The organism is Pseudomonas sp. p106 (genome assembly GCF_003936645.1).
Classification (GTDB): Bacteria; Pseudomonadota; Gammaproteobacteria; order Pseudomonadales; family Pseudomonadaceae; genus Aquipseudomonas; species Aquipseudomonas putida_E.
Genome location: NZ_RHQR01000019.1, coordinates 1 through 56135 on the forward strand (window position 1 = coordinate 1; position 56135 = coordinate 56135).

Genomic DNA, 56135 nt, shown 5'->3' on the forward strand with positions numbered 1-56135 from the left:
ATTTGCCCTGATGAAGAAGAAGGAGGAATACGTAAGCAGAACGGCCTAAAGACCGTTGTTTACAACCATAGAATCTCCCACAGGCTGTGGAAGCCGGCTTGCCGGCGAACGGGCTGCGAGGCAGCCCTCTGCCAGATCAGTATCAGAAGATGCTGATCGGGTACTCGACGAATACGCGGACTTCGTTGCCGTCGTCGAAGTAGCCGTTCTGGCGAACGCTTTCCGATGTGCGCAGCCAGGAACCACGCAGCTTGACCGACAGGTCCTTGGCCGGCCCGTCCTGAACTACATAGCGAAGCTGGTTGAAGATTTCACGCTCCTTACCTTCGCCGTAGCCGTGAGTGTTGATGTTGTCACCACGCACGTAAGCGATCTTGTAGGTCAGGCCCGGAACGCCGTAGGCGCCAAAGTCCAGACCATAGGCAACCTGCCAGGAACGCTCGTCTTCGGCGTTGAAGTCAGACCAGTAGGAGTTGGCCAGGTAGATGGTCGAACCGCCATCACCCACGCCACCTCGGTCCTGGTACCAGCCATAGTTGTAGCCAGTGCTGCCGGTGCTGCGCTGGTGCGCCAAGGTCACCGAGTGCGGGCCGAACGCATAGGTGGCCGCAAGGCTCCAGATCGTGTTGTCGTCACCAGTCAGGTCGGCTTTTTGCACGTACTTGCTGTTGATATCCGACTTGTAGCCGTTGAAGTCCAAGGTCAGGGATTGGTCTGCCGCGATCGGGAAGACGTAGTTCAGGCCCAGGTAGTGCTTCTTCATCACGTCTTCGATGTTGGACGTGTAGGCGGAGGCCGTGAAGTTGTCGGTGAATTTGTAGCTGCCACCGAACACATCAATCGATTTCAGGTGGCCGCTGTCACGCCCCTCGGCACTCTTGCGCGCCTCTTGGGTGAAATGACCGGCATTCAGTTCCAGGCCCTCGATCTCCTTGGAGGTGATGAAGGTACCGGTGTAGCTCTCAGGCAGCAGACGGCTGTCGTCGTACTGCAGCACCGGCAGAGCAGGCATCATGTCACCGTACTTGAGTACAGTGTTGGATACGCGGAACTTGATCGCGGCGCCAGCACGCGCCAGATTGTGCGGCGAGTTCTTCGGCGCGGTGTCACTGGCCTTGAAGAAGTCGACGCCGGCAGCGCCGTTACGGCCTTTGCCACCGTCCAGGCGCACGGCATACAGGCCGAAAGCGTCAACGCCGACGCCCACGGTGCCCTGGGTGAAGCCGGAGGAGAAGTTGCCGATGAAAGCCTGGCCCCACTCGCTCTGGTCCTTGGTGCCGTGTTTCTTGTCGCGATCCATGTAAGCGTTACGCAGAAGAACGTTTGCGTGGCTGTCTTCGATAAAGCCCTTGCTCTCGGCCTGCTCATTGGCCTGGGCCTGGGTCGCGGCGATCATCGCCAAAGCGACCAGGCTGATCCTGGTTTTCAACATCTTGTTTTCCTTATTTCGTAATCAAAAACGCTCTGCAATATGACGCCAGGAACCAACGCCCCTTCGTAGGTTCGACGCTATGCGGATCCGAACTGAAAGGCCCGCCGGAGGTCGTGTGGCGGGCCTTGTGCAGCAGCATGGCCAGGTCATGGCCAGCAGGCGTTGGCCGAATCCTAGCCGCGTGCGATTACAAATGTCAAAAACTCGTGAAATGCAGGTCGATATAACCAAAATAATGCCGTGACACAGGGCATTTCCATTCGCTTTACCAAGAACGACGGATAATTTTTCTGAAAGTAGCTAAGTCTTAGCACCGTGTAGGGTGTTTCAGCGAATGCGAGGCCGCGCCAATGACTAGTTACAAAGCGATACACATGTAAAGACGAGCCTTTACAAATAGGTGAGCAAAAGCAAATAGCAAGCATTACCATTCGCACCACCTTATCAACTGCCTTAGGTCCGGATGCCTTCATGCTTGCCCCCTGCCGCCTTTCACCCCTGACGCTTGGCCTTTCGTTGCTGTTCAGCGCCAGCCTGGCCAGCGCCACAACCACCACCCTGCCCGAGTTGACGGTGACCGCAGACAGCGAGCGCGAAGAAGACAACCCTCGGATCAAGGAAGTGAGCACCGCCACCCGCACTTCCACCCCCGTGCGCTACGTTCCCCAAGCCATCGACACAGTGAAGACCGCCAATGTTTTGGACTATGGCAGCGACTCGCTGGGCAAGGCCCTTGAAGGCATACCCAACGTCAGCAGTGGCGCCGATACGCGCTTTGACAGCGTGCGCATCCGTGGCTTCGAGGCGAGCAACGATTTCTACCTGGACGGCATTCGCGACGACAGCCAGTACACGCGCGACCTGCACAACATTGAGCGTGTCGAAGTGCTCAAGGGGCCGGCAGCAGTGCTGTATGGCCGTGGCAGCCAGGGTGGCATCGTCAACCGGGTGAGCAAGGCGCCGGAACGTGGCCGCCGCTCCTCCATCCAAGCCCAGGGCGGTAGCGAAGACCTGCGCAGCCTGTATGCCGACCTTAGCGCCGACCCCAGCGACAACATCAGCCTGCGCCTGAACACGGGCAACCAGGACAACAACAGCTTCCGTGACGGCATCGATGGCAACCGCCAACTGTTCGCGCCGTCGATGAGCTGGCAGCTCAGCCCCGACCTCGACTGGCTGGTGCAGTACGAGTACAGCCGTTACAACCGTACCCCCGACCGCGGCATCCCCGGCGTGAATGGGCGCCCGGCGGATGTCAGCCGCAGCACCACCTACGGCGATACCCAGCGCGATTACATCGATGATCGTGCGCAGTCATTGCGTTCACGGCTCAACTACCAGCTCAACGACACCTGGCAACTGCGCCATACCCTGGGCCTGTTCAAGCTCGACAGCGAGTTCGACAACACCTACCTCACCGGCTACAACGCCAGCAACAACACGGTGACCCGCCAACGCTGGCAACAAGACCTGAACACCCGCAACCTGTTCAACAACCTTGAAGCCGAAGGCGATTTCGCCACCTGGGGCGTGGAGCACAAACTGCTGCTGGGCCTGGAGTTCGGCAACCAGCGGCGCGACCCAACCCTGTACACGGCTGCCGCCGCATCGGCCGGCGGCCGTCCGGTACCGGGCCTGGACCTGAACAACCCCAACCGCGCCCTGCAGCACACCGGGCCGATGGTGCTGTCGAGCAACAACCATACCGTGGTCGACAGCCGTGGCCTGTACCTGCAGGACCAGATTCGCCTCAACGATCAATGGCAGGTCCTGGCGGGGGTGCGCTTTGACCAGTTCGAGGTAAAGACCACCAACAAGATACGCAACCTGTCAGAACAACAGGACAGCAACACCACCAGCCCGCGCCTGGGCGTGGTCTATACGCCGTGGCGCGACCACTCGTTCTACGCGTCGTGGAGCAAGACCTTCTCGCCCGTCGGCGGAGGCCTGATCGGTATCACGCCGGGCGCAGCCGGCAATACCAACGACACCAGCCCGGAGCTGACGCGGCAGAAGGAGCTTGGGGTAAAAAGCGACTGGCTCGACGAGCGCCTGACCACCACCCTCGCTGTTTACGAACTGGAGTTGTACAACCGCCGCACACGTGACCCGAACAACCCGGAAATCACCTTGCTGAGCGGGCTGCAACGCTCGCGTGGCATCGAACTGACTGCGACAGGCAACGTCGTCGGCAACTGGTACGTTCGCGGTGGCATCGGCTTGCAGGACGCGACCATCGTCAAAGACAACAACAACCTGGAAGGCAACCGCATCAACGACGTGGCCAAACGCAATGCCAGCCTGTTCGTAACCTGGAAACCGGAGTTGGGCTGGTACGCCGAAACAGGGCTGACGCTGGTGGGTGAGCGTTATGCCGACAACCAGAACACCACGGTAATGCCAGGATATGGGCGCTGGGATGCGCTGGTGGGGTTGCGCACCCGTGACTGGGACGTACGTGCGGCGCTGAGCAACATCACTGACAAGACTTACTACAGTTCGGCGACCAGTGCGGCGCAGATTCAGATCGGCGACCCACGCAGCCTGGTGGTCACCGGGACTTACAGCTTCTGAGGTTTCAAGGCCTGCAAATGAAAACGCCACCGCAAGCACGGTGGCGTTTCTCGGTGCGGGCTCCTGCCCTGTTCAGTGCCACACGCCCAGCAGCGCTTCCAGCTCCGCATCGCTGATCAGGCCCTGCGGGTAGCGGCCATCCAGCAAACGTCGTGGGTCGGTCGTCCTGACCCGATTGCTTCCATGGTGTTTCAACCAATGTGCCAAGGTTTTCAGCGCTTGGTGATTTACTGCCGATGGGCGCAAAGCCGTCTCACTTGCTGTGTTCATGTCTACACGTACTCCTTACCCCGTGAGCGGCTAATCTACGTCTTGATTGTTACAGAACGGAGTGACCGTACTGCTGAGTTAACTCCCTGAAAACAATACAAAACATATGCCATTTCGACATGCCGGACGTCGCGGCCCAAAAAAAACCCGTCAGGCGACGGGCTTTTTCTGCAGCGTTGCTTCAGCGCTTGACCGGCGCCGGTTGCTGCTGAGTCAGGCAGTGGATGTTGCCACCGCCCAGCAGCAGCTCACGCCCGGGGATCATCACCACTTCGTGGTCCGGGAAGACCTTGGCCAGAATGGCTCTGGCCTGGGCATCTGCCGGGTCATTGAAGCTTGGCGCGATGATGCCGCCGTTGACGATCAGGAAGTTCACGTAGGACCCGGCCAGGCGTACCGACGGGTCTCGCTCCTGGCTACCGACCACCTGATCGACGCCGGCGCACTCTTCTTCAGTGGCGAACAGCGGGCCAGGAATGGGCATCTTGTGCACCACAAACTCGCGGCCTTTGGCATCACGGCTGTTTTTCAGCACATCATAGGCGGCATGGCAGCGCGCATAGTTGGGGTCGTTGGAATCATCGGTCCAGGCCAGTAACACTTCGCCTGGGCTGACGTAACAGCAGAAGTTGTCGACGTGGCCATCGGTTTCGTCGTTGTACAGGCCATCGGGCAGCCAGACGATGGTCTCCACCGCCAGGTGCTCACGCAGGATCTCTTCGATCTGCTCACGGTTCAGGTGCGGGTTGCGGTTGCGGTTGAGCAGGCACTCTTCGGTAGTGATCAGGGTGCCCTCACCGTCCACATGGATCGAGCCGCCCTCAAGCACGAAGCCTTCGGTCTGGTAGCGCTGGCAACGCTCCATTTCCAGCACCTTGGCTGCCAGCTCCTCATCGCGGTTCCACGGCGCGTACAAGCCGCCGTCGAAGCCGCCCCAGGCGTTGAAGCCCCAATCCACACCGCGCACTTCGCCCGAATCATTGATGACGAAGGTCGGGCCGGTATCACGCACCCAGGCGTCGTCGTTGCTGATTTCCACCACACGGATGTTGGGCAGGTCCAGCTGACCGCGGGCGTTTTCGTACTGGCCGGCAGAAACAGCAACGGTAACCGGCTCGAAGCGGGCGATGGCTTTGGCCAGGGTGACGTGGGCAGCCTGGGCAGGCTTGCCTCCCAGGCGCCAGTTGTCCGAACGCTCGGGCCAGACCATCCACACCTGGCTCTGCGGCGCCCATTCGGCGGGCATGTGGAAACCGTCGGCGCGGGGGGTGGAGTTGAGGGTTTTCATGGGTAACCTCTGCAAAGGCCCTAGGCCGATGGTCAATTTGGATGCCGATTTTATAACCGATATATATCGGCATTAAAAGGATGAAAATGCTGAACGGCTGATAAAAATGCCGCTCAGGCCGATAACAATCGACATGAGCGGCATCGCTGATGCTTACAACCCTTCGGACAGGATGCGGTCCACACTGTTCACAAAGTAGTCCACGCTGGCGCGCGTGGTGCACATCGGCGGCTTGATCTTGAGGATGTTCAGGTAGTCGCCGGTCGGCTGCATGAAGATCCCCAGGTCACGCAGGCGGTCGCACAGCACCATGGTTTCCTCAGTGGCCGGCTCCAGCGTCTGGCGGTCACGCACCAGCTCCAGCCCCAGGTAGAAACCCGAACCATGCGTGGCACCGGCAAGCGGATGTTTATCGACCAACGCTTGCAGGCGCGCTTTGAAATACCGCCCGGTTTCGCGGGTGTTCTGCCACAACCCCTCCTCGTCCATCACGTCCAGCACCGCCATGCCGATACGGCAACTCACCGGGCTGCCCCCAGCCGAGGAGAAGAAGTAGCCCTGCGCCTCCAGCGCCTCGGCAATCTCGCGCCGGGTAATCACCGCCCCCAGTGGCTGGCCGTTGCCCATACCCTTGGCCATGGTGATGATGTCGGGCACCACACCCTGCTCCTCGAAGCCCCAGAAGTACTCACCCAAGCGGCCATAGCCCACCTGCACTTCATCGGCGATGCACACACCGCCGCGGGCACGGACCTTGGCATACGCCTCTTTCAGGTAACCCGCAGGCAGCGAGATACCACCGGCGTTGCCGTAAACCGGCTCGCAGATCATGCCGGCCAGCTGACGGCCACGGGCATCGAGGTCGGCAAGCTTGGCATCGACGTCGCGCAGGTAGTCACCGGCACTGTCTGCGCCACGGTAGCGGCCACGGAAGGTATTCGGCGCCTCGACGGGGTGTACCCAGTCGGGCCGGGTTTCCAGGGCTTGCGGGTTGTCGGCAATAGAGGTGGAAATGGCATCGGTCGCCACCGACCAGCCATGGTAGGCCTCCAGCACGCTGAGCAGGTCGCGCCCGCCGCTGTAGGCCCAGGCCAGGCGAATGGCCAGGTCGTTGGCCTCGGTACCACTGTTGACCAGAAACACTCGGTCAAAGCCCGCCGGCGCCAACTTGAGCAGGCGCTCGGAAAACTCGGCAATGGCCGCGTAATGGAAGCGCGAGTTGGTATTGAGCAACGACCATTGCCGTGCCGACTCGGCCACCATGCGAGGGTGACCATGGCCGAGTACCGCGACGTTGTTGAGCATGTCGAGGTAGGAGCGGCCTTGCATGTCGATCAGGTAGTTGCGCCAGCCGCGCTCGATGTGTGGTGGCTGTGCATAGTAGTGCTTCTGCGAGCGGGCAAAGCTGGCGTCGCGGCGGGCCAGCAATGCCTGGGGGTCGGCCAGCGGCTCGGCATCGCAGTCGAAACCCAGCAAAGCTGCAGGCGAGGGGCACAGCGCCAGCCAGGCGGCAGCCTGGGAAGGTGCAGCGAACAGTGGCGGCTGGATGCTGGCGTCCAGGCACAGCTGCACACTGAGAAAACCACAGCTGCTGCCCAGCGCCTGTCCCTTGGCCACGGCCTGCCCGTCTGCGGGGGTATCTTCCAGGCCACTGAGCCAGAAGGCCCACTGTGCGGTGCGCAAGCAGCCACGGCCATCGCCGTGGCGCTGCCAGGTCCCGGCTTGCGGGGCCTGTACCGCACTGCCGTTGGGCACGTGCAGTTCGACGCCCAGGGCGCAGGTGGCCGGCTCGTCAGGGCGGTCGATATGGGTTTGCGACAGGCGATACTGGCCATGCAGGCTGCAAGCAGGCGCGGGCTGCGCCGTCAGCTGACGCTGATCGAAGCCGGGCTGCTCCCAGTTTCCGGCCTGGCAGTGGGGGCTGAGCACGCCCAGGTCGACGCGCGTTACCGCCTCACGGGCGAGGTCCGGCAGCAACAGGGCACAATCGGCGAGGTCCGGTCGGCTCGGTTCGATGCCGGCGGCCTGCAGAATGGCCGCTTCCATCAGGGCAAAAGGCACGGCGGTAGCGGTATCGAAGATCTCCCACTCATGGGCGATGTTGTCACGGATGTACTGGTTGCCCGGGTCCACGGCCAGTTGTTGCTCACTGCTGAGCACCAGCACCGCAGCGCGGTTGAGCACAAGCGGCCACAGGGCGCGCAACTCGGTTTCGCTCAGCGGGTTGAGGGCCTGGTAAGCGCGCACGGCCGGCAGGATGCGCAGCGGGTCGCCTTCGGCATGGTGCAGCAAGGCCGCGCAGGTCACCGACAAGTCGGCGATGCGCCAGGTACGCACCAGGTCACCGAAATCGATGATGCCCTGCAGTTGCCACTGGCGCTGCTCATCGCGGGCCCAGACGGCATTGTCATCGGTGATGTCCAGGTGCACGGCCTGGCTCGGCAAGGCGTCCACCAGCGGTGCCAGGTGTGCGGCGGCCAGGCCAGTGGCCTGCTCCAGGCGGGTGCGCTGCCCGGCATCCTGCAGCACTGGCAACAAATGCTCGATCAGCGCCTGGGCGTGTTGCGGGTCCCATTGCAGGGTGCGCACCAGGCCTGGGTGGTCGAAATCGGCCAAGGCTTTGTCGACCCGGGCGCACAGCGCGCCCAGTTCGGCCATCAGGCGAGGCTGCATGTGCTTGAGGCGGGTCAGCGGCTGCCCTTCTATATAATCGAGCAGGCGGGCGCGCAGCGGTTGGCCATCGATGTCCAGTGCCAACAACGACTGGCCGTCGCGTGCCGGGCGTACGGCAGGTACCGGCAACCCTTGCCCGCGCAGGTAAGCCAGCGCCGCATGCTGCGCCTCCAGTTCCATCTGGGCATAATTGCCGTGGCAAACCTTGAGCACAAACCGCTCCTGCCCCGTATCCAGACGCAAGTTCAGGTCTTGCTGGCTGCCCAGCGTAGTCAGGCTGCCGGCCAGGTCGTAATGCGCCTGAAGCAAGGCATGCGCCTGGGCTTCGCTGAGCGAAGGGCTTGGCAGGCTGGAACGCTGGATCAGGGTGCTGAGGGGCATGAAGATGGAACCTCTTTTACTTTTCGCTTATCTCGCCACTGCCAAGGCCGATACACAAGTGGCAATGATGAAATGATGATCGTGCGTTCACGCTCGGTCATGATGGCAATCCGGGCTGCAAAGCGCCAAGGCGGCTACATTGAACGAGGCCGGTACGGTCCACCCCTGAGTACACTGGTCAGAAAATTGCCATGAACATAATCGCAACAGACATACCCGACGTACTGATCATCGAGCCCAAGCTCTTCGGTGACAGCCGCGGCTTTTTCTTCGAAAGCTTCAATGCCCGCGAGTTTGCGCGGCTGACAGGCTTTGACGCCCATTTCGTCCAGGACAACCACTCCCGCTCACAGCGCGGCGTGCTCCGCGGGCTGCACTACCAGATCGATAACCCCCAGGGGAAACTGGTGCGGGTTGTGCAGGGCGAAGTGCTGGATGTGGCCGTGGACATTCGCCGCAGCTCACCGACGTTCGGCCGCTGGGTGGCCACCCGCCTGTGCGCCGAAGACCACCGCCAGTTCTGGATCCCGCCAGGGTTCGCCCATGGTTTCCTTGTGTTGAGCGAATCGGCTGACTTCCTGTACAAGACCACCGACTACTACAACCCCGCCGCCGAGCGCTGCATCCGCTGGGATGATCCACAACTGGCCATCGACTGGGGCGTGGAAGCGCCGCAGCTGTCGGCCAAGGACCAGGCCGGCGCGCTGCTGGCTGACGCGGACCTGTTCCCATGAGGGTGCTCGTGTGTGGCCACAATGGCCAGGTCGCCCAAGCGCTGAAAACACAGTTGGCCGGCCTGGGCGAGATACACCTGCTGGGCCGCGACCAATTGGACCTGGCACAGCCCGAGGCCTTGCGTGAACCGCTGCGCCAGCTTGCCCCCGGGCTGATCATCAATGCTGCCGCCTACACCGCAGTGGACCAGGCCGAAACCGAGCCGGACACCGCCTTTGCGATCAATGCCCAAGCCCCTGGCGTGCTTGCCGAAGAAGCGCTGCGCCTTGGCGCACCGCTGATTCACTACTCCACCGACTACGTGTTCGACGGGGAAAAGGCCACGCCATACAACGAGCAGGACGTACCCAACCCGCTCGGTGTCTACGGGCGCAGCAAGCTTGCCGGTGAGCAGGCCGTCGCTGCCGTGGGCGGCGCACACCTGATTCTGCGTACCAGCTGGGTGTACTCGCTGCACGGGCGCAACTTCCTGCTGACCATGCAACGCCTGCTGCAGGAAAAACCGCAACTGCGGGTGGTCGACGACCAGATCGGCGCGCCAACCTGGGCCACGACCATCGCCCTCAGCACCCGCGTGCTGATCGAGCGCTGGCAGGCTGGCCGGGCCGGTGCCTGGGGCACCTATCACCTGGCCGCCCAAGGCCAGACCTCGTGGTTCGGCTTTGCCCAGGCCATCGGCGAGCAGCTAAAGGCCCGCGGCCTGCCCTGCGCCGAGCTGCTGCCGATCCCCTCCAGCGAATACCCCACGCCCGCGCGCCGGCCGGCCAACTCGCGCCTGGACTGCTCACGCCTGGCCCGCGAGTGGGGCGTAACGCTACCGCACTGGCAGCAGGCGCTGATCGACTGCCTCAAGTAGCGCATAATTGCGCCAGACCCTTCTGGCGCATTTACGCGATGATTGCAAAACCCACGCACCCACGCCGTCCCCGCTGGCGCAGCCTGGCCCTGTTGGCCCTGTGCCTGGCCCCTTTGCTGTGGCCGCTGCATCACCTTGCCGAACGCTATTATCAGGACGAACTGGCGTCGCAGAATCGCCAGACCCTGGACCTGTATGTCGCCAACCTGCTCGGCACCCTGCACCGCTACGAAACCCTGCCGCAGATTCTTGGCGAATTGCCGGCGCTGCGCGGCGTACTGGCCGACCCGTTCAAGCTCGAAGCGGTGACCAACGCCAACCGCCTGCTCAAAGACATCGCCCACCAGACCGGTGCCGAGGTGATGTACCTGATGGACGTCAGCGGCAATACCCTGGCCGCCTCCAACTGGGACAAGCGCGACAGCTTCGTTGGCCGTAATTTCGCCTTCCGCCCGTACTTCAACGAGGCCATGGCCGGGCAACTTGGGCGCTTCTTCGGCCAAGGCACCACGTCGGCCAAGCGCGGCTATTTTTTTGCCGCAGCAGTCCATGACCGTGAACGCATCGTCGGGGTATTGGTGGTCAAGGTCGACTTGGACCACACCGAGACACTCTGGGGCAATACGCCCGAGCAATTGCTGCTGACCGACCACAACGGTGTGGTGATCCTCACCTCGCGGCCCGACTGGCGCTTTCGCGCCACGCGCGAGCTGACCGAGGCCGAGCGCCAGGCGATCATCGCCATCCAGCCCTACCCGACCCAGGCGCCACAGCCGCTGGTACTCAACCAGAACGCTTGGCTGGCCCAGACGCGTGACATCAAGGAGACCGGCTGGCAGGTCAGCATCCTCGCACCACGCATGCTGGTCGACCGTTCGGTGCAAACCGTCATGGCCATCGGTGGCGGCGCACTGCTGGTGCTGATGCTGCTGGCCGGCCTGGTGATGCAACGCCGCCGGCACTATATCGACCGCATCGACTTCGAAGCCCGGGGCCGCCAGGAGCTGGAAAATCGTGTGGCCCAGCGCACCGCCGACCTCGAAGGCCTCAACAACCGCCTGAAAAGCGCGGTACTGGAGCGCGAGAATGCCCAGCAGGAGCTGGTGCGCGCCCAGGACGAGCTTGTGCAGGCGGGCAAGCTGTCGGTGCTCGGCACCATGTCGGCGAGCATCAGCCACGAACTCAACCAGCCCTTGGCAGCCATCCGCAGTTACGCGGAAAACGCCGAGATCCTGCTCGATCACCAGCGCACTGAAGATGCCCGCGGCAACCTCAAGCTGATCGGCGAACTGACCGGGCGCATGGCCTCGATCATCGCTCACCTGCGGGCCTTCGCCCGGCGGGACCGCCACGCACCGGAAAGCGTGGCCCTGCAGCCGGCGCTGGACGACGCCCTGGCGCTGCTGGCCAAACGCCGCCGAGCGATGGCCGTTGAGCTGATCCGTGACCTGCCCGATGCCACCCTGTGGGTACAGGCCGGGGAGACACGCCTGCGCCAGGTGCTCGGCAACCTGCTGGCCAACGCCCTCGATGCCCTGACTGAAAAAGCCAACCCGCGCCGCCTGTGGCTGAGTGCCGAAAAGCGCGATGACTACGTCTACCTGTTCATCCGCGACAATGGCCCGGGCTTCAGCCGGCAGGCCCTCGAGCACGCCAAGGAGCCGTTCTTCACCACCAAGACCCGCACCCAGGGCCTGGGCTTGGGCCTGGCCATCTGCGAAAGCCTGATGCGTGCCCTGGGCGGTGAACTGCTGCTGGCCAACCACCCGGAAGGCGGCGCCCTGCTCACCCTGCAAATGCGCGTGGCAGCGCCCGGCGCCAACCTGCAACCATCGGAGGACCCCTCGGCATGACCCCCGAGATACAGATCGACAGCCAAGCCCAGGTGCTGCTGGTCGACGACGACCCACACCTGCGCCAGGCCTTGAGCCAAACCCTCGACCTGGCGGGGCTGAAGGTGGTTGCCCTGGCCGACGCCCAAGGCCTGGCCGAGCGCCTGGAGCCCGACTGGCCTGGCGTGGTGGTCAGCGACATCCGCATGCCCGGCATCGATGGCTTGCAACTGCTCGAACAATTGCACGGGCGTGACAACGAACTGCCAGTGCTGCTGATCACCGGCCACGGCGATGTGCCCCTGGCGGTGCAGGCCATGCGCGCTGGCGCCTACGACTTCCTTGAAAAGCCCTTTGCCAGTGAAGCCCTGCTCGACAGCGTGCGCCGCGCCCTGGCCCTGCGCCGGCTGGTGCTCGACAACCGCAGCCTGCGCCTGGCCTTGAGCGACCGCCAGCAACTGGCCACCCGCCTGGTCGGCCATTCACCTGCCATGCAGCGCCTGCGCGAACAGATCGGCGCCTTGGCCGGCACCCGCGCCGACGTGCTCATCCTCGGCGAAACCGGCGCTGGCAAGGAGGTGGTGGCCCGCGCCCTGCACGACCTGTCCAGCCGCCGCGATGGGCCATTCGTGGCCATCAATGCCGGCGCCTTGGCCGAGTCGGTGGTCGAAAGCGAGCTGTTCGGCCATGAGCCCGGCGCGTTCACCGGCGCGCAGAAGCGCCGCATCGGCAAGTTCGAGTTCGCCAATGGCGGCACGCTGTTCCTCGACGAAATCGAAAGCATGAGCCTGGACGTGCAGGTGAAGTTGCTGCGCCTGCTGCAGGAACGGGTGGTCGAGCGCCTGGGCGGCAACCAGCTGATCCCGCTGGACATCCGCATCATTGCCGCAACCAAGGAAGACCTGCGCCAGTCCGCCGACCAAGGCCGCTTCCGTGCCGACCTTTACTACCGCCTGAACGTGGCACCGCTGCGCATCCCGCCGCTGCGCGAGCGAGGGGATGACATCCTGGTGCTGTTCCAGCATTTCGCCGATACCGCCAGCCAACGCCACGGCCTGCCACCGCAAACCCTGCAGCCAGCGCACCGGGCCATGCTGCTGCGCCATGCCTGGCCAGGCAATGTGCGCGAACTGCAAAACGCCGCCGAGCGTTTCGCCCTTGGCCTGGAGCTGGCGCTCGATAACCAGGCGCCCGCTGCCGCAGCGCCCACAGCCCCGCTTCAGCTGGGCAACCTCAGCGAACAGGTCGAGCAGTTCGAGCGTTCGTTGATTGCCGCCGAACTGGGCCAGCCGCACAGCTCCATGCGCAGCCTGGCAGAGGCACTCGGTATCCCGCGCAAAACCTTGCATGACAAGCTGCGCAAGCACGGCCTCAGTTTTGACGGTGGCCACAGCGGGCCTGACGACCACGAGGACAACCGCCCATGAACAGCGACAGCCAGTACTTGCAGGATGTCCTGCACAGCGACATTCCCCTGACCCGTGAAATGGGCCTGCAGGTCATCGATTGGCAAGGGCAGAGCCTGCGCCTGCAGCTGCCGCTGGCCGCCAACGTCAACCACAAAAGCACCATGTTCGGCGGCAGCCTGTACTGCGCCGCCGTGCTGGTGGGCTGGGGCTGGTTGCACCTGCGCCTGCGCGAGCTGGGCATCGACGACGGGCATATCGTCATTCAGGAAGGGCAGATCAGCTACCCGCTGCCGGTCACCGGCACGGCAGTGGCGCGCTGCGCCGCACCGGACGAAAAAACCTGGGAGCGCTTCGTTGCGATGTATCAGCGCCGTGGTCGTGCGCGGCTGACGCTGGACACCACGGTTTGCAATGCTGGCAGCGACGAGCCCGCCGTGAGGTTCAGCGGGCAGTATGTGTTACATCGCTGAGGCGAGCTGGATCAGCGCCTGACGCCAGCTGGCAGCCGCGGGAAGGGCCAGGAAGAAGGGGTTGAGCAGGGATTCGCGTGGCGGGTAGCGGAACGGCTGGCCATCCACGCCGATCACTTCGCCGCCTGCCCCTTCCAGCACACCTTGCGCCGCAGCGGTGTCCCACTGCGAGGTCGGCGCCAGGCGCGGGTAGCAGTCGGCGCTGCCTTCGGCCAGCAGGCAGAACTTGAGCGAGCTGCCGATATTGGCCAGCTCCAGCTCACCGACAGCAGCGCCAAGGCCAGACAGCAACGCTTCCTGCTGTGGGCTGGAATGGCGACGGCTGGCCACCACGGTGAAACGACCATCGGCAGGTGGCGCGTTACGGACCTGGACCGGCTGGGGCTCGCCGCCCGCCTCTGTCCGCCAGGCACCCAGGCCTTGGCCACCGAAATAACAGCGGCCGCTGGTGGGCATCGAAACCACGCCAAACACCACTTCGCCGTTTTCGATCAGCGCAATATTGACGGTGAACTCTTCGCTACCCGCGATGAACTCCTTGGTACCGTCCAAAGGGTCGACCAGCCACCAGCGCTGCCAGCCCTGGCGCTCGGCCAACGGAATATTGCAGTCTTCCTCGGACAGCACAGGGATCTGCGGCGCCAGCGCCTGCAGGCCGTCGGCGATAACCCGGTGTGCGGCCAGGTCGGCGGCGGTCACCGGCGAATCATCCGCCTTGTTGGTCACCGCCACGTCGGCGCGCCAGAACGGCAGGATCGCCTGCCCTGCCAGGGCGGCCAGTTTCACCACTTCATGCATCAGTTGCTGGTCGTTCATACGTCGAGCAGCCCCCGCTGAATCAGCAGGTCACGCGCCAGGTACAACGCCGCCAGCGCCCGCCCCTCGCTGAACTGGGGGTGCATGGCCAGCGCCGAGAGTTCGCGAAGGTTGACCTTGTCGACCCGCATCGGCTCCGGCTCGTCGCCCTCCAGCCGCTCTTCGTAAAGGTCGGTAGCCAGCACCACCTGGATCTTCTGGCTCATGTAGCCGGGGGACAGCGACAGCTCGGTCAGGTGTTCAAGCTGACGCGCGCCAAAGCCGGCTTCTTCCTTGAGCTCCCGGTCAGCCGCTGCCAGCACATCCTCGCCCGGTTCGATCAGGCCTTTGGGCAGGGACAGTTCGTATTCATCTGTGCCACCGCAATACTCCTCCACCAACACCGCGTGTTCGGCATCGAGCATGGCCACGATCATGACGGCGCCGTATCCATTGCCGCGCCCGACCAGGCGCTCGTAGGTGCGCTCGTTGCCGTTGCTGAAACGCAACTGCACGGCCTCCACGCGGAACAAGCGGCTGCTGGCGACGATCTCGCGGCTGAGAACGGTGGGTTTCTGGCGCATGGGGCGGCTCCTTGGCGTGAACGGGTTACTATACCGTGGCTTGCCGACTGAACGAGAGTTTCCCATGCCTGTTCTTCCCTGGTCTGCCATCGATACTGTCCTGCTGGACATGGACGGCACGCTGCTCGATTTGCACTACGACAACCGCTTCTGGCTGGAGCACCTGCCCCAGCGCTACGCCCAGGTGCACGGCGTAAGCCGGGCGATGGCCGAAATGGAGCTGCAGCCGCTGTTCGAACGCAATGCCGGCACGCTCAACTGGTACTGCCTGGACTTCTGGAGCCGCGAGCTGAACTTGCCGATCCGCGAACTCAAGCGCGAGATCGCCGACCTGATCGCCCTGCGCCCAGACGCCGATACCTTCCTGGCAGCGATCCGCCAGGCCGGCAAGCGCGTGGTCATGATCACCAATGCGCACCGCGATTCGCTGTCGTTGAAGCTGGAGCGGGTGGAACTGGCGCCGTATTTCGAGCGGCTGATCAGTTCGCATGATTACGGCTATCCGAAAGAAAGCCCGCAGTTCTGGGATGCGTTGCAGGCCGATATCGGGTTCGAGCCTGGGCGCAGCCTGTTCATCGACGACACCTTGGCCATTCTGCGCAGTGCCCAGCGGTTTGGCGTGGGGCATTTGCTGGCCGTGCGCCAGCCCGATAGCCAGGCGGCGCCGCGCGATACCCAGGAGTTTGCGGCAGTCGAGGATTACCGGGAGTTGCTGGTAGGTCTTTAAGGCCAGATCGCCGGCAAGCCGGCCACAGGTACTCCACACCTATTCAGAGCGGTGCTTGTCCTGTGGCCGGCTTGCCGGCGATTGGCCGGAGCAGACGATAGAGATCTGTCAGTCCGGAATCCGCAGCACCTGCCCCGGATAGATCTTGTCCGGGTGCTTGAGCATCGGCTTGTTGGCTTCGAAGATCTTGTTGTACTGGCCGGCGTTGCCATACACGACCACGGCAATGGCTGACAGCGTGTCACCCTTTTTCACGGTTACGAACCGCGCAGCCTGAACGACCGGCCCAGTTACAGTGATCTGATCATCAACGCTGGCCACACCACTTATGTTGCCGGCCGCGAGGATGATTTTCTCCTTCTCCTCCTGGCTGGCCACCTCGCCCTTGAGGGTGATCTTGTCACCCTCTACCGTAGCGGTGATGTTCGGGTTGCCCAGGCCGACGCTCTCCACGTGTTTCTTCAACTGCTCCTCGGCATTGGCATTGCCTGGGGTCAGCAGGTCGATCAACTTCTCGCCGGCTTCCTTCACGAAACTGAAAAGGCTCATTGCGTTCTCCATGTTGACGATAACCTCGGAAACACGAGTCTAGGCCAGGATTTCCTCCCCCGCCCCACTGCGACCAATCGACGCGGTCTATCAAGGCATAGACCCTAGCGATTAGACGTGACCGGCCCGCAGGCCTAGGCTGGTGCTATCAAAAAGCCGCCGGTAGTCAGCGCCGATGAACAACCAGCCCCGATGAACAGCAAACCTCCGGTCTGCGCGGCCTCGACGCCTCTGGCCTTGCCTGCCGCCAGCAACACCTACGATTACGTCCAGCTCGACGACGCTGCGCGTGCCAGCACGCCGCTGGCCGAAGAAGTCGCCCTGGCCATCGTCTACAACGGCCTCAACCAGGCCGTGATGCTGGTCAGCCCCACCGACCTTGAAGACTTTGCGGTCGGCTTCAGCGTTGGCAGCGGCATTGTCGAGGGCACCGCAGACATCTACGACCTGAAGCTTTCCGGCAGCGGCTCGGCGTTGTACGCCGACCTGGAGATTTCCAGCCGCGCATTCTGGAACCTGAAAAACCAGCGCCGCCAACTGGCCGGCACCAGCGGTTGCGGCCTGTGTGGCGTCGAAGCCCTGGAGCAGGCGCTGCCGGAGCTGGCCGAGCTGCCTGGCGCGCCATTGCCACCGGCGCAGTGGCTGGTGGGCCTGCGTGAGCGCATCGATGCCTTCCAGCCGCTGGGCCAGCACTGTGGCGCCGTGCATGCGGCATTGTTCATGAACGCCCAGGGCGAACTGCTGCTCGGCCGCGAAGACATTGGCCGCCACAACGCCCTGGACAAGCTGATCGGCGCCCTGCTGCGCCAGGGCGTCGCCACCGAAGGTGGCCTGGCGATCGTCACCAGCCGCTGCAGCCTGGAACTGATCCAGAAAGTCCTGCGGGCCGGCATCCAGACGCTGGTCAGCCTCTCGGCCCCTACCGGCCTTGCCCTGCAATGGGCGCGCAAGCACAACCTCAACCTCATTCATCTGCCCAAACACAGTGCACCGCGGGTCTATAGCCCAGCGGCGGAGTCGTAATAGCCGTGACCTCGTACCAGCCTCTTCCAGACAACGCCCCAGCCTCCCCTCCACGCTACAAGCCCTACCACGGCCCCGCCGGTGGCTGGGGCGCCTTGCGCAGCGTGGCCAAGGCCTGGGTCGGCAGCGACAATGCGCTGAAGAACCTTCGCGCCCTGCTCAAGACCAACCAGAATGGCGGCTTCGACTGCCCCGGTTGCGCCTGGGGCGACTCGCCCGAAAGCGGCATGGTCAAGTTTTGCGAGAACGGCGCCAAGGCAGTCAACTGGGAAGCCACCAAGCGCCGAGTCGATGCGGCCTTCTTCGCCCGCTACAGCGTCAGCGCGCTGCTTGAGCAGAGCGACTACTGGCTGGAATACCAAGGCCGCCTGACCGAACCGATGGTCTACGACCCGGCCAGCGACCGCTATCAGCCGATCGCCTGGGATGCAGCCTTTGCCCTGATCGCCCGTGAGCTGAACAACCTGGCAAGCCCCGATCAGGCCGAGTTCTATACCTCCGGGCGGGCCAGCAACGAAGCGGCGTTCCTGTACCAGCTGTTCGTGCGTGCATACGGCACCAACAACTTCCCCGACTGCTCGAACATGTGCCACGAGGCCAGCGGGGTAGCCTTGGGGCAAAGCATCGGTGTGGGCAAGGGCACTGTCACCTTCGATGATTTCGAACACGCCGATGCGATCTTCGTCTGGGGCCAGAACCCCGGCACCAACCACCCGCGCATGCTCGACCCGCTGCGCGATGCCGTGAAGCGTGGCGCCCAGGTGGTGTGTATCAACCCGCTCAAGGAGCGTGGCCTGGAGCGCTTCCAGCACCCGCAGAACCCGCTGGAAATGCTGACCAACAGCGACCGGCCGACCAACACGGCGTTCTTCCGCCCGGCCCTGGGCGGCGACATGGCGCTGCTGCGTGGCATGGCCAAGTTCCTGCTGCAGTGGGAGCGTGAGGCGCAGGCCAAAGGCGAGCCGGCGGTATTCGATCACGTATTCATCGCCGAGCATGGTCACGGTGTCGATCAGTACCTGGCTGCAGTGGACGCCACCTCGTGGGCGCACATTCAGGAGCAGTCGGGCCTTGAGCTCGCAGACATCGAGCTGGCTGCACGCATGTACTGCCGCGGCAAACGGGTGATCATGTGCTGGGCGATGGGCATTACCCAACACCGCCACTCGGTGCCCACCATCCAGGAAATCGTCAACCTGCAGATGCTGCGCGGCAACATCGGTGTGCCTGGCGCAGGGCTGTGCCCGGTACGCGGCCACAGCAACGTGCAGGGCGACCGCACAATAGGTATCAATGAACGCCCGCCGGTGGCGCTGCTCGATGCCATCGAAAAACGCTTCAATTTCCCGGTACCGCGGCACAATGGCCACAATACCGTCGAAGCGATCCACGCCATGCTCGACGGCCGCGCCAAGGTGTTCATCGGGCTGGGTGGCAACTTCGCCCAGGCCACCCCGGATACCGAGCGTACCGCCCAGGCCCTGCGCAACTGCGCGCTGACCGTGCACATCAGCACCAAGCTCAACCGCAGCCACCTGATCCACGGCAAACAGGCGCTGATCCTGCCGTGCCTGGGCCGCACCGATATCGACCTGCAGGCCGACGGGCCGCAGGCGGTCACCGTTGAAGACTCTTTCAGCATGGTCCATGCCTCCAACGGCCAGCTCAAGCCGCTATCGACCCACATGCGCTCGGAGCCGGCAGTGGTTGCCGGCATCGCCGCTGCCACACTTGGCAAAAACCCGGTCGACTGGCACTGGCTTGTGGCCGACTACAACCGTATCCGGGACTTGATCGGCGACACCATTGCAGGCTTTGCCGACTTCAACCAGCGCCTGAGCCACCCAGGCGGCTTCTACCTGGGCAACAGTGCAGCCAGCCGCCAGTGGAAGACCACCAACGGCCGCGCCAACTTCAAGGCCAACCTGCTGCCGGACACCCTGCTCGACGAGCGGGTACGCGCCAGCGGCCAGGTACCGGACCTGATCATGCAGTCCATGCGCTCGCACGATCAGTACAACACCACCATCTATGGCCTGGACGACCGCTACCGTGGCGTGCGCGGCCAGCGTGACGTGCTGTTCGTCAACGAGGCCGACATCATCCGCCTGGGCTTCCAGCCGGGGCAGAAGGTCGACATCGTCTCGTTGTGGGGCGATTCGCATGTGCGCCGTGTACAGGGCTTCACCCTGCTGGCTTTCGATATCCCGGCTGGGCAGGCGGCGGCGTACTACCCGGAAGTGAATCCGCTGATCCCGTTGGAAAGCATCGGTGAGGGCAGCCATACACCAACCTCCAAGTTCGTCGCCATCAAGTTGGAGCGGGCGCGCGACGACGGGCGAATCGTGTAATCGAACCGTACGGGTAAAAACGAAAAAAGCCCTGTTCCACAGGGGTTCAGGGCTTTGTCACAATTACCTCAGACACACGAAAATCGATAAAGTTTCATCGATAAAACAGTAACTTAGAGAATTGTGTACAACTCGTGCTACTCGTCGGATTTTCGTTGCCAGCCGCCTCAAGGAACTGCAAATTCGCCCTCGTCATCCTTATGAGGCTCTCTTGATGAAGAAGTACTCCTCGATTCTGTTGTTGTCTTTCAGCTTGCTCAGCGGCGTTGCCATGGCCGGTGGCAATACCGAGGCCGGCATTGGCGGCGCATTGGGTGGGGTACTCGGCTCCGTAGTGGGCAACTCCATCGGTGGTAGCACTGGCGGCGCCATTGGTGCCGGCCTGGGCGGTGCGGCCGGCGGTGCCCTGGGTGCCGACAAGCGCCAGCGTGGTGAGGCCGCTATCGGCGGCGCACTGGGCGCTGCAGGCGGTAACGTGGTCGGTCGCTCGGTGGGTGGTACCACCGGCAGCTACATTGGTGCAGCCGCAGGCGGCGGCGCCGGTGGCGCGCTCGGTAACTACCTGGGCAACAAGGCCGATGATGACGACCGTCACGACGACCGCCGCTACCGTCGCGGCTACGACGACCGCCGTCATTACGACCGTGGCCGCCACTACGGCCACCGCAAGCACAAGCGCCACTGGCGCGACTGATACCTGAGACCATCCTCAGGCAGCAAAAGCCCCGCCCTCACCCGCGGGGCTTTTTCATGCCTGCGGACCGAGCTGCAGGCCCGACAAAATGACTTGCAGCGCCTCCGGCAGCGGTACCGGCCGGCCGCTGGCGCGCTCGATGAACACCTGCACCACGGTCCCTGCCGCACAAGCATCGGCCTCCCCCGGGCGATACAGCGCCAGCCGGTACTCCACCGTGCTGCCTGCAAGGCGAGTGACGCCCAAACCCACCTCTAGCACGTCCGGAAAGCCCGGCAGCGCGAAAAAGTCTGCCGCCGAACTGACCACGAACGCCGCCAGCTCACCTTCACGCAGGTCGAATTCAGCTTGCTCGACCAGAAAGGCCTGGATGGCGGTTTCGAAGAAACCATGCACCGTGGCACCGGCAATGTGGCCGTTATGGTCGTTGTCCTGGGGGCGGGTGAGGATGGGGTGGAAGTGGGAGAACGCGCTGCGCTGAGGGGATTCGGTCATGAGATATCCACAATTGGTTACACCGTGAGGAAGCTTCCCACACCAAGACAGGAAGGACTATAGTCGCAATCAACTATAGATTGCATACCATGGTGTATCTGATGAAACTGAGAAAGACACCGATGCCAACTCATCAATTAGATCATGCCAACTTGAGCCGACTGGTGGAATCGGGCCGAATCAACGCTACGCACATCGTCGGCCAACCGGGTGGCTGGGCCATCCAGGTCGATATCAATCAGCAAGAGCACCTGCTGATTGCCCAACGTAGCGGCAACGTAAGGCTTTTCAAAAAGTTTGAAACCTTGGTCATCTACCTGCGTGAGATGGGCATCGACCATTTCGAGGTGGACACCTCAGCCTTTGATCCTGGCCTGATGAGCACTTACCAACGTCCTGATCGCGCTCAAGCGTTGAAGCGGGCTCATGAAGCAGCCGCTTACGAGGCGTGGTTCGCAGAGCAAGTCGAAGCAAGCCTGAACGATTCGTCGCCCGCGATGGAGGATGAAGAAGCAGAGCTGCTGTTCGCGGCTCGCCGCAGCGAACTCAAAGCCAGAGTCCGCTGATGCGCCTGGCTTGGCGTGAGATGGCCCGCAATGATCGCTTTCGCATTATGGACCATATAGCCCAGGACAATCCCGCTGCCGCCATTTCACTAGACGAAAAATTTGCCGAAAAAGCCAGGCTCGCTGCGCAGACTCCTTCCATGTACAAACCCGGGCGCTATCCGGGGACCCGGGAAATCATCATCCACCCCAACTACGTGATGGTCTATCGGATTACAAGGGAAGCCGTGGAAATCATCCGCATCCTGCATGCAAGGCAGCAATGGCCCTGAAACACAAAAGCCGCCCTTGGGGGCGGCTTTCTCGTTGCAACCGGCGACAGCTTACAGCTGTGGGCCAGCAGCCTTGATGGCGTCGGACACTTCGAACTTCTTGAAGTTTTCAGTGAACAGCTTGGCCAGGCCTTTTGCAGCTTCGTCGTAGGCAGCTTTGTCAGCCCAGGTGTTGCGCGGGTTGAGCAGCTCGGTCTCGACGCCCGGAACGGCCTTCGGCACGTCCAGGTTGATGATGTCCAGGTGCTCGGTCTCGGTACCGACCAGAGCGCCGCTCTGGATGGCAGCAATCACGCCACGGGTGGTCGGGATGCTGAAGCGCTTGCCGACGCCATAGCCACCACCGGTCCAGCCAGTGTTGACCAGGTAGACCTTGGAGCCGAAGGCGTTGATACGCTTGATCAGCAGCTCGGCGTATTCGCCAGCCGGGCGCGGGAAGAACGGTGCGCCGAAGCAGGTGGAGAAGGTCGACTTGATGCCGCCGCCCGAACCCATTTCGGTGGAACCGACCAGCGCGGTGTAGCCGGACAGGAAGTGGTAGGCCGCCTGCTCGTTGTTCAGGATCGAAACCGGAGGCAGAACACCGGTCAGGTCGCAGGTCAGGAAGATGACTGCGTTAGGCTCGCCACCCAGGTTGGCTTCGGCGCGCTTGGCGACGTGCTCCAGCGGGTAGGCGGCGCGGCTGTTCTGGGTCAGGCTGACATCGGCATAGTCGGCGTGCTTGTTGCCGTCCAGGACGACGTTTTCCAGCACGGCGCCATGCTTGATGGCTTTCCAGATGACCGGCTCGTTCTTCTCGGACAGGTCGATGCACTTGGCATAGCAGCCGCCTTCCATGTTGAAGACAACGCCTTCGCCCCAACCGTGCTCGTCGTCACCGATCAGGTAACGGCTTTCGTCAGCCGACAGGGTGGTCTTGCCGGTGCCGGACAGGCCGAAGAACAGGGTGACGTCGCCTTCTTCACCGATGTTGGCAGCACAGTGCATTGGCAGCACGTCGGCAGCCGGCAGCAGGAAGTTCTGCACCGAGAACATGGCTTTCTTCATTTCGCCGGCATAACGCATGCCCGCGATCAGCACTTTCTTGGCGGCGAAGTTGATGATGACGCAACCGTCGGAGTTGGTGCCGTCACGCTCAGGCACGCACTCGAAGTTGGCAACGTTGAGGACCTGCCACTGGTCGCGGCCAGCCGGGTTGAACTGCTCAGGGTTGATGAACAGGCAACGGCCGAACAGGTTCTGCCAGGCGGTCTGGGTGGTCATCTTCACCGGCAGGTAGTGCTCGGCGGCAGCCCCTACGTGAACGTAGGAAACGAAGTGATCCTGGGCGTTGTTGAACGCCTCGACGCGGTCCCACAGGGCATCGAACTTGTCGGCCGGGAACTTGCGATTGATCGGGCCCCAGGCGATGGCGTCCTGGGTGGAAGGTTCTTCGACGATGAAACGGTCAGCCGGCGAACGGCCAGTACGGTGCCCGGTCTCGACGACCAGTGCGCCGGTATCGGCTAGCACGCCTTCACCGCGTTGCAGCGCTTCTTTTACCAGCTCATCGACGCTCAGGTCGGTGTACACGGTGTTGTTGGCTTGCGTCATGAGATACCCCATCCGGCCCGAGGCCGAGTGCTCCAAACGTTTTGTAGTTGTCTGTAAAAAACTACTACAGCGAAAAAAGTGGCCGGATTATGCCAGAAACGCCCAAAAAAAGTAGGCCCCTCCTGTCGTAACTGCCCTTTTGCGCAATTCGACAGGAGATTTCCCTGAAATTAAACGTTTCAGTGGCGAGTTTCTGACGCCGTGTCAGTGCCACCACCGGCAAACAGTTGTGCCACATCGCTGGCATCGAAGAAATAACGCTCGTTGCAGAACTGGCAATCGATCTCGACCTTGCCCCCGCACTCCTCGACCAGCTGCTTGGCATCATGCTCGCCAAGACTGACCAGCGCATTGCCGGAACGTTCGCGCGAGCAGCTGCATTTGAAGCGCAGCGGCTGGATATCGAACAGGCGTACGGCGTCTTCATGATAGAGGCGGTGCAGCAAGGTTTCGTTGGCCTCGGCCCACTCCTGCGGCTTGAGGGTGTTGGCCAGGGCAATCACGTGCTGCCAGCTGTCCTCGCGCTCTTCTTCATCACGCTGGCGATCCACCGGCAACTGCTGCAGCAACAGGCCGCGAGCCTTGCCGCCTTCGGCGTTGAGCCAGAAGCGCGTGTTGAGCTGCTGCGACTGCACGAAGTAGTTGGTGAAGCACTCGGACAGGTTTTTGCCGTCGAGCTCGACGGTACCCTGGTAGCGCTGGCCTTTGACCGGGTCGATGGTCAGGGTCAGATGACCGTCGGGCATCAGCTGCGCCAGCGTCGCGTCGGCTGCTATCTGGTCCGCTTCGTAACGCGCCATGCCGCGGATGTCGCGCTCGCCCGAGCACTCCACCATCAGCAGGGGGATGGGGCCAGCAGAACGCGCCTGCAGGATCAGCAGGCCGTCGAACTTCAGCGCGCCCACCAACAGCGAGGTAGCGGCCATCAGTTCACCGAGCAGAGTGGCAACGGGCTGTGGGTATGCATGACGAGCCAACACCGCGGCGTAGCTGTCATCGAGTGCCACCCACTCGCCGCGAATATCGCGGTCGTCGAAGATGAAACGTTGGGTGAAATCGGTATCCGGCAAATCGCTCATAGGTTTTGGCTATCTAAAAATGATGACAAAATGGTTACACGGAATGTCGAACACTTGCGAGATCCCGTGACAGAGCGCTCACAAGGCGCTCCGATTCCTGTTTGCAATAGAGGTATTTTATGGACAATCGACCACTGTTAAAAGCAAGGTGGTCTTGGGGCCCCTTGGCAGCCTGCACCGTGCTGCCCATCGCTCTACTGTGTTTCTGGTTGTGGCCGTTTGGCCAGATCCTGTGCCTGACTTTCGACGAATGGCTGTTCCACAGCCTCAATGCACCGCTGGCCGACAACACCACCTGGCGCTATATCTGGACCGTCGGCAGCCTGCGCCCCTTCGACATCGTCGTGGGCCTGGTCCTTCTGGCCGTGCTGATTCGCGGTGACTGGGTATTCAAAGCCAGCCAGGTGCGTGAAGCCTTCTTCGGCTTTCTGGTTACGCTGATCCTCTTAGTGGTGATTCGCGCGCTGTTTTCCAAGTGGGTGGATGCAATGGGCTGGCAGCATGACAGCCCATCAATGCTATTCACCAACGCTGTGCACCTGAGCGACTACTACCCGAACCTTGAAAAGGCATGGGAGCTGAAAGACCGTTCCAGCAACAGCTTCCCGGGCGACCACGCCTCGGTATTGCTGATCTGGGCCTTGTTCATGAGCCTGTTCAGCCGGCGCCTGGCCCAGCACCTCGTGATCTGGGGCCTGGCGTTGCTGTTCATGCTGCCGCGCCTCGTTGCAGGCGCGCACTGGGGGCAGGATGACTACATCGGTGGCTTGCTGATGGCGGTGCTGGCGTTGGGCTGGAGCTGCCATACGCCACTGGCGGCCAAAGCTAGCGCGTTGCTGATGCGGTGGACGGCGCCTTTGTTTGCCCTCGCTGCCAGGCTACCGCTGGTCGGGCGCCTGGCGGTGGTCCGCTAGACGGCTGGGGCGGCTGCCCAGCCCCATTCAGTCAAAATTGCCGTGCAGCTGGTGAATCTGCCGCCGCTGCTTCTTGTTCGGCCGGCCGTCGGTGGTCACGCCCATCGCCCCGGCCTTGCGCAGCTCGGCTGCCTGCTCGCGGCGGCGCACACTCTCCTCGGTTTCTGCATACAGGGCCTGCGCTTCAGGCGCGCCCCGGCGTACCACCGACAGCGCCTTGACCACCACGGTACGCTCGTCGAAACCGGTACGCAGCACGAACTCGTCACCCACTCGCGGCTCCTTGCCGGGCTTGCAGCGCTCGCCCCGGCAATGCACCTTGCCACTTTCGATGGCGGCCTTGGCCAGCGCCCGGGTCTTGTAGAACCGCGCCGCCCACAACCATTTGTCCAGGCGTACCTTGTCGTCTTCTTCCGCTTTGTGTGCCATCCCGTTGCCTCGAATTCTGTCTTTCATCGAACTGTACTACCGTAACTGACGGATGCAAAAAGTCCCCGCCGTGCTTACAGTTCACCACCTCATTCGCAGGGTGTGCTTCGTGAAGACATTTGACCATCTGACTGTAATCGGCCTGCGCGAGTGGGTCGCCTTGCCCGACCTCGGTGTGGCGGGCCTGCGCGCCAAGATCGATACCGGTGCCAGCACCTCCAGCCTGCATGCCACCGAGGTGGAGCCCTTCGAGCGCGACGGCCAGCCATGGGTGCGTTTTACGGCCCACCTGGGTTCGATCGTGCAATTGCGCCACCGCCGCTGCGAAGCCCCGCTGGTCACCATGAAGACCATCAAGAGCTCCAACGGCCATGCCCAGACCCGTTACGTGATCCGCACCTCGTTGGCGTTGGGCGATGGCGTCTGGGAAGTAGAGTTCACCCTGGCCTGCCGCAAGAACATGCGCTATCGCCTGCTGCTCGGCTCCAAGGCACTCATTCACGGCCAGCTGGTGGTCAACCCCGGGCTCAAGTACGTGCAAGACAAACCGGCCTACCCGGCCACCCTATCTCCTGTCACAGGTGCTGCATGAAGATCGCTGTGCTGTCGCGCAATCCGCGTCTGTATTCCACCCGCCGGCTGGTCGAAGCCGGCACTCAGCGTGGCCATGAAATGGTGGTGATCGATACCCTGCGGGCCTACATGAACATCGCCAGCCACAAGCCGCAGATCCATTACCGCGGCAAGCCGCTGGAGGGTTTCGATGCAGTGATCCCGCGCATCGGCGCGTCAGTGACGTTCTACGGCTGCGCAGTGCTGCGCCAGTTCGAGATGATGGGCGTTTACCCGCTCAACGAGTCGGTGGCCATCGCCCGCTCGCGTGACAAGCTGCGTTCGTTGCAGTTGTTGTCCCGGCGCGGCATCGGCCTGCCCATTACCGGGTTCGCCCACTCGCCGGACGACATCCCCGACCTGATCCAGATGGTCAATGGCGCCCCGCTGGTCATCAAGGTGCTGGAAGGCACGCAAGGGATCGGCGTGGTGTTGTGCGAGACAACCCAAGCGGCCGAGTCGGTGATCGAAGCGTTCATGGGCCTGAAACAGAACATCATGGTTCAGGAATACATCAAGGAGGCCGGCGGTGCCGATATCCGCTGCTTCGTGGTGGGCGACAAGGTGATTGCTTCGATGAAGCGCCAGGCCAAGCCAGGCGAGTTTCGCTCCAACCTGCATCGCGGCGGTGTGGCCAGCCTGATCAAGATCACGCCTGAAGAGCGGATAACCGCCATTCGTGCGGCCAAGGTGATGGGCCTGAGCGTGGCAGGGGTGGATATTCTGCGCTCCAACCACGGGCCGCTGGTGATGGAGGTGAACTCCTCACCGGGCCTGGAAGGTATCGAGGTGACAACCGGCAAGAACGTGGCCGGGATGATCATCGAGCATCTGGAGAAAAATGGCGGGCCGAATCAGACCCGGACCAAGGGCAAAGGCTGAGGTTTTGGGGCTGCCGTGCAGCCCCATCGCCGGCAAGCCGGCTCCCACTGCTCTGCGGCTCAGTGATGTACCTGTGGGAGCCGGCTTGCCGGCGATAGGGCCATCACTGACAGCGAAGGCTCAAACCGCGTTACGCGGTAGCAAAAGCCCCAACGGCAACCTTACCCGCGCCTCGATCCCGCCCCCAGAACGGTTGCGCAACTCGACATTACCGCCATGCTGGGCGGCGATCCGCTTGACGATCGCCAGCCCCAACCCGGTGCCCTTGCCACCCCGCGCACGGTCCCCACGAATGAACGGGTTGAAGATGGTTTCCAGCTCCGACTCATCGATCCCTGCCCCCCGGTCCAGCACGCTCAGCACCACATAAGGCGCGCTCTCGTCGCCCGACACATAGGCGGCCACCTCGACCCCCTTGCCCGCGTGATGCAGCGCATTACCGATCAGGTTGCCCAGCATGCGCTTGAGGGAAACCCTGCGCAGCGGGAATGGCGGAATAGGCTCCAGGCACAAGCGCACACGCTCTTGCGGCTGGTTGTAGGGCGCCACCACTTCGCGCACCAGGTCGGCCAGGTCGACCTCCTCCAGCGGCTCGTCGCGGCCATCGCGAATGAAGGCCAGGAACTGGTCAAGAATCGCGTCCATGTCCTCGATGTCGCGGACCATGTCGTCGCTCAGTTCGTTGTCGCTGTTCAGCAAGGACAGCGACAGACGCAGGCGCGTCAGTGGCGTGCGCAAATCGTGGGACACACCCGCCAGCATCAGCTCGCGCTCACGCCCGGCCTGCTCGACATCCTCGGCCATCTGGTTGAACGCGCGATACACCTCGGTCATTTCGCTCGGCGTATCACTGATCGGCAGACGTACACTGCGGCCCTGGCCCAACTGACGGGCAGCGAACACCAGGCGCTTGAGCGGCTGGTTGAGCTGGCGCACGAAGATCCACGCCGAAGCGGTGGACAACAAGCCGATGGCCAGGAACCAGCCAAGTACGTTCCAGATCTTCTGGCCACGCAACGGGTGCGGATAAAGCGGCACTTTCAGCCAGCCCGGGCCGAGGCTTGGCGCGTTGACCCACAACGCAGGCGGTGCGTGGATGCGCAAGCGCACTTCGGTGTCTTCGCCCAGTTCGGCCTGCATCTGCCGTTGATAGATTTCGCTGTAGGGCCAGTGCTGCTCGCCCTCCGGCACGCCGGAGCCGGTCACCCGGATCAGGCCTGCGGCTTCGGCAATCTTGTCGCGGTTTTCTTCATCGGCCGCCCAATAGGCGCGCAGCGTCAGCGCCACACCATGGCTGTACTGCCGATCGACCAGCACATCCTCGTTCATCAGCAGGTAGACCAGGGTCAGCGCCTTGGAGAACAGGACAACGATCAGCACCAGCCACAGGGTGCGGGCGAAGAAGCTTTGCGGGAACCAGACCGGAGTTTTCATCGAAGGCCAGGCTTCATTTGCCAGCGTTTCCGTCCGGTACGAAGACGTAACCTACGCCCCACACAGTCTGGATATACCGCGGTTTGGAAGGGTCCGGTTCGATCATGCGGCGCAGGCGCGAAATCTGTACGTCGATCGAGCGCTCCAGGGCATCCCACTCACGGCCACGGGCCAGGTTCATCAGCTTGTCGCGGGTCAACGGCTCACGGGCGTGCATGACCAGGGCCTTGAGCACGGCGAATTCACCGGTGGTGAGCATGTGCACTTCTTCGCCACGCTTGAGTTCACGGGTGGCCAGCGACAGCTCGTAATCGCCGAAAGTGACCGACTCGTCCTCGCTGCCCGGAGCGCCCGGTACCGTCGGTGCCTGACGGCGCAGCACGGCCTTGACCCGCGCCATCAGCTCGTCCGGGTTGAACGGCTTGCCCAGGTAATCGTCAGCGCCCAGTTCAAGCCCCTTGATGCGGCTGAGTTCGTCACCCTTGGCGGTGAGCATGATGATCGGGATCTGGTTGTTCGACTGGCGCAGGCGCTTGCACGCGGACAAGCCATCCTCGCCCGGCAGCATCAGGTCGAGCACCACCAGGTTGAATACCTCGCGCTGCAGCAGGCGGTCCATCTGTTCGGTGTTGGGCACCGCGCGGGCACGGTAGCCCTTGCTGGTGAAGAAACGTTCCAGCAGGCTGCTGAGCCCCGGATCGTCGTCGACGATGAGAATCTTGTCACCTTCAGCGTTGTTTGCGGTGCCGGTCATGAATAACTCCTCTGAGATCGCCGCGCATTATGGCGTAGCCATTGCCACGCGTGCCGTGAGCATTGTTAGCAGATTTTTCCCCCGGCGCCACTTCCCGGCCTCTGCGACTGGCCTGGCGCCATCACCGCAAGCCGTCTGCGATGGGTATAATGCGCGGCTTTCTCCAGTGCCGCCGGGCGGAACAAGCGCCTCGCAGCCCCCGTATTCACAATTGTCAGGTGGTTTACATGGACAGCATCAACAGCCGTATCGCCGAGGAACTGGGCGTACGCCCTCAGCAGGTCGAGGCGGCCGTGGGCCTGTTGGACGAAGGCTCTACCGTGCCCTTCATCGCCCGTTACCGCAAGGAAGTGACCGGTAGCCTGGACGACACCCAGTTGCGCCACCTGGAAGAGCGCCTGCGCTACCTGCGCGAGCTGGACGAGCGCCGTGCGAGCATCCTGTCCAGCATCGAGGAACAGGGCAAGCTGACCCCTGAGCTGGCCCGCGAGATCAAGCTGGCCGACACCAAGACCCGCCTCGAAGACCTTTACCTGCCGTACAAGCAAAAGCGCCGCACCAAGGGCCAGATCGCCCTGGAAGCCGGCCTGGGCGAGCTGGCCGACGGTCTGTTCAACGACCCGCAACTGGCGCCGGAAAGCGAAGCCGCGCGCTTCGTCGATGCCGACAAAGGTGTCGCCGACGTCAAGGCCGCCCTCGAGGGCGCCAAGTACATCCTCATGGAGCGTTTCGCCGAAGACGCTGCCCTGCTCGACAAGCTGCGCAACTTCCTCAAGCAGGAAGCGGTGCTCAGCGCCCGCGTGGTGGCTGGCAAGGAAGAGGAAGGCGCCAAGTTCCGCGATTATTTCGCCCATGACGAACTGCTGCGCACTTGCCCGTCGCACCGCGCACTGGCCATTTTCCGCGGCCGCAACGAAGGCGTACTGAGCGCGTCGCTGAAGGTTGGCGAAGAGCTGCCGGGCACCCTGCACCCGTGCGAAATGATGATCGGCAGCCACTTCGGCGTGGAAAACCGCAACCGCCCGGCTGACAAGTGGCTGGGCGAGGTGGTGCGCTGGACCTGGAAGGTCAAGCTGTACACCCACCTGGAAACCGACCTGTTCGGCGAGTTGCGCGACAACGCCGAAAGCGAGGCGATCAACGTCTTCGCCCACAACCTGCACGACCTGCTGCTGGCCGCCCCGGCCGGCCCGCGCGCTACCCTGGGCTTCGACCCAGGCCTGCGTACCGGCTGCAAGGTCGCGGTGGTCGATGCCACCGGCAAGCTGCTGGACACCGCCACGGTCTATCCGCACGCACCGCGCAACGACTGGGACCGCACGATATCGGTACTGGCCGCACTGTGCGCCAAACACTCGGTGGAGCTGATCGCCATTGGCAACGGCACCGCCAGCCGCGAGAGCGACAAGCTGATCGCCGAGCTGGTTAAAAAATACCCGGCGCTGAAGATCACCAAGATCATGGTCTCCGAAGCCGGTGCGTCGGTGTACTCCGCATCGGAGCTGGCTGCCCGTGAATTCCCTGACCTGGACGTGTCGATCCGTGGCGCCGTGTCGATTGCCCGCCGCCTGCAGGACCCGCTGGCCGAACTGGTGAAGATCGACCCCAAATCCATCGGTGTCGGCCAGTACCAGCACGATGTGTCCCAGGTGAAGCTGGCCCGCGGCCTGGACGCGGTGGTCGAGGACTGTGTGAACGCCGTGGGCGTGGACGTCAACACCGCTTCGGTCGCGCTGCTGACCCGCATCTCCGGCCTCAACGCCACCCTGGCGCAGAACATCGTCGCGCACCGCGACGCCAATGGCCCGTTCGCCACCCGTGCCGCACTCAAGAAGGTCAGCCGCCTGGGTGAGAAAACCTTCGAGCAGGCCGCAGGCTTCCTGCGCGTAATGAACGGCGACAACCCGCTGGATGCCTCCGCCGTGCACCCCGAGGCCTACCCGCTGGTGAAACGCATCGCCGCCGACACCGGCCGTGACATCCGCTCGCTCATCGGCGACAGCGGCTTCCTCAAGCGCCTGGACCCCAAGCAGTTCACCGACGAAACCTTCGGCCTGCCCACCGTCACCGACATCCTCCAGGAACTGGACAAGCCCGGCCGTGACCCGCGCCCCGAGTTCAAGACCGCCACCTTCCAGGACGGCGTCGAAGACCTCAAGGACCTGGAGCCCGGCATGATTCTCGAAGGCGTGGTCACCAACGTCACCAACTTCGGCGCGTTCGTCGACATCGGCGTGCATCAGGACGGCCTGGTGCACATCTCGGCGCTGTCCGAGAAGTTCGTCAAGGACCCGCGCGAAGCGGTCAAGGCCGGCGACGTGGTCAAGGTCAAGGTCATGGAAGTGGACATCCCGCGCAAGCGTGTCGGCCTGTCCATGCGCATGAGCGATACCCCGGGCGAAAAAGTCGAAGGCAACCGTGGTGGCAACCGTGGCAATGGCGGCAACCGCCCGCAGCAGGCACCACGCCAGCGCGAAACCGCTAGCGCCGCCCCGGCGAACAACGCCATGGCTGCGCTCTTTGCCAACGCCAAGCAGTTGAAAAAGAAGTGATGGAGATCCCCAAAGAGCTCGTTGAAAGCGCCTACAGCCAGCTGCTGGGCTGCCGCCTGCAACGCCTGGACACGGGCGTTGCAGAGGTGGCACTGGCGCTTGAGCCGCACCTGCGCAACCGCGGCCAGAAGCTGCACGGCGGGGCCATCTTCAGCCTGGTGGACATCGCCATGGGCCTGGCCTGCTCGGCCAGCCATGGTTTCGACCAGCAGAGCGTGACCATCGAATGCAAGATCAACTACATGCGTGCGGTCGGTGACGGCGAGGTCCTGTGCACGGCGCGGGTGCTGCACGCCGGGCGCCGTACCCTGGTGGTCGACGCCGACGTAGTCCAAGGCGACAAACTGGTCGCCAAAGCGCAGGGAACCTTCGCGGTTCTCTAGCTCACCAAACGGTATCTGCGGTATTTTGCGGCAGTGCGCTGGCACTGCCGTAACCGCGTAAACCAGGCGACAACGCCAGTTCCTTTCCTCCTACCCTTGTAGACCGTCAACTCTACCCCCATATTGGGGCGACTGATGCGTGAAGGAAACCATCTTGAGCGACCTCCTCAACCGCCGCCTGAGCCTGCTCGGCGCCAATCTCCCCCTGCTCAAGCAGTGCCTGCACGGTATTGAGCGCGAATGCCTGCGCGTCACCGACGAAGGTCGCCTGGCTCAGACCCCGCATCCGGAAAACCTGGGTTCGGCGCTGACCAACGAGCAGATCACCACCGATTATTCCGAGTCGCTGCTGGAGTTCATCACCCCGGCCCTGCCCGACCCGGCCCAAGTGCTGGAAAGCCTCGAGCAAACCCACCGCTTCGTCTACAGCAAGCTTGGCGACGAATTGCTGTGGAGCCCGTCGATGCCGTGCACGCTGCCGGCCGAGGAGGACATCCCGATCGCCGAGTACGGGGCCTCGAACATCGGCAAGCTCAAGCACGTCTACCGCAAGGGCCTGGCCCTGCGCTACGGCCGCACCATGCAGTGCATCGCCGGCATCCACTACAACTTCTCGTTGCCTGAAGCGCTGTGGCCGCTGCTGCGCGCCGCCGAGGGCAACGACCAGAGCGACCGCGACTACCAATCGGCGGCGTACATTGCGCTGATCCGCAATTTCCGCCGTTACAGCTGGCTGCTGATGTACCTGTTCGGTGCCTCGCCAGCCCTGGACAAAGGCTTCCTGCGTGGCCGCCCGCACCAGCTCGAAGAGCTGGACGCCGAAACCTTGTACCTGCCCTACGCCACCAGCCTGCGCATGAGCGACCTGGGTTACCAGAGCAATGCTCAGGCCGGCCTCACTCCCTGCTACAACAACCTGGCCAGCTATACCGACAGCCTGCGCAAGGCGGTGGGCACGCCCTACCCGCCCTATGTGGAAATCGGTACGCATGTGGACGGCGAATGGGTGCAGTTGAACACCAACATCCTGCAGATCGAGAACGAGTACTACTCGAACATCCGCCCCAAGCGTGTCACCTACACCGGCGAGCGGCCGATCCAGGCCCTGACCTCACGCGGCGTGCAGTATGTCGAAGTGCGCTGCCTGGACATCAACCCGTTCCTGCCGGTAGGCATCGACCTGACCGAGGCGCGCTTCCTCGATGCGTTTCTGTTGTTCTGTGCCCTGGAAGACAGCCCGCTGCTGGACAATGGCGAGTGCGGCCAGTGCACCGACAACTTCCTGAGTGTGGTCAAGGAAGGCCGTCGCCCAGGCCTTGAGCTGCGCCGGGACGGCCAACCGATCGAGCTGAAAGCCTGGGCCAGCGACTTGCTTGGGCGCATCGGCCAACTGGCTGAGCTGCTCGATCACGCTCAAGGCGGCGACGAACATGCCAAAGCCCTGGCCGCACAGCAGGCCAAAGTCGACGACGCTTCGCTGACGCCATCGGCCCAGGTGCTCGCGCGCATGAGCGAGCATGAGGAAAGCTTCATCCAGTTCTCGCTGCGCCAGAGCCGCCTGCACGCGCAAACGTTCCGTGAGCAACCGCTGCCCACAGAGCGCCAGCAAGCCTACGAGACCCTCGCCCGCAATTCGCTGGCCGAGCAGTCACGCCTCGAGCAGCAGGAAGTCGGTGACTTCGATCAGTTCGTCGGCGCCTACCAGGCCAGCATCCTGGCGATCAGCAACTGATGACCCGCAGCACCACCCCGCGCAAGCCGCGCGCCAGCAGCCAGGCCAGGATCGAGGCGATCCTGGCGGCGGCGCGCGAGCTGTTGGCCGAGCAAGGGGTGGCAGCATTGTCGATCTACAGCGTGGCCGAACGGGCGCAGATTCCACCCTCGTCGGTGTATCACTTCTTTGCCAGCGTGCCGGCACTGCTCGAAGCGCTGACGGCCGATGTGCACCGGGCATTTCGCGAGGCGTTGAGCGCACCGATAGACAGCAGTGCACTCGGCACCTGGCATGAGCTTTCGCGGCTGATCGAACAGCGCATGCTCGACATCTACAACGAGGATGCTGCAGCGCGTCAGTTGATCCTGGCCCAGCATGGCCTGAGCGAAGTGGTGCAGGCGGACCGGCAGCACGACATGGAGCTGGGTGAGTTGATGCACAAGCTGTTCGACCAGCATTTCCGGTTGCCGGTAATGCCTGCGGACGTGGATGTGTTTGCACTGGCCATGGAGTTGAGCGACCGGGTGTATGCGCGCTCGGTACAGTTGCACGAGGCGATCACCCCGCGCATGGCCGAGGAAGGCAAGCGGGTGTTCGAGGCGTACCTGGGCTTGTACCTGCCGCCGTTTCTTGCCAAACGCTGATCTTGCTGGGGCCGCCCTGCGGCCCTTTCGCGACACAAGGCCGCTCCTACAGGAAATCGCGTTCCCCTGTAGGAGCGGCCTTGTGTCGCGAAAGGGCTGCAAAGCAGCCCCAAATGCCCACATCACAGCTTGGCGATGGACACTTCAGTCGATTTCACAAAAGCGATCACTTCACTGCCCACCTGCAGTTCCAGCTCCTTCACAGAGCGGGTGGTGATCACCGAGGTGACGATGCCGGAAGCGGTCTGCACATCGATTTCCGACAATACCGGGCCTTCGAGGATTTCTTTCACGGTGCCTTTGAACTGGTTGCGGACGTTGATGGCTTTGATAGTCATGATGTGCTTCCTTCTCTATGGCTTCAGTCTGGTAAGTGAGTCATTCAGTGCGCCCAACGCAGTTGCGTGGGCAAAGGGGCTACAGGGTCCGGCTCGGGCGCAGTGCCCGGGGCCGACAGAACACGGTTGAGCACTTCGCTTTCCAGCGCGGCCAGACGGTGCGAACCACGCACCCTTGGCCGTGCCAGATCGACGTTGAGGTCCAGGCCGACTGCGCCGTCCTCGATAAGGATCACCCGGTCGGCCACGGCAACGGCTTCGTTGACGTCATGGGTGACCAGCAGCACGGTGAAGCCGTGCTGACGCCACAGGCGTTCGATCAGTTGCTGCATCTCGATACGGGTCAGGGCATCCAGCGCACCCAGCGGCTCGTCCAGCAGCAGCAGGCGTGGCTGATGAATCAGCGCCCGGGCCAACGCCACGCGCTGCTTCTGGCCACCCGAGAGCGCTGCCGGCCATTCATTGGCGCGGTCAGCCAGGCCAACCGCCTCCAGTGCTTCCAGCGCACGGGGGCGCCAGTGGCCGGACAGGCCCAGGCCGACGTTGTCGATCACCTTTTTCCAAGGCAGCAGGCGAGCGTCCTGGAACATCAGGCGGGTATCTTCGCGGGCCTCGGCCAGCGGTGCGGCACCGGCCAGAAGCTCACCGGCGCCGGGCTGGTCGAGCCCGGCCAGCAGGCGCAGCAAGGTGCTCTTGCCACAGCCGCTGCGCCCGACGATGGCAACGAACTGGCCGGCCGGAATGTGCAGGTCGATACCACGCAACACTTCACGCTGGCCAAAGGTCTTGCGCAGGCCATTGGCGGCCAGCGGGATACCCCGCAACAAGCGCGGCGGTTGTTCCTTGAGAATGGTCATGCGCCCTCCTTCCTGGCGACTTGGTAGGCCGGGTGCCAGCGCAACCAGACACGTTCCAGGCCGCGGGCGGCGAGGTCGGCGAGCTTGCCGAGCACGGCATACAGGACGATGGCCAGGACCACCACGTCGGTCTGCAGGAATTCACGGGCATTCATTGCCAGGTAACCGATACCGGCGTTGGCCGAAATGGTTTCGGCAACGATAAGGGTCAGCCACATGAAGCCCAGGGCAAAGCGCACACCGACCAGGATCGAGGGCAACGCGCCCGGCAGGATCACCTGGCGGAACAGGCCGAAGCCGGACAGGCCATAGCTGCGGGCCATTTCCACCAGCGCCGGGTCGACGTTGCTGATACCGTGGTAGGTGTTCAGGTAGATCGGGAACAGCGTGCCCAGCGCGACCAGGAAGATCTTTGCCGACTCGTCGATACCGAACCACAGGATCACCAGCGGGATCAGCGCCAGATGCGGCACGTTGCGGATCATCTGCACCGAGCTGTCGAGCAGGCGTTCGCCCCAGTTCGACAGGCCGGTGATGAAGCCCAGCACCAGCCCTATGCTGCCACCGATCAGAAAGCCCAGGCCGGCACGCCAGCCGCTGATGGCCAGGTGCGTCCAGATTTCACCGCTGCGTACCAGCTCGACACCGGCGCTGACTACGGCGCTTGGTGCAGGCAGGATGCGCGTCGACAACCAGCCAGCACTGACCGCCAGCTGCCAGACAGCCAACAGCAGTACCGGCAGCGCCCACGGCGCCAGGCGCTGGGTCAGAGTGGAGGACGTTGCACGACTCATGGCTGCGCCCTCAGCTCTGCGACACGGACTTGGGCAGGATGTCGTTGGCCACCATCTCGCCGAACGGGCTCACGTAGCCACCGGTCTGCGGTTGCTCCGGGCGCTGCACGTCCAAGTGCGGGAACAGCAGCTCGGCAACGCGGTAGGACTCTTCCAGGTGTGGGTAACCTGAGAAGATGAAGGTATCTATCCCCAGGTCTGCGTACTCCTTGACCCGTGCCGCGACAGTCGGGCCATCACCGACCAGCGCGGTACCGGCGCCACCGCGTACCAGACCGACACCCGCCCACAGGTTGGGGCTGACTTCGAGGTTGTCACGGTTGCCGCCATGCAATGCGGCCATGCGCTGCTGGCCCACCGAGTCGAAACGCGCCAGCGAGGCCTGGGCCCGGGCGATGGTGTCGTCGTCCAGGTGCGAAATCAGGCGGTCTGCCGCGGCCCAGGCTTCGTCGTTGGTTTCCCGCACGATCACATGCAGACGGATACCAAAGCGTACTTCGCGACCTTGCGCGGCAGCCTTCTCCCGCACCTGAGCGATTTTCTCGGCAACAGCGGCTGGTGGCTCGCCCCAGGTCAGGTACAGCTCGACCTGCTCGGCAGCAAGATCCTGGGCGGCTTCGGACGAGCCACCGAAATACAGAGGCGGGCGTGGTTGCTGAATGGGCGGATAGAGCAGCTTGGCGCCCTTCACCTGGATGTGCTTGCCTTGGTAGTCGACGTTCTCGCCCTCCAGCACCTTGCGCCAGATACGCGTGAACTCGACCGAGGCTTCGTAGCGCTCCTGGTGGTTCAGGTGCAGGCCATCACCGGCCAGCTCGTCGGGGTCGCCACCGGTGACCAGGTTGAACAGCGCCCGGCCGTTGGACAGGCGGTCCAGGGTTGCCGCCTGGCGCGCCGCGACCGTCGGCGAAATGATGCCTGGACGCAGGGCAACCAGGAATTTCAGATGCTGGGTCACCGGGATCAGCGATGCTGCCACCAACCAGGAATCCTCGCAGGAACGCCCGGTAGGGATCAGCACACCACCAAAGCCGAGACGGTCGGCGGCCTGGGCAATCTGTTGCAGGTAACCGTGATCGACCGCACGGGCACCCTCGGATGTGCCCAGGTACTTGCCGTCACCGTGGGTGGGGAGGAACCAGAAAATGTTAAGGCTCATTGGAGTTGTCTCCTTAAAGATGGCGAGGGCCACAGCGGCGCCCCGGCACAGGCGAATCAATCAAGGCGCGCTGGCGACCTTGGCCGGGGGTGTCCAGATCACGTCCTTGATGCTCAGCGGCTTGGGAATCAGCTTCAGCGCCTGGAAGGTGTCGGCGATTTTCTGTTGTGCGGCCACCACCTCGGGGGTCAGCGGCGCGGCACCGTAGCCTTGGCGCTTGACCGAAGTCAGGGTGATGTCGGCGGGCAGCCCGAGCAGCGCAGCAACCTGGTCGGTCACCTCCTGCGGGTTGGCCTGCGACCATTTGCCCACGGCGCGTACTTCTTCGATGAGGGCGTTGATCACAGCCGGATGCTGGGTCGCGTAGTTGCGGGTGGCCAGGTAGAACTGGTGGTTGTCGACCAGGTCTTTGCCGTCACGCAGGGTGCGTGCCTGCAGCTGCTGTTCGGCGGCGGCCTGGTACGGGTCCCAGATCACCCAGGCATCGACGCTGCCACGCTCGAACGCGGCGCGGGCATCGGCCGGCGGCAGGTAGACGGGCTGTATCTCGCTGTACTTGAGGCCGGCCTCTTCCAGGGCGCGGACCAGCAGGTAGTGAACGTTCGAACCTTTGTTGAGCGCAACTTTCTTGCCTTTGAGTTCCTTCACCGACTGGATCGGCGAACCCTTCGGTACAAGGATCGCTTCACTGTGCGGCGCAGGCGGTTCGTAGGCCACATAGAGCAGATCGGCACCGGCGGCCTGAGCGAATACTGGCGGCGTTTCACCAGTTACGCCAAAGTCGATGGAGCCGACATTCAAGCCTTCGAGAAGCGGCGGGCCACCTGGGAATTCGGTCCATTGCACCTGGATGCCCTGATCGGCCAGGCGCTTTTCCAGCGTGCCCTTGGCTTTGAGCAGCACCAGGGTGCCGTATTTCTGATAGCCGATACGCAGGCTTTCAGCCTGGGCTTGGGTAATGGCGCCGAAGGACACAGCCGCCGCAAACAGGGCGACCAGACCACGACGCAAGAAGACTGTGCGCATGGCGCTCTCCTGTGCGAGTAGGTTCGGGTTGCACCTGCTTGCCTCGTTGACGGGCGAGTAAGGTGGATGACGCGATAAAGCCGTTGTGCCGGTTCAGATGCTCCAGCGGGCACTGATCAAGCGTTCGTTGAGTACGCCGGGGTGGCGACGATCAGGCCGTCGGCCTGAGCCACCAGTTGCTGGAAGTGTTGCACCTGCGGGCTGTCGAAGCGCGCATGGAGCAGGTCCTCAGCGGCGAAGTCACGTACCTGGAAGGTCACCACCTCGGCGCCACGGTCCTGCAGCCACTGGCGCGAACGCTCGAGCAGCACGCCGGAGCGTGAACGGGTACTGGGGCTACCACCGATTGAGACGACCAGCATTGAAGCGCTTCCTTGTGTTCTGTTGGGGTGACATTAGCAGCCTGGATATATATCTATAAATCATATTTTTTCATTTATTTATTCCATAAAGTACTTTGTCGATTCTTTGATACTGGGGCCGCTTTGCGGCCCTTTCGCGACACAAGGCCGCTCCTACGAGGAACCGCGCCTTGTGTCGCGATGGGCTGCGCAGCAGCCCCACGCCTGAAGCGGTTTGTGCAGGCATAAAAAAGGGCCGTCGAAACGGCCCGAATATCCCTGCTATGGCTAAGAGCAATGCAACGAGAATGCTTCAGCGATTGGGTTGCGGGGTCAGCCGCAGGTAGGGTTTTACAGCGCGGTAGCCTTTCGGGAAGCGCTGCTTGATCTCTTCCTCATCCTTCAGCGAAGGCACGATCACCACTTCGTCGCCATCCTGCCAGTTACCTGGCGTGGCCACCTTGTGGTTGTCGGTGAGCTGCAGCGAGTCGATCACCCGCAGTATTTCGTTGAAGTTGCGCCCGGTACTGGCCGGATAGGTGATGGTCAGGCGCACCTTCTTGTTCGGGTCGATGACGAACAGCGAGCGCACGGTCAGGGTGTCGCTGGCGTTCGGGTGGATCAGGTCGTACAGGTCGGAAACCTTGCGGTCGGCGTCGGCGATGATCGGGAAGTTGACCACGGTGCTCTGGGTCTCGTTGATGTCCTCGATCCACTTGTGGTGCGAGTCGACCGGGTCTACGGACAGGGCGATGGCCTTGACCCCACGTTTGGCGAAGTCGTCCTTGAGTTTGGCGGTCAGGCCCAGCTCGGTGGTGCACACCGGGGTGAAGTCGGCCGGGTGAGAGAACAGCACACCCCAGCTGTTACCGAGCCACTCGTGGAAGCGGATCGTACCTTCGCTGGAATCTTGTTCGAAGTCGGGGGCGATGTCGCCGAGTTTGAGGCTCATGGGGTGTGGCTCCTGGGCTATGGGCTGGCCTTGTGAGGTTCAATGTGCCTGCATTCCGATAAAAACAAAAAGAATAAATAATGATTTGTTTATAACTTAATCGCACTTCGAGTTGCAGGCACAAAAAAACCTCGCACTAGGCGAGGCTTCTTGTTCAGCTACGGCTTACAGGAAATTGTAAGTGTAGTTGAAGATCAGACGGGTCTGATCCTGGTCAGCCAGCGAGCTGGTGCCAGTGCCACGGTATACGCCGTGACGCAGGCTGGCGCCCAGGCCCTTGAAGGTGCCTTCCTGGATAACGTAGTCAACGCGAGCGTCACGTTCCCATTCGCTGAAGGTACCGCCGCCAACGGCGTTCTTGCCGTCTTCACCTTTCAGGTAAGAAACCGAAGCTTTCAGGCCTGGCACACCCAGACGCGCGAAGTCATACGAGTACTGACCGAAGGTGGTGTTTTCACCGGCCTTGGCGAACTGGTTGATCATGCTGTCGGTGAACAGGTAGAAGCTGGCGCCACCAGCACCTTCCGGACGGCCATTACCATCACGGACCGAGCCCTGGTTCAGCCAGACAAAGCCGCCATCGTCGCTGACTTGCTGATGACCCAGCATCAGCGAGTGGCCACCCAGAGTGTACGTGAACATGGCCGACCAGGTCTTGTTGTCGACCTTGCCGTCATTCTTCTCGTAACCACCGTTGTTGTTGAAGTTGTACGCGCCCGAGCTGCCGTTCTTGCCGTCGCTGCTGCTGTCGAAGTAGCGCAGATCGGTCTTGAACGACTGGTCGTCGGCAATCTTGAAGACGTGAGTCGCACCGAGGAAGTGCTGTTTGTAGAAGTCTTTCAGGTTCGAGTAGTAGTACTGCAGGGTCAGGTCAGGCGTGAGCTTGTAGTCCAGGCCGCCGTAGATGAATTTGTTGCTGTCTGCAGTCGCACCGTTGACCGACAGGCCAGTACGGTTGCTCGAAGCACGACCCATGGCGTGGGTCAGCTGACCGGCATTGATGGTCAGGTTGTCGATTTCCTTCGACTGGATGGTGCCACCCTCGAAGGTTTGCGGCAGCAGACGGCCATCGTTGGAGACCAGGATCGGCAGGTTCGGCGCCAGGGCGCTACCGTAGTGAACTTCGGTCTTGGAGAAGCGAGCCTTGGCGTTGCCGCCGATACGCGCCCACTGGTCTACAGCCGAACCGTCGCTGTCGCTTGGGAAGAAGGAGCTGTTGTCAGGGTGATGACCTTTGCCGCCATCCAGGTGGATGCCCCACAGCGCTTGAACGTCTACGCCAAAACCAACGGTGCCCTCGGTGAAACCGGACAGGTAGTCGAGCTTGAAGCCTTGACCCGACTCGCGGTTGTCTGAACCGCCATCACGGTTATCGCCATTGAAATACATGGTGCGCGAGCTCAAAGACAATTTGCTGTCTTCAACGAAACCGGCAGCGCCTGCTTGTTGGGCGAGAACCCCCAGTGCCACGGCCAGAGCCAGGCTGGACTTGTACATGTTTTGCTCCTCTACGTTCTAATTTTTGTGTATCTCTGGCGGCGGGATCTGATGCCCTGCTCACCGTGGACTGGCGATTTAGTCCCAAAGAGTGACCAGCAAGTCAATCGTTACTGAACATTTCACGACTTTGGTCTAAGACGCCACCTGCGCTACAGGATAATGACAATCCTATAAATCCAAAATGACCGTTTTATGAATTTGTAAGATTTTTAAGGCATATGGTTGAAACCTTTACTGCCAAAAGCTGTATCGGCAGACGCTTGTAATAGCTTTAGGTTATTTGCAAACGTTTGCTCATATCCTTATTTCCAATCGCTCTGTTAAGCGGAAAAAGACCGACCATTTCACTTGGTCTTCGCCCAGAAGCCTGATCAAGCCCTTCAGCTTAAAGCGAATGGCTCCTATGCTAATTCCAAAACGTTATTTATTTTCTATTTCTTAGATCATCTAGCCTTCTTGCCATTCATCACACCGATTGCCTGACAAGAGGTTCGACCATGATCCCGCACGCTCCAATGCGCCTGCTCGCCGCCCTGACCCTCGCCGGCACCAGCGGGTTCGCCCAGGCCGCCGACCTGACCGTCGCCTACCAGACCACCGTCGACCCGGCCAAGGTGGCCCAGGTCGATGGCGACTACGAAAAAGCCAGCAAGGCCAGCATCGACTGGCGCAAGTTCGATAACGGCGCCGATGTGATCACAGCGGTAGCCAGCGGCGATGTACAGATCGGCTACCTGGGCTCAAGCCCGCTGGCCGCTGCCGCCACCCGCAAGCTGCCGGTGGAAACCTTCCTGATCGCCACCCAGATCGGCGCCGGCGAAGCGCTGGTGGCCCGCGACAGCATCAAGACCCCACAAGACCTGATCGGCAAGAAAGTCGCCGTGCCCTTTGTTTCCACCGGCCACTACAGCCTGCTGGCCGCGCTGAAGAGCTGGAACATCGACCCGTCCAAGGTGCAGATCCTCAACCTCGCCCCACCGGCGATCATCGCTGCCTGGAAGCGCGGCGACATCGACGCCACTTACGTCTGGGACCCGGCCCTGGGCGTGGCCAAGGAAAACGGCAAGGTGCTGATCACCTCCGGGGAGCTGGCCGAAAAAGGCGCACCGACCTTCGATGCCTGGATCGTGCGCAAGGACTTCGCCGACAAGCACCCCGAGGTGGTCAAAGCCTTCGCCAAGGTCACCCTCGACGCCTACGCCGACTACCGCAAAGACCCGCAGGCCTGGCTTGCCAACAAGGACAACGTGGCCAAGCTGGTGAAGCTGTCCGGTGCCAAGGCCAGTGATATTCCTGCTCTGTTGCAAGGCAACGTCTACCCGCTGGCCGCCGACCAGGCCAACGCCCTGGGTGCACCGACCACTCAAGCGCTGACCGACACCGCCACCTTCCTCAAGCAGCAAGGCAAGGTCGACGCCGTGTTGCCGGACTATTCGGCCTACGTCAGCGCCAAGTTCTTGCCCAATTGATCCGGAGCCCGTCATGGCCTTGCTAGAACTGGAGCGCATCAGCGCACAGTACCCCGGCGCCAGCACCCCTGTGCTGGCCGACATCAACCTCAGCCTGGGCCCAGGCCAGCTGCTGGTAGCACTGGGCCCCTCCGGCAGCGGCAAGACATCGCTGCTCAACCTGATCGCGGGCTTTGTCGCCCCCAGCGGCGGGCGCATCACCCTTGACGGCGTACCGGTGCAAGGCCCCGGCGCCGAACGCGGCGTGGTGTTTCAGGACGATGCTCTGCTGCCGTGGCAGAACGTGCTGGGCAACGTCGCCTTCGGTTTGGAGCTGGCTGGTGTAGCACGCGGCGAGCGAGAGGCCAAGGCACGGGAAATGCTGGCACTGGTCGATCTGGATGGCTTTGGCGAGCGGCGCATCTGGCAACTGTCCGGTGGCCAGAAGCAGCGTGTGGGCCTGGCCCGCGCGCTGGCGGCCGACCCAAGGGTACTGCTGATGGACGAGCCGTTCGGCGCCCTCGATGCGTTCACCCGCGAGCAGATGCAGGAACTGTTGCTGCAGGTCTGGCAGCGCACCGCCAAACCGGTGTTCCTGATCACTCACGACATTGAAGAAGCCGTATTCCTTGCAACCGAACTGGTGCTGTTGGCCCCAGACCCAGGCCGCGTGGTCGAGCGCCTGCAGCTGGACTTCGGCCAACGTTATGCCGCTGGCGAATCGGCCCGGGCCATCAAGTCTGACCCACGCTTCATTGAAACCCGCGAGCATGTGCTGGCGCGGGTTTTCTCTCAACGCCAAAGCCTGCAGGAGCACGCATGAGCAGCCTTGATCTGCCGGTCGCCAGCAAGCGCGACAGCCAAGCCCGGCCCGTTGATAAAGCGCGCCGCCAACTTTCCACCCGCTGGATCAGCACGCTAACCCTGGCCAGCCTGCTGCTGGTCTGGTGGCTGGTGACCGCCGCCGGCTGGATCGAGCCACTGTTCCTGCCAGCGCCCGGCGACATCCTGGCCAAAGCCTGGAGCTTGCTCACCCAAGGCTACATGGACGCCAGCCTGTGGCAACACCTGGGCGCGAGCCTGGGCCGCATCGGCCTGGCGCTGGTTGCCGCGACCCTGACCGCCATCCCGGCCGGTATCGCCATCGGCTACAACCGTGTGGCCCGCGGCATCCTCGACCCACTGATCGAGTTCTACCGCCCCATACCGCCACTGGCCTACCTGCCACTGATCGTCATCTGGTGCGGTATCGGCGAGTTGTCCAAGGTACTGCTGATCTACCTGGCAATCTTCGCCCCGATCGCCATCGCTACGGCCACCGGCGTGCGCACCGTCGACCCGGCCAGATTGCGCGCTGCGCAATCGCTGGGGGCGACCAAGGTGCAACTGATCCGCCATGTGATCGTGCCCAGCGCCCTGCCCGACATCCTCACCGGCATCCGTATCGGCCTGGGTGTGGGCTGGTCGACCCTTGTAGCCGCCGAGCTGATCGCTGCCACCAGCGGCCTGGGCTTCATGGTGCAGTCGGCGGCGCAGTTTCTGGTGACCGACGTGGTGGTGCTGGGCATCCTGCTGATCGCCCTGATCGCCTTCGCCCTGGAGATGGGCCTGCGCGCCCTGCAGCGCAAGCTGGTGCCCTGGCATGGGCAAAGCCACTGACCGATTGCGGACTGACCACGCCGGCTACCCGGCGCCTGGAGTGAGAAAAGACATGAGCCTGACCGTTACCCCCCTCAGCCCGGCCCTCGGCGCCCAGATCAGCGGCGTGGACATCAGCGGCGAGATTACCGTCGAGCAGCGCGACGCCATCGAGCAGGCACTGCTCCAACACCAGGTGTTGTTCTTCCGGGACCAGCCGATCACACCCGAGCAGCAAGCGCGCTTTGCCGCGCGCTTCGGCGACCTGCACATCCACCCGATCTACCCCAACGTACCGCAAACCCCGCAGGTGCTGATCCTCGACACTGCGGTCACCGACGTACGCGATAATGCCGTGTGGCACACCGACGTGACCTTCCTCCCGACCCCGGCGCTGGGTGCGGTGCTCAGTGCCAAGCAGTTGCCGGCCTATGGCGGCGACACCTTGTGGGCCAGCGGCATTGCCGCCTTCCAAGCCCTGTCGGCCCCGCTGCGTGAGATGCTCGATGGCCTGACTGCAACGCACGATTTCACCAAGTCGTTCCCGCTCGAGCGCTTTGGCACTACGCCTGAAGACCTGGCGCGCTGGGAAGCGGCCCGGCGCAACAACCCGCCGCTGTCACACCCGGTTGTTCGTACGCACCCGGTGAGCGGCCGCAAGGCGTTGTTCGTCAATGAAGGGTTCACCACGCGGATCAATGAGCTGAGCGAGTTGGAGAGCGAGGCGCTGCTCAAGCTGCTGTTCGCCCATGCGACGCGGCCGGAGTTCAGCATCCGCTGGCGCTGGCAGGAGAACGACGTGGCGTTCTGGGACAACCGCGTCACTCAGCATTTTGCGGTGGATGATTACCGGCCGAACCGGCGGGTGATGCATCGGGCGACCATCCTGGGGGATGCGCCGTTCTGAAAGAACCTTGGGAGGCCTTTGGCCTCCTTTCGCGACACAAGGCCGCTACTACAGGCCTGTAGGAGCGGCCTTGTGTCGCGAAAGGGCCGCAAAGCGGCCCCAGCGATCTACCTGACCAGATGCAAGAACTGCATATGCCGCTCGTACTGGTCGAGGATGTCGTTGATGATCTGCTCCTTGCTATAGCCCACCAGGTCGTAGTTCTGGCTGCCCTCGCTAAGGTGCACCTCCGCCCGGTAATAACGGCGGTTCTTCAAATCCTGCGTCCCCAACCCACCCAGTGCGAACGACGGTGTGAAATACCCGCGCATCTGCACCTGATAGATGAACGGCTGCTCTTCACCATGGCCCACTTTCAGGCTGACGTTGTCATGGCTGGGGTCATCCTGGGTCACCAGTACCAGGCCTTTCTGCTCGAACACCTCGCGCACATCGGCAATCGCCGGGCGCACCACGTCGTCCATGAAGCGGTACACCTCATCGCGTGACGGGAAGTGCACCGCCTGGCTCAGGCGCTGGCGCCAGCCACCACGGCCACGGCGGGACTGCGCGAACGGTGCCAGCGAATGCAACTGGGCGATCTGGCGCTGCGACTCAAGGTAGAACGCCTTATGCAGCCCCCACATCATGCACAGCAGGATCAACGAGAACGGCAGCGAGGTCAGCACCACCGCCGACTTGAGCGAATCGATGCTGCCGGCGAACAGCAGGCTGCTGGTGATCAGGGCGGTCATCGCGCCCCAGAAGATCCGCAACCAGTTCGGGCCGTCTTCATCAGCACCGCCATCCTTGGCGGACAAGGTCGACAGCACCACCGTGCCCGAGTCCGCCGATGTGACGAAGAACACGAAGCTGATGAACACCGTCACCGCGATGACGGTCTTGCTCCACGGGTAGGTCTCCAGCAGCAGGTACAGGCTCATCGACGGGTTATCGATGGCCGACTGGCCGAGCGCGGTCATGCCGTGGTTCAGCACCTGGTCCAGCGCGCTGTTGCCGAAGATCGACATCCACGCCAGGGTGAAGCCCAGCGGGATCAGCAGCACACCGAAGACGAATTCACGGATGGTGCGGCCACGCGAGATACGGGCGATGAACAGCCCCACGAAAGGCGCCCAGGCAATCCACCAGGCCCAGTAGAACACCGTCCAGCCGCCCAGCCAGTCGCGGTTTTCGCCGTAGGCGTAAACGTCGAAGCTCTTGCGTGGCAGGGCGCCGAGGTAATCGCCAAGGTTCTGGATCAAGGTATTGAACAGGTGCTGGGTGGGCCCGGCGAACAGCACGAACAGCAGCAGGGCACAGGCCAGGAACAGGTTGATGTCGCTCATCACCCGCACACCTTTCTCCACCCCCGCGACCGCTACGGCCACCGCAGCGCCCATCATCAGGACGATGAGCGCGATCTGGACCCATTGGCTATGGCTGATACCGAACAGGTAGTCGAGGCCGGCATTGAGGTGCAGCACCCCGAAGCCCATGTCGGCGCCCAGGCCGAACACCGTGGCGATGATGCCGAAACCGTCTACCGCATAGCCGATCGGCCCGTTGATACGCTTGCCGATCAGCGGGTACAGCGCCGAACGCAAAGCCAGCGGCAGGTTGTGGCGGTAGGCGAAATAGGCCAGCGCCATGCCGACGAAGGCAAACACGCCCCAGCCATGCAGGCCCCAATGCAGGAACAGTATCTGCATCGCCTGGCGCCCGGCCTCCGCCGTGCCCGCCTCACCCTGGGGGGGCTGGAGCATGTGGGTCAGGGGTTCGGAAACGCAGAAGAAGAACAGCGTGATGCTGATACCGGCGGCGAACAACATGCCGGCCCACGACAGGTAGCTGAACTCGGGTTCGTCGTGGTCGGCACCGAGCTTGATCTTGCCGTAGCCGGACAAGGCGGTGACCACCACGAAGACCAGGTACAGGGTCATGGCCAGCATGTAGTACCAGCCGACCGTGTTGGCCGCCCAGTTCTGCGCTGCCAAGAGCCAGTCGCCCGCTGCTTGCGGTTGGGCGATGACCACCAGGCCGAAGATGAGGATGAAGCTTGCCGCAAAATAGAACACCGGAGGGTTCATGCGGATCTGGCTGTTGGAAGGGGTCGGTGCACTCATGGGGCATGCACCTCGTCGATTGACGTGAGGTTCGGAATGAACGGGTTCAGCAAAGGAATCCTCCTGTTGAACACCGGCAGCGGACCAGCGTTTTTTCGTTGAACAAGCGTTCAAGTTAAACATGGATCGGGATTCGATGCGACCCGGGCTGCTGATCGGCGCATTCCTGCACCGGCGATAGGGCCGGTACAGGCAGTGAAGCATTCAGGTCAATTCTTGCCCTGGCAATCCAACTGTAGATTGGCCTGGGTAATGTTGCTTTCGGCCGGCACACTCCGGGTCAGCCACACATTGCCGCCAATGGTCGAACCTTTACCAATGGTGATCCTTCCCAGGATGGTCGCCCCCGCATAGATCACAACATCGTCCTCGACGATCGGGTGGCGGGCCAGGCCTTTGTGCAACGTACCCGACTCATCGCTCGGGAAGCGCTTGGCGCCAAGGGTCACCGCCTGGTAGATGCGCACACGCTCACCGATGATTGCAGTCTCGCCGATCACCACACCGGTACCGTGGTCGATGAAGAAGCTCGGGCCGATCTGCGCGCCCGGGTGGATATCGATACCCGTGGCCGAATGCGCCAGCTCCGAACAGATGCGTGCCAACAACGGCAAACCGGCCTGGTACAAATGGTGGGCCAGTCGGTGATGGATGATGGCGAGTATGCCCGGGTAGCACAGCAGCACTTCATCGACGCTGCGCGCGGCCGGGTCACCGTGGTAGGCGGCAAGTACATCGGTGTCGAGCAGCACGCGCAGGCCTGGCAGGGCGGCGGCAAAATCCTGGATCAGGCGCAGTGCCTGGGCATCGACGGCGGCCAGGTCGGCATTGCTCTGGCGCGCGGCATAGCGCAGTTCCAGACGTGCCTGGGCCAGCAACGCGGTCAGCGCGGCGTCGAGGGTGTGGCCAACGTAGAAGTCCTCGCTCTCTTCGCGCAGGTCGACCGGGCCCAAACGCATCGGGAACAGCGCACCGCACAACTGCTCGAGGACCTGGCGAATGGCCTCGCGCGAGGGCAATTCGCGCCCGCCCTGCTCGCCAATGCTGCGGCCATTGCGGCTTCGCCACTGCTCACGGGCGCTGCGCAGGCCGCTGACAATATTGTGCAACTGCCAATGCGCGGATGAAGGTTGTTCGCTCACGATGATCTCCTGCCAGGGCCAATCAGATAGTTTGCAATCCACTTTACGGCAAATCAGCCCCTTGGAAAAAACAACGCTTTATTCCATCCTGCGCTAAGTCGGGCATAAGCCGCGATGACGGACCCGGCATCGTCGCCTACCCTCAAAGCAGCCAAAACCCGGCACAGATCAAAAAGGAAATAACAAAATAAGTTTTTATTATTTCCTGGCCTATGAAGCCAACCCTATAGTCGCCACCCACCACTTCCACAACAAGCGCGGGGCCTGACATGTCGAAATTCGCCAAACCGCTTCTCAATGCCAGCCTGGCCATCCTGCTGGGCACCGGTCTGTTCAGCCAGGCATTCGCCGGCGAGCAACTGAAAACCATCCAGGAAAAAGGCGTGATCAACGTCGGCCTCGAGGGCACCTACCCGCCGTTCAGCTTCCAGGATGAAAACGGCAAGCTCGCCGGCTTCGAGGTCGAGTTTTCAGAACTGCTGGCCAAGGAGCTGGGCGTCAAGGCCAAGATCCAGCCAACCAAATGGGATGGCATCCTTGCAGCGCTGGAATCCAAGCGCCTGGACGTGGTGGTCAACCAAGTGACCATCTCCGAGGAGCGCAAGAAGAAGTACGACTTCTCCGAGCCCTACACCGTCTCCGGCATCCAGGCGCTGATCCTGAAGAAGAAAGCCGAGCAGTTGAACATCAAGACCGCGCAGGACCTGGCCGGCAAGAAGGTCGGCGTGGGCCTGGGCACCAATTACGAACAGTGGGTGAAGCAGGACGTTCCGAACGCTGAAGTGCGCACCTACGAAGATGACCCAAGCAAGTTCGCCGACCTGCGCAACGGCCGTATCGACGCCATCCTGATCGACCGCCTGGCCGCCCTGGAATACGCGCAAAAAGCCAAGGACACCGAGCTTGCCGGCGACGCCTTCTCGCGCCTGGAAAGCGGCGTGGCCCTGCGCAAGGGTGAGCCGGAGCTGCTGGCGGCCATCAACAAGGCCATCGACAAGCTCAAGGCCGATGGCACCCTGGCCAAGCTGTCCGAGAAATACTTCGGTGCCGATGTCACCAAATGATCGCTGAAAGCCTGCAACTCGTTGTCGATTCCGCGCCCTTCCTGCTCAAGGGCGCGGGTTATACAGTGCTGCTGAGTGTCGGCGGCATGTTCTTCGGCCTGGTACTGGGTTTTGCCCTGGCACTGATGCGCCTGTCGAAGATCCTGCCGCTGGACTGGCTGGCACGCATCTATGTGTCGTTCTTCCGGGGCACGCCGCTGCTGGTGCAGCTGTTCGTGATCTACTTCGGCATGCCGCAGATCGGCATCGAACTCGACCCGATCCCGGCCTCGCTGATTGGCCTGTCGCTGAACATGGCAGCGTACATCTGCGAAATCCTGCGTGCGGCGATCTCCTCGATCGACCGTGGCCAGTGGGAAGCAGCCGCCAGCATCGGCATGACCCGCACCCAGGCCATGCGCCGGGCGATCCTGCCGCAAGCACTGCGCACGGCATTGCCACCGCTGGGTAACAGCTTCATCTCGCTGGTCAAGGACACCGCCTTGGCGGCGACCATCCAGGTGCCCGAGCTGTTCCGCCAGGCGCAGCTGATCACTGCGCGCACTTTCGAAGTATTCACCATGTACCTGGCCGTTGCGGTGGTCTACTGGGTCCTCTGCAGCATCCTCGCGCACTTCCAGAACCGCATGGAAGCGCGGGTCAACCAGCACGACCAGGAGCACTGAAGATGATCGTAGTAGAAGGCCTGACCAAGCAGTTCAAAGGCCAGACCGTGCTCAACGGCATCGACCTGACCGTGCAACCGGGCGAAGTGGTGGCCATCATCGGCCCCAGCGGCTCGGGCAAGACCACCTTCCTGCGGTGCCTCAACCTGCTGGAAACGCCAGACGCCGGGCGCATTCAGATCGGTGCCATCAGCATCGATGCCAACCGCCCGCTTGGCAATCAGCAAAGTGCCATTCGCCGCTTGCGCCAGCAGGCCGGCTTCGTGTTCCAGAGCTTCAACCTGTTCCCTCATCGCACAGCGCTGGAAAACGTCATCGAAGGGCCGGTGATCGTCAAGAAGACGCCCCGCGCCCAAGCCATCGAGCTGGGCCGCAAGCTGCTGGCCAAGGTCGGGCTGGCAGGCAAGGAAGACGCCTACCCCAAACGCCTTTCGGGCGGACAGCAACAGCGCGTTGCCATCGCCCGGGCGCTGGCCATGGAACCTGAGGTGATTCTGTTCGATGAACCCACCTCGGCGCTCGACCCTGAGCTGGTCGGCGAGGTGCTGGCGACCATCCGCGGCCTGGCGGAAGAAAAGCGCACCATGATCATCGTCACCCATGAGATGAGCTTTGCGCGTGATGTCGCTAACCGGGTGATCTTCTTCGACAAGGGGGTGATCGTCGAGCAGGGCGAGGCCAAGGCGCTGTTTGCCAATCCCAAGGAAGAGCGGACGCGGCAGTTCTTGCGCAAGTTTCTCGGGACTGCGGCTTCCGAATAATCGGCATTCGTTTCACCGCCCCATCGCCGGCAAGCCGGCGATGGGGCGCGAAGCGGCCCTACTCAGTTCCAACGCAAACCCTCAGCCGGCACGGGCCGCCCGAACCAGTAGCCCTGCCCCAGCTGGCACTGCTGCTCCAGCAGGAACCTGGCCTGCTCCGGCTGCTCGATGCCTTCAGCGTGCACCTGCATGCCCATGCTCCGGGCCAGGGCGATGATCACCCGCACGATCGCGACGTCGTCGTCATCCACCGGCAAGCCGGCGACGAAGCCCTGGTCGATCTTCAGCTTCTGCACCGGCAGGCGCTTTAGCCGCAGCAACGACGAGTAGCCGGTGCCAAAGTCATCGATTGCCAGGTTCAAGCCCAGCTCACGCAGCCGGTGCAACTGCTCCAGCGCGACTTCGGGGTCTTCCATGACTGCACTCTCGGTCACCTCCACCTCCAGCAGCGACGGATCCAGACCGGTTTCGTGCAACACCCCGGCCACTTGCCGGTACAGCTCACGCTGGCCGAACAACCGGCTGGAGATGTTGACCGCAACGAACTCGAGCAGGCGCCCGTCAGCCTGCCAACTGACCATCTGCCGGCACGCCTCGCGCAGCACCCAGGCATCGATGTCGGCAATCAGCCCGGTACGCTCGGCGATAGGGATGAATTCGCTTGGCGGCACCAAGCCACGTTGCGGGTGCTGCCAACGCACCAGTGCCTCCACCCCGACCATCTTCGAGGTGAACAGGTCGAACACCGGCTGGTAGAACACCCGCAGTTCGTCTTGCGCAAGCGCACGGCGCAGCTCGCCTGCCGTTTCCACCCGGTGCTGGGCGTGTGCTGTCAGCTCTTCGGTGTACAGCGCGTAACAGGCGCGGCCATTGTGCTTGGCCTTGAACAGCGCCGAGTCGGCGTTGCGCAGTAGCTGTTCGGCGCTCAACGCATCGCTGGGGAACAGGCTGATGCCAACGCTGACGCTGATGAACAGCCGATGCCCGTCGAACTCGAACGGTTCACGCATGCGTTCGATGAGCGCCTGTGCCAGTTTGCCGGCCTGGCCGACCTGCTGGCAGTTCTCTGCCAGCACACCAAACTCGTCACCGCCCAGGCGCGCCAAGGTCACGCCATTGCCCACCACCTCGGCCAGACGCTCGCCTACCAGCTTGAGCAGCTGATCACCGATGGTGTGGCCCAAGCCGTCGTTGATGCTTTGAAAGTGGTCAAGGTCAAGCAGCAACAAAGCACATCCACGCTTGTTGGCCTGTGCCGAAGCCAGTGCCTGCTCGGCCCGGTCGTTGAACAGCAGACGGTTGGGCAAGCCGGTAAGGGGGTCGTGATGGGCCAGGTAGGCCAGTTCCTGCTCGGTATGCTTGATCGCGCTGATGTCGCTGAAAACCGCGACATAATGGGTCATCTCACCGCCATCATCGTGTATGGCGCGGATTGTCTGCCATTGCGGGTAGATTTCACCGCTCTTGCGCCGGTTCCATATCTCCCCGCTCCACTCGCCCTTCTCTGCCAGGGTGGCATAAATCTGCTGATAGAACGGCACGCCGTGCCGGCCCGACTTGAACTTGCTCGGGCGCTGGCCGAGCACTTCGTCCTGCTGGTAACCCGTGATCCGCATGAAGGCACGGTTGACGTGCACGATCAGCCCCTGGCGGTCAGTGACCAGCACGCCCTCCAGGGTACTGTCGAACACGGCTGCGGCCATACGCAGGCGGGCGCGGTCCTCGCTGCGAAGACGTGCGCCGACACCGATGAAATTGAGCAGGCGGGCACGGGTAAAGAAAATCAGCCCCGCGCTGGCCAGCACCCATAGAACAACATTGATCTGCCGCCCCACGGCCAAGGCCAGAGGGTCTTCAGACATGCTGCGCAAAACCACCTCTGACAGCACCAGCCAGAGGATCGAGAGCACCAGATACAGCGCGGCCATGCGCAAGGCGTCGCGAACGGAAACAGACATGTCGGCAACAAAAGTCCATGAAAAATGATGGGGCATTATAGAGGCAGAAACATGCCGTGACGTCCTATCTGCAAGGGTGACTGGTTTTATTTCCCTGCCAAGGGATAATCAGAGCCTTCCCCTGTGTCTTCGAGGGTTTTGACACCTATGTGGTATTACGGTCTGCTCGACTTGTCGGCCTGGCAACTGGTTGGCGTTACCCTGCTGATGACTCACGTGACCATCATCAGCGTCACCATCTACCTGCACCGCTATTCCGCCCACCGTGCCCTGGAGCTCAATGGCGCGCTCAAGCACTTCTTCCGCTTCTGGCTGTGGCTGACCACGGCGCAGAACACCCGCGAGTGGACAGCAGTGCACCGCAAGCACCACGCCAAGTGCGAAACCCCGGACGACCCGCACAGCCCAGTGCACAAAGGCCTGGGCACGGTGCTGCGCAAAGGCGCCGAACTCTATCGGGAAGAAGCACTCAACCCCGAAACCCTGCGCATCTACGGCAAAAACTGCCCGGATGACTGGATCGAGCGCAATCTCTACTCACGCTACAAACATGGCGGTATCGCCCTGATGGCGGTGCTCGACCTACTGCTGTTCGGCACCATCGGCATCACCATCTGGGCGGTGCAGATGATGTGGATTCCGTTCTGGGCAGCGGGTGTGGTCAACGGCTTGGGCCATGCGGTGGGCTACCGCAACTTCGAGTGCCGCGACGCTGCTACCAACCTGGTGCCATGGGGCATCGTCATCGGTGGCGAAGAACTGCACAACAACCACCACACCTACCCCAATTCGGCCAAGCTGTCGGTCAAGCGCTGGGAGTTCGATGCCGGCTGGGCCTGGATACGCCTGTTGTGCCTGCTGCGGCTGGCCAAAGTACAACGGGTGGCGCCTATCGCCCATCGCGTCGAAGGCAAGGCCAACCTGGACATGGACACCACCATGGCCATCCTCAACAACCGCTTCCAGATCATGGCCCAGTACCGCAAGCTGGTGATCGGCCCGTTGGTCAAACAGGAACTGGCCAAGGTCGATGCGTCGGTACGCCATCGCTTCCGCCGGGCCAAACGCCTGCTGTCGCGGGAACCCAGCCTGCTCGAAGAGCGTCACCATGTGCGCATCGAGTCCCTGCTTGAGCAGAGCCAGGCACTCAAGACCATCTATGAGAAACGCTTGGCCTTGCAGCAGATCTGGGCCCGTACCAGCGCCAATGGTCACGACATGCTGGCCGCCATGAAAGACTGGGTGCACGAGGCGGAAGCCAGTGGCATTCACGCCCTGCACGACTTCGCAGCGCAGTTGAAAACCTACTCCCTGCGCCCGAACGGCGCCTGAGCACCGTTGATCGGCACGCCCCGCAACGGGGCGTGCACGCTGGAACTTCCCCCCTGAAAAACCACTCAAAGCCGGCACATCGCCCGCGTGGCGGGCCGGTCTTTGGCCGCACGCTTACCCGTCGAGAGCCGCTCCGTGCACATGGCCAAGAACATCCATTCAACGCTGCCCGGCAATTCAGCTCCCGAGGCAGCCCAAATACTGCTGGCCTTGCTGCATGCCCAAGGCGAAGTGGCTCGCCTAAGCGAACGTGAACAGCTCTACAGCTCGTTGCTCGACAGCGTCAACGCGGTGCTCTGGGCGTTCGACTGGGAAACACGCCAGGTGCTCTACGTCAGCCCCGCCTACGAACGCATCTTCGGCCGCCCCACGAGCCTGGTGTTGGCGGACTTCAACGAATGGCGCGACAGCATCTACCCCGATGACCTGGAATACGCCGAGCGCAGCCTGGCCCAGGTGCTGATCAAAGGCGCGGTTGAAGACCGCGAGTACCGCATTCTCAATGCAAACGGCCAGGTACGCTGGCTCAGTGACAAGTGCTACATCAACCAGCAGCAGGAAGGTGACCGGGTGATAATCGTCGGCATTGCCGAAGACATCACCGACAAGAAGCAGCTTGAGGGCGAGCTGCATCGCCTGGCCACCACGGACGTGCTGACCCAGAGCAGCAACCGCCGGCACTTTTTCGAATGTGCAGGCCAAGCCTTCGACAGCGCACGCCAAGACGGCACGCCACTGGCGTTCCTGCTACTGGACATCGATGACTTCAAGCAGATCAATGACAGCTACGGCCATCAGGAAGGCGACCAGGTATTGCAACGCATTGCCGACAGCGGCAAGGCAGTGCTGCGCCGCGGCGACCTTTTTGGGCGTATTGGTGGCGAGGAGTTTGCCGCAGTGTTCCCCGGCTGCAATGCGCAGGTCGCCGAGCAGATTGCCGAGCGCCTGCAGCGCGAGATTCAGCGGCTGAGTTTCAGCCATGGCGAGCAGGTGTATGGAGTGACGGTAAGCCAGGGGTTGACCGGGCTAACGGATGAGGATGACTCACTGGACAGCCTCTTCGCACGGGCCGATGCAGCGATGTACCGGGCCAAACGGCAGGGCAAGAATCAGATCGTGCGGGGCTGAGCCAGTGGCTGCGCACGGCGGCCCCAAAACTCAGGTCGGCACCTTTTCTTCGGG

At 62.6% G+C, this 56135-nt stretch carries 52 protein-coding genes and 1 pseudogene (1 of these 53 running past the window's edge); 28 read left to right on the top strand and 25 right to left on the bottom strand.

Annotated elements, in window-relative coordinates:
* Window positions 1-142: 142 nt before the first annotated feature.
* Complete coding sequence (locus EGJ09_RS20735; protein WP_125924681.1) at window positions 143-1432, bottom strand: OprD family porin; 1290 nt, start codon at window positions 1430-1432, stop codon at window positions 143-145.
* Window positions 1433-1903: 471 nt separating this feature from the next.
* On the opposite strand from EGJ09_RS20735, the gene EGJ09_RS20740 reads away from it, so the two are divergent.
* Window positions 1904-4006, top strand: a complete 2103-nt coding sequence (locus EGJ09_RS20740) for a TonB-dependent siderophore receptor (protein WP_125924682.1) — start codon at window positions 1904-1906, stop codon at window positions 4004-4006.
* A gap of 72 nt (window positions 4007-4078) precedes the next feature.
* Here the strand turns inward: EGJ09_RS20740 and EGJ09_RS20745 are convergent, their stop codons facing one another.
* The 3 genes from EGJ09_RS20745 to EGJ09_RS20755 form a co-directional block, all read right to left on the bottom strand.
* On the bottom strand, window positions 4079-4276 hold the full coding sequence (locus EGJ09_RS20745; RefSeq protein ID WP_012316698.1) for a hypothetical protein: 198 nt from the start codon (window positions 4274-4276) through the stop codon (window positions 4079-4081).
* A gap of 181 nt (window positions 4277-4457) precedes the next feature.
* Window positions 4458-5564: an agmatine deiminase gene (gene aguA, locus EGJ09_RS20750; RefSeq protein WP_125924683.1), complete on the bottom strand. Its 1107-nt coding sequence runs from the start codon at window positions 5562-5564 to the stop codon at window positions 4458-4460.
* Between the two features lie 153 nt (window positions 5565-5717).
* Window positions 5718-8618 carry an aminotransferase gene (locus tag EGJ09_RS20755; protein ID WP_125924684.1) on the bottom strand — a complete coding sequence of 967 codons (2901 nt, stop codon included), beginning with the start codon at window positions 8616-8618 and terminating at the stop codon, window positions 5718-5720.
* Between the two features lie 191 nt (window positions 8619-8809).
* On the opposite strand from EGJ09_RS20755, the gene rfbC reads away from it, so the two are divergent.
* From rfbC to EGJ09_RS20780, 5 genes are read left to right on the top strand one after another with little or no spacing between them, the layout of a single operon-like run.
* Window positions 8810-9352, top strand: a complete 543-nt coding sequence (gene rfbC / locus EGJ09_RS20760) for a dTDP-4-dehydrorhamnose 3,5-epimerase (protein WP_115273116.1) — start codon at window positions 8810-8812, stop codon at window positions 9350-9352.
* Window positions 9349-10209: a dTDP-4-dehydrorhamnose reductase gene (gene rfbD, locus EGJ09_RS20765; RefSeq protein WP_046788242.1), complete on the top strand. Its 861-nt coding sequence runs from the start codon at window positions 9349-9351 to the stop codon at window positions 10207-10209. Before rfbC ends, rfbD begins: the two co-directional genes overlap by 4 nt.
* A 38-nt stretch (window positions 10210-10247) precedes the next feature.
* Window positions 10248-12062: an ATP-binding protein gene (locus tag EGJ09_RS20770; RefSeq protein ID WP_115273118.1), complete on the top strand. Its 1815-nt coding sequence runs from the start codon at window positions 10248-10250 to the stop codon at window positions 12060-12062.
* On the top strand, window positions 12059-13468 hold the full coding sequence (locus EGJ09_RS20775) for a sigma-54 dependent transcriptional regulator (RefSeq protein ID WP_125924685.1): 1410 nt from the start codon (window positions 12059-12061) through the stop codon (window positions 13466-13468). Before EGJ09_RS20770 ends, EGJ09_RS20775 begins: the two co-directional genes overlap by 4 nt.
* Complete coding sequence (locus tag EGJ09_RS20780; protein WP_119687931.1) at window positions 13465-13920, top strand: YiiD C-terminal domain-containing protein; 456 nt, start codon at window positions 13465-13467, stop codon at window positions 13918-13920. Before EGJ09_RS20775 ends, EGJ09_RS20780 begins: the two co-directional genes overlap by 4 nt.
* Here EGJ09_RS20780 and cysQ read toward each other — a convergent pair.
* A complete protein-coding gene (cysQ, locus tag EGJ09_RS20785; protein ID WP_125924686.1) occupies window positions 13909-14736 on the bottom strand; it encodes a 3'(2'),5'-bisphosphate nucleotidase CysQ in 828 nt (275 codons plus the stop codon). The genes EGJ09_RS20780 and cysQ overlap by 12 nt on opposite strands.
* Window positions 14733-15299, bottom strand: a complete 567-nt coding sequence (nudE, locus tag EGJ09_RS20790; protein WP_046788238.1) for an ADP compounds hydrolase NudE — start codon at window positions 15297-15299, stop codon at window positions 14733-14735. The genes cysQ and nudE overlap by 4 nt, the downstream gene beginning before the upstream one ends.
* Window positions 15300-15363: 64 nt before the next feature.
* Between nudE and yrfG the strand changes: the two genes are divergently transcribed.
* Window positions 15364-16026, top strand: a complete 663-nt coding sequence (gene yrfG / locus EGJ09_RS20795) for a GMP/IMP nucleotidase (protein WP_046788237.1) — start codon at window positions 15364-15366, stop codon at window positions 16024-16026.
* A gap of 108 nt (window positions 16027-16134) precedes the next feature.
* On the opposite strand, the gene lysM is transcribed toward yrfG, so the two are convergent.
* A complete protein-coding gene (lysM, locus tag EGJ09_RS20800) occupies window positions 16135-16575 on the bottom strand; it encodes a peptidoglycan-binding protein LysM (RefSeq protein WP_046788236.1) in 441 nt (146 codons plus the stop codon).
* Between the two features lie 192 nt (window positions 16576-16767).
* Here lysM and fdhD point away from each other — a divergent pair, with 192 nt between their 5' ends.
* The 3 genes from fdhD (at window position 16768) to EGJ09_RS20815 (ending at window position 20643) form a co-directional block, all read left to right on the top strand.
* A complete protein-coding gene (gene fdhD / locus EGJ09_RS20805) occupies window positions 16768-17598 on the top strand; it encodes a formate dehydrogenase accessory sulfurtransferase FdhD (RefSeq protein WP_125924687.1) in 831 nt (276 codons plus the stop codon).
* A 5-nt stretch (window positions 17599-17603) separates the two neighbouring features.
* Window positions 17604-19949, top strand: a complete 2346-nt coding sequence (locus tag EGJ09_RS20810; protein WP_125924688.1) for an FdhF/YdeP family oxidoreductase — start codon at window positions 17604-17606, stop codon at window positions 19947-19949.
* Between the two features lie 214 nt (window positions 19950-20163).
* The gene (locus EGJ09_RS20815; protein ID WP_012316712.1) at window positions 20164-20643 is read left to right on the top strand and encodes a glycine zipper domain-containing protein; all 480 of its coding nucleotides are present in this window, start codon (window positions 20164-20166) and stop codon (window positions 20641-20643) included.
* Between the two features lie 54 nt (window positions 20644-20697).
* Here EGJ09_RS20815 and EGJ09_RS20820 read toward each other — a convergent pair whose 3' ends face one another.
* Window positions 20698-21138 (bottom strand): thioesterase family protein, encoded by a 441-nt coding sequence (locus EGJ09_RS20820; RefSeq protein ID WP_012316713.1) that lies wholly within the window; start codon window positions 21136-21138, stop codon window positions 20698-20700.
* Window positions 21139-21239: 101 nt separating this feature from the next.
* Here EGJ09_RS20820 and EGJ09_RS20825 point away from each other — a divergent pair, with 101 nt between their 5' ends.
* Together EGJ09_RS20825 and EGJ09_RS20830 are read left to right on the top strand one after the other, a co-directional pair.
* Window positions 21240-21704: a hypothetical protein gene (locus EGJ09_RS20825; protein WP_223255173.1), complete on the top strand. Its 465-nt coding sequence runs from the start codon at window positions 21240-21242 to the stop codon at window positions 21702-21704.
* On the top strand, window positions 21704-21976 hold the full coding sequence (locus EGJ09_RS20830) for a type II toxin-antitoxin system mRNA interferase toxin, RelE/StbE family (RefSeq protein ID WP_012316715.1): 273 nt from the start codon (window positions 21704-21706) through the stop codon (window positions 21974-21976). The genes EGJ09_RS20825 and EGJ09_RS20830 overlap by 1 nt, the downstream gene beginning before the upstream one ends.
* Window positions 21977-22027: 51 nt before the next feature.
* On the opposite strand, the gene EGJ09_RS20835 is transcribed toward EGJ09_RS20830, so the two are convergent.
* On the bottom strand, window positions 22028-23569 hold the full coding sequence (locus EGJ09_RS20835) for a phosphoenolpyruvate carboxykinase (RefSeq protein ID WP_012316716.1): 1542 nt from the start codon (window positions 23567-23569) through the stop codon (window positions 22028-22030).
* A 179-nt stretch (window positions 23570-23748) separates the two neighbouring features.
* On the bottom strand, window positions 23749-24648 hold the full coding sequence (hslO, locus tag EGJ09_RS20840) for an Hsp33 family molecular chaperone HslO (RefSeq protein ID WP_046788227.1): 900 nt from the start codon (window positions 24646-24648) through the stop codon (window positions 23749-23751).
* Between the two features lie 119 nt (window positions 24649-24767).
* Between hslO and EGJ09_RS20845 the strand changes: the two genes are divergently transcribed.
* Window positions 24768-25562, top strand: a complete 795-nt coding sequence (locus EGJ09_RS20845; RefSeq protein WP_125924689.1) for a phosphatase PAP2 family protein — start codon at window positions 24768-24770, stop codon at window positions 25560-25562.
* Window positions 25563-25589: 27 nt separating this feature from the next.
* On the opposite strand, the gene EGJ09_RS20850 is transcribed toward EGJ09_RS20845, so the two are convergent.
* Window positions 25590-25991, bottom strand: coding sequence for an RNA-binding S4 domain-containing protein (locus EGJ09_RS20850; RefSeq protein ID WP_012316719.1), 402 nt, complete (start codon window positions 25989-25991; stop codon window positions 25590-25592).
* A gap of 109 nt (window positions 25992-26100) precedes the next feature.
* Between EGJ09_RS20850 and EGJ09_RS20855 the strand changes: the two genes are divergently transcribed.
* Both EGJ09_RS20855 and rimK read left to right on the top strand, forming a co-directional pair.
* A complete protein-coding gene (locus EGJ09_RS20855; protein ID WP_039603122.1) occupies window positions 26101-26583 on the top strand; it encodes an ATP-dependent zinc protease in 483 nt (160 codons plus the stop codon).
* Complete coding sequence (gene rimK, locus EGJ09_RS20860) at window positions 26580-27485, top strand: 30S ribosomal protein S6--L-glutamate ligase (protein WP_012316721.1); 906 nt, start codon at window positions 26580-26582, stop codon at window positions 27483-27485. The genes EGJ09_RS20855 and rimK overlap by 4 nt, the downstream gene beginning before the upstream one ends.
* A gap of 120 nt (window positions 27486-27605) precedes the next feature.
* Here rimK and EGJ09_RS20865 read toward each other — a convergent pair whose 3' ends face one another.
* Entirely contained in the window at window positions 27606-28919 is a 1314-nt protein-coding gene (locus EGJ09_RS20865) for an ATP-binding protein (protein WP_046788225.1), read from the bottom strand.
* Between the two features lie 13 nt (window positions 28920-28932).
* Window positions 28933-29673 carry a two-component system response regulator OmpR gene (gene ompR / locus EGJ09_RS20870; protein ID WP_046788224.1) on the bottom strand — a complete coding sequence of 247 codons (741 nt, stop codon included), beginning with the start codon at window positions 29671-29673 and terminating at the stop codon, window positions 28933-28935.
* Window positions 29674-29900: 227 nt separating this feature from the next.
* Here ompR and EGJ09_RS20875 point away from each other — a divergent pair, with 227 nt between their 5' ends.
* The 4 genes from EGJ09_RS20875 to EGJ09_RS20890 all read left to right on the top strand — a co-directional run bounded on the left by EGJ09_RS20875 (window position 29901) and on the right by EGJ09_RS20890 (window position 34966).
* Complete coding sequence (locus EGJ09_RS20875) at window positions 29901-32225, top strand: Tex family protein (protein ID WP_119687938.1); 2325 nt, start codon at window positions 29901-29903, stop codon at window positions 32223-32225.
* Window positions 32225-32608: a PaaI family thioesterase gene (locus EGJ09_RS20880; RefSeq protein ID WP_012316725.1), complete on the top strand. Its 384-nt coding sequence runs from the start codon at window positions 32225-32227 to the stop codon at window positions 32606-32608. The genes EGJ09_RS20875 and EGJ09_RS20880 overlap by 1 nt, the downstream gene beginning before the upstream one ends.
* A 154-nt stretch (window positions 32609-32762) precedes the next feature.
* The gene (gene gshA / locus EGJ09_RS20885) at window positions 32763-34340 is read left to right on the top strand and encodes a glutamate--cysteine ligase (protein ID WP_177433175.1); all 1578 of its coding nucleotides are present in this window, start codon (window positions 32763-32765) and stop codon (window positions 34338-34340) included.
* A complete protein-coding gene (locus tag EGJ09_RS20890) occupies window positions 34340-34966 on the top strand; it encodes a TetR/AcrR family transcriptional regulator (RefSeq protein ID WP_046788222.1) in 627 nt (208 codons plus the stop codon). The genes gshA and EGJ09_RS20890 overlap by 1 nt, the downstream gene beginning before the upstream one ends.
* A gap of 122 nt (window positions 34967-35088) precedes the next feature.
* On the opposite strand, the gene EGJ09_RS20895 is transcribed toward EGJ09_RS20890, so the two are convergent.
* The 8 genes and pseudogenes from EGJ09_RS20895 to EGJ09_RS20930 form a co-directional block, all read right to left on the bottom strand.
* Entirely contained in the window at window positions 35089-35304 is a 216-nt protein-coding gene (locus EGJ09_RS20895; RefSeq protein ID WP_008095172.1) for a molybdopterin-binding protein, read from the bottom strand.
* Between the two features lie 44 nt (window positions 35305-35348).
* The gene (gene ssuB / locus EGJ09_RS20900) at window positions 35349-36161 is read right to left on the bottom strand and encodes an aliphatic sulfonates ABC transporter ATP-binding protein (protein WP_125924691.1); all 813 of its coding nucleotides are present in this window, start codon (window positions 36159-36161) and stop codon (window positions 35349-35351) included.
* Window positions 36158-36955, bottom strand: a complete 798-nt coding sequence (gene ssuC / locus EGJ09_RS20905; protein ID WP_125924692.1) for an aliphatic sulfonate ABC transporter permease SsuC — start codon at window positions 36953-36955, stop codon at window positions 36158-36160. The genes ssuB and ssuC overlap by 4 nt, the downstream gene beginning before the upstream one ends.
* Window positions 36956-36965: 10 nt before the next feature.
* Window positions 36966-38114 carry an FMNH2-dependent alkanesulfonate monooxygenase gene (gene ssuD / locus EGJ09_RS20910; RefSeq protein ID WP_012316730.1) on the bottom strand — a complete coding sequence of 383 codons (1149 nt, stop codon included), beginning with the start codon at window positions 38112-38114 and terminating at the stop codon, window positions 36966-36968.
* Between the two features lie 60 nt (window positions 38115-38174).
* Entirely contained in the window at window positions 38175-39140 is a 966-nt protein-coding gene (locus EGJ09_RS20915; protein WP_125924693.1) for a sulfonate ABC transporter substrate-binding protein, read from the bottom strand.
* Window positions 39141-39262: 122 nt separating this feature from the next.
* Window positions 39263-39502 (bottom strand): annotated as a pseudogene (locus EGJ09_RS20920) (NAD(P)H-dependent oxidoreductase); the annotation flags it as partial.
* Window positions 39503-39794: 292 nt separating this feature from the next.
* Window positions 39795-40433 carry a peroxiredoxin gene (locus EGJ09_RS20925; protein WP_125924694.1) on the bottom strand — a complete coding sequence of 213 codons (639 nt, stop codon included), beginning with the start codon at window positions 40431-40433 and terminating at the stop codon, window positions 39795-39797.
* 165 nt (window positions 40434-40598) lie between these two features.
* The gene (locus EGJ09_RS20930; protein WP_046788217.1) at window positions 40599-41930 is read right to left on the bottom strand and encodes an OprD family porin; all 1332 of its coding nucleotides are present in this window, start codon (window positions 41928-41930) and stop codon (window positions 40599-40601) included.
* Window positions 41931-42430: 500 nt separating this feature from the next.
* On the opposite strand from EGJ09_RS20930, the gene tauA reads away from it, so the two are divergent.
* From tauA to tauD, 4 genes are read left to right on the top strand one after another with little or no spacing between them, the layout of a single operon-like run.
* The gene (gene tauA / locus EGJ09_RS20935) at window positions 42431-43402 is read left to right on the top strand and encodes a taurine ABC transporter substrate-binding protein (RefSeq protein WP_125924695.1); all 972 of its coding nucleotides are present in this window, start codon (window positions 42431-42433) and stop codon (window positions 43400-43402) included.
* A gap of 13 nt (window positions 43403-43415) precedes the next feature.
* Window positions 43416-44204, top strand: a complete 789-nt coding sequence (gene tauB, locus EGJ09_RS20940; protein WP_115273131.1) for a taurine ABC transporter ATP-binding subunit — start codon at window positions 43416-43418, stop codon at window positions 44202-44204.
* On the top strand, window positions 44201-45040 hold the full coding sequence (tauC, locus tag EGJ09_RS20945; protein ID WP_125924696.1) for a taurine ABC transporter permease TauC: 840 nt from the start codon (window positions 44201-44203) through the stop codon (window positions 45038-45040). Before tauB ends, tauC begins: the two co-directional genes overlap by 4 nt.
* A 52-nt stretch (window positions 45041-45092) precedes the next feature.
* Complete coding sequence (gene tauD, locus EGJ09_RS20950) at window positions 45093-45926, top strand: taurine dioxygenase (RefSeq protein ID WP_125924697.1); 834 nt, start codon at window positions 45093-45095, stop codon at window positions 45924-45926.
* Window positions 45927-46033: 107 nt separating this feature from the next.
* Here tauD and betT read toward each other — a convergent pair whose 3' ends face one another.
* Window positions 46034-47995 carry a choline BCCT transporter BetT gene (gene betT, locus EGJ09_RS20955; RefSeq protein WP_217433396.1) on the bottom strand — a complete coding sequence of 654 codons (1962 nt, stop codon included), beginning with the start codon at window positions 47993-47995 and terminating at the stop codon, window positions 46034-46036.
* 245 nt (window positions 47996-48240) lie between these two features.
* The gene (gene epsC, locus EGJ09_RS20960) at window positions 48241-49173 is read right to left on the bottom strand and encodes a serine O-acetyltransferase EpsC (RefSeq protein ID WP_046788213.1); all 933 of its coding nucleotides are present in this window, start codon (window positions 49171-49173) and stop codon (window positions 48241-48243) included.
* A gap of 269 nt (window positions 49174-49442) precedes the next feature.
* Here epsC and tcyJ point away from each other — a divergent pair, with 269 nt between their 5' ends.
* Genes tcyJ through tcyN form a run of 3 tightly spaced genes read left to right on the top strand, consistent with a single transcriptional unit; the run spans window position 49443 to window position 51663 of the window.
* Window positions 49443-50237, top strand: a complete 795-nt coding sequence (tcyJ, locus tag EGJ09_RS20965) for a cystine ABC transporter substrate-binding protein (RefSeq protein ID WP_115273135.1) — start codon at window positions 49443-49445, stop codon at window positions 50235-50237.
* Window positions 50234-50902: a cystine ABC transporter permease gene (gene tcyL, locus EGJ09_RS20970; RefSeq protein WP_039603142.1), complete on the top strand. Its 669-nt coding sequence runs from the start codon at window positions 50234-50236 to the stop codon at window positions 50900-50902. Before tcyJ ends, tcyL begins: the two co-directional genes overlap by 4 nt.
* A 2-nt stretch (window positions 50903-50904) precedes the next feature.
* A complete protein-coding gene (gene tcyN, locus EGJ09_RS20975; RefSeq protein WP_046788212.1) occupies window positions 50905-51663 on the top strand; it encodes an L-cystine ABC transporter ATP-binding protein TcyN in 759 nt (252 codons plus the stop codon).
* Window positions 51664-51725: 62 nt separating this feature from the next.
* Here tcyN and dibA read toward each other — a convergent pair whose 3' ends face one another.
* Complete coding sequence (gene dibA / locus EGJ09_RS20980) at window positions 51726-53621, bottom strand: phosphodiesterase DibA (protein ID WP_046788211.1); 1896 nt, start codon at window positions 53619-53621, stop codon at window positions 51726-51728.
* A gap of 147 nt (window positions 53622-53768) precedes the next feature.
* Here dibA and desA point away from each other — a divergent pair, with 147 nt between their 5' ends.
* Both desA and EGJ09_RS20990 read left to right on the top strand, forming a co-directional pair.
* Window positions 53769-54953 (top strand): delta-9 fatty acid desaturase DesA, encoded by a 1185-nt coding sequence (desA, locus tag EGJ09_RS20985; RefSeq protein ID WP_046788210.1) that lies wholly within the window; start codon window positions 53769-53771, stop codon window positions 54951-54953.
* Between the two features lie 141 nt (window positions 54954-55094).
* On the top strand, window positions 55095-56081 hold the full coding sequence (locus EGJ09_RS20990) for a sensor domain-containing diguanylate cyclase (protein WP_115273137.1): 987 nt from the start codon (window positions 55095-55097) through the stop codon (window positions 56079-56081).
* Between the two features lie 30 nt (window positions 56082-56111).
* On the opposite strand, the gene EGJ09_RS20995 is transcribed toward EGJ09_RS20990, so the two are convergent.
* Window positions 56112-56135, bottom strand: partial view of a response regulator gene (locus EGJ09_RS20995; protein WP_125924698.1) — the final stretch only. Its footprint extends 1239 nt past the window's final position; only the last 24 of its 1263 coding nucleotides appear in the window; the start codon falls outside the window, past its right edge; the stop codon is at window positions 56112-56114.

Coding starts and splice junctions, on each gene's coding strand:
- rfbD (WP_046788242.1), top strand. CDS start 9,349: ATGAGGGTGCTCGTGTGTGGCCACAATGGCCAGGTCGCCCAAGCGCTG.
- tauD (WP_125924697.1), top strand. CDS start 45,093: ATGAGCCTGACCGTTACCCCCCTCAGCCCGGCCCTCGGCGCCCAGATC.
- ssuD (WP_012316730.1), bottom strand. CDS start 38,114: ATGAGCCTTAACATTTTCTGGTTCCTCCCCACCCACGGTGACGGCAAG.
- ssuB (WP_125924691.1), bottom strand. CDS start 36,161: ATGACCATTCTCAAGGAACAACCGCCGCGCTTGTTGCGGGGTATCCCG.
- fdhD (WP_125924687.1), top strand. CDS start 16,768: ATGAACAGCAAACCTCCGGTCTGCGCGGCCTCGACGCCTCTGGCCTTG.
- EGJ09_RS20745 (WP_012316698.1), bottom strand. CDS start 4,276: ATGAACACAGCAAGTGAGACGGCTTTGCGCCCATCGGCAGTAAATCAC.
- tauA (WP_125924695.1), top strand. CDS start 42,431: ATGATCCCGCACGCTCCAATGCGCCTGCTCGCCGCCCTGACCCTCGCC.
- hslO (WP_046788227.1), bottom strand. CDS start 24,648: ATGAGCGATTTGCCGGATACCGATTTCACCCAACGTTTCATCTTCGAC.
- rimK (WP_012316721.1), top strand. CDS start 26,580: ATGAAGATCGCTGTGCTGTCGCGCAATCCGCGTCTGTATTCCACCCGC.
- tauB (WP_115273131.1), top strand. CDS start 43,416: ATGGCCTTGCTAGAACTGGAGCGCATCAGCGCACAGTACCCCGGCGCC.
- EGJ09_RS20845 (WP_125924689.1), top strand. CDS start 24,768: ATGGACAATCGACCACTGTTAAAAGCAAGGTGGTCTTGGGGCCCCTTG.
- EGJ09_RS20915 (WP_125924693.1), bottom strand. CDS start 39,140: ATGCGCACAGTCTTCTTGCGTCGTGGTCTGGTCGCCCTGTTTGCGGCG.
- EGJ09_RS20925 (WP_125924694.1), bottom strand. CDS start 40,433: ATGAGCCTCAAACTCGGCGACATCGCCCCCGACTTCGAACAAGATTCC.
- tcyJ (WP_115273135.1), top strand. CDS start 49,443: ATGTCGAAATTCGCCAAACCGCTTCTCAATGCCAGCCTGGCCATCCTG.
- nudE (WP_046788238.1), bottom strand. CDS start 15,299: ATGCGCCAGAAACCCACCGTTCTCAGCCGCGAGATCGTCGCCAGCAGC.
- betT (WP_217433396.1), bottom strand. CDS start 47,995: ATGAACCCTCCGGTGTTCTATTTTGCGGCAAGCTTCATCCTCATCTTC.
- tcyN (WP_046788212.1), top strand. CDS start 50,905: ATGATCGTAGTAGAAGGCCTGACCAAGCAGTTCAAAGGCCAGACCGTG.
- EGJ09_RS20820 (WP_012316713.1), bottom strand. CDS start 21,138: ATGACCGAATCCCCTCAGCGCAGCGCGTTCTCCCACTTCCACCCCATC.
- lysM (WP_046788236.1), bottom strand. CDS start 16,575: ATGAGCCTTTTCAGTTTCGTGAAGGAAGCCGGCGAGAAGTTGATCGAC.
- EGJ09_RS20825 (WP_223255173.1), top strand. CDS start 21,240: ATGAAACTGAGAAAGACACCGATGCCAACTCATCAATTAGATCATGCC.
- EGJ09_RS20865 (WP_046788225.1), bottom strand. CDS start 28,919: ATGAAAACTCCGGTCTGGTTCCCGCAAAGCTTCTTCGCCCGCACCCTG.
- EGJ09_RS20830 (WP_012316715.1), top strand. CDS start 21,704: ATGCGCCTGGCTTGGCGTGAGATGGCCCGCAATGATCGCTTTCGCATT.
- EGJ09_RS20930 (WP_046788217.1), bottom strand. CDS start 41,930: ATGTACAAGTCCAGCCTGGCTCTGGCCGTGGCACTGGGGGTTCTCGCC.
- EGJ09_RS20755 (WP_125924684.1), bottom strand. CDS start 8,618: ATGCCCCTCAGCACCCTGATCCAGCGTTCCAGCCTGCCAAGCCCTTCG.
- tcyL (WP_039603142.1), top strand. CDS start 50,234: ATGATCGCTGAAAGCCTGCAACTCGTTGTCGATTCCGCGCCCTTCCTG.
- EGJ09_RS20850 (WP_012316719.1), bottom strand. CDS start 25,991: ATGGCACACAAAGCGGAAGAAGACGACAAGGTACGCCTGGACAAATGG.
- yrfG (WP_046788237.1), top strand. CDS start 15,364: ATGCCTGTTCTTCCCTGGTCTGCCATCGATACTGTCCTGCTGGACATG.
- aguA (WP_125924683.1), bottom strand. CDS start 5,564: ATGAAAACCCTCAACTCCACCCCCCGCGCCGACGGTTTCCACATGCCC.
- dibA (WP_046788211.1), bottom strand. CDS start 53,621: ATGTCTGTTTCCGTTCGCGACGCCTTGCGCATGGCCGCGCTGTATCTG.
- ompR (WP_046788224.1), bottom strand. CDS start 29,673: ATGACCGGCACCGCAAACAACGCTGAAGGTGACAAGATTCTCATCGTC.
- EGJ09_RS20770 (WP_115273118.1), top strand. CDS start 10,248: ATGATTGCAAAACCCACGCACCCACGCCGTCCCCGCTGGCGCAGCCTG.
- cysQ (WP_125924686.1), bottom strand. CDS start 14,736: ATGAACGACCAGCAACTGATGCATGAAGTGGTGAAACTGGCCGCCCTG.
- EGJ09_RS20835 (WP_012316716.1), bottom strand. CDS start 23,569: ATGACGCAAGCCAACAACACCGTGTACACCGACCTGAGCGTCGATGAG.
- rfbC (WP_115273116.1), top strand. CDS start 8,810: ATGAACATAATCGCAACAGACATACCCGACGTACTGATCATCGAGCCC.
- EGJ09_RS20740 (WP_125924682.1), top strand. CDS start 1,904: ATGCTTGCCCCCTGCCGCCTTTCACCCCTGACGCTTGGCCTTTCGTTG.
- EGJ09_RS20990 (WP_115273137.1), top strand. CDS start 55,095: ATGGCCAAGAACATCCATTCAACGCTGCCCGGCAATTCAGCTCCCGAG.
- EGJ09_RS20815 (WP_012316712.1), top strand. CDS start 20,164: ATGAAGAAGTACTCCTCGATTCTGTTGTTGTCTTTCAGCTTGCTCAGC.
- tauC (WP_125924696.1), top strand. CDS start 44,201: ATGAGCAGCCTTGATCTGCCGGTCGCCAGCAAGCGCGACAGCCAAGCC.
- ssuC (WP_125924692.1), bottom strand. CDS start 36,955: ATGAGTCGTGCAACGTCCTCCACTCTGACCCAGCGCCTGGCGCCGTGG.
- EGJ09_RS20895 (WP_008095172.1), bottom strand. CDS start 35,304: ATGACTATCAAAGCCATCAACGTCCGCAACCAGTTCAAAGGCACCGTG.
- EGJ09_RS20735 (WP_125924681.1), bottom strand. CDS start 1,432: ATGTTGAAAACCAGGATCAGCCTGGTCGCTTTGGCGATGATCGCCGCG.
- EGJ09_RS20880 (WP_012316725.1), top strand. CDS start 32,225: ATGGAGATCCCCAAAGAGCTCGTTGAAAGCGCCTACAGCCAGCTGCTG.
- EGJ09_RS20875 (WP_119687938.1), top strand. CDS start 29,901: ATGGACAGCATCAACAGCCGTATCGCCGAGGAACTGGGCGTACGCCCT.
- EGJ09_RS20775 (WP_125924685.1), top strand. CDS start 12,059: ATGACCCCCGAGATACAGATCGACAGCCAAGCCCAGGTGCTGCTGGTC.
- desA (WP_046788210.1), top strand. CDS start 53,769: ATGTGGTATTACGGTCTGCTCGACTTGTCGGCCTGGCAACTGGTTGGC.
- EGJ09_RS20890 (WP_046788222.1), top strand. CDS start 34,340: ATGACCCGCAGCACCACCCCGCGCAAGCCGCGCGCCAGCAGCCAGGCC.
- EGJ09_RS20780 (WP_119687931.1), top strand. CDS start 13,465: ATGAACAGCGACAGCCAGTACTTGCAGGATGTCCTGCACAGCGACATT.